The organism is Pseudoduganella sp. jia 12 (assembly GCF_055502675.1).
In genome coordinates, this window is sequence record NZ_JBUXKP010000004.1 from 567,602 (window position 1) to 625,272 (window position 57,671).

Annotated in this window: 40 protein-coding genes (1 of these 40 cut by a window edge); 13 read left to right on the forward strand and 27 right to left on the reverse strand. The window is 66.4% G+C overall.

What is annotated here, in order from left to right:
* From ACY65G_RS11785 to ACY65G_RS11805, 5 genes are all read right to left on the reverse strand, one after another.
* Positions 1-525: the 5' portion of a branched-chain amino acid ABC transporter permease gene (locus ACY65G_RS11785; RefSeq protein WP_464997534.1), read on the reverse strand. 510 nt of this gene lie to the left of the window's left edge; only the first 525 of its 1,035 coding nucleotides appear in the window; the start codon lies at positions 523-525; its stop codon lies beyond the left edge, outside the window.
* On the reverse strand, positions 522-1,376 hold the full coding sequence (locus ACY65G_RS11790) for a branched-chain amino acid ABC transporter permease (protein ID WP_464997535.1): 855 nt from the start codon (positions 1,374-1,376) through the stop codon (positions 522-524). The genes ACY65G_RS11785 and ACY65G_RS11790 overlap by 4 nt, the downstream gene beginning before the upstream one ends.
* A 143-nt stretch (positions 1,377-1,519) precedes the next feature.
* A complete protein-coding gene (gene pcaF / locus ACY65G_RS11795; protein WP_464997536.1) occupies positions 1,520-2,722 on the reverse strand; it encodes a 3-oxoadipyl-CoA thiolase in 1,203 nt (400 codons plus the stop codon).
* Positions 2,719-3,381: a CoA transferase subunit B gene (locus ACY65G_RS11800; RefSeq protein ID WP_464997537.1), complete on the reverse strand. Its 663-nt coding sequence runs from the start codon at positions 3,379-3,381 to the stop codon at positions 2,719-2,721. Before ACY65G_RS11800 ends, pcaF begins: the two co-directional genes overlap by 4 nt.
* 94 nt (positions 3,382-3,475) lie before the next feature.
* The gene (locus tag ACY65G_RS11805; RefSeq protein ID WP_464997538.1) at positions 3,476-4,144 is read right to left on the reverse strand and encodes a 3-oxoacid CoA-transferase subunit A; all 669 of its coding nucleotides are present in this window, start codon (positions 4,142-4,144) and stop codon (positions 3,476-3,478) included.
* 154 nt (positions 4,145-4,298) lie between these two features.
* Here ACY65G_RS11805 and ACY65G_RS11810 point away from each other — a divergent pair, with 154 nt between their 5' ends.
* Complete coding sequence (locus ACY65G_RS11810) at positions 4,299-5,123, forward strand: IclR family transcriptional regulator domain-containing protein (RefSeq protein ID WP_464997539.1); 825 nt, start codon at positions 4,299-4,301, stop codon at positions 5,121-5,123.
* Between the two features lie 78 nt (positions 5,124-5,201).
* On the opposite strand, the gene ACY65G_RS11815 is transcribed toward ACY65G_RS11810, so the two are convergent.
* The gene (locus tag ACY65G_RS11815; RefSeq protein ID WP_464997540.1) at positions 5,202-6,323 is read right to left on the reverse strand and encodes a porin; all 1,122 of its coding nucleotides are present in this window, start codon (positions 6,321-6,323) and stop codon (positions 5,202-5,204) included.
* Positions 6,324-6,473: 150 nt separating this feature from the next.
* Between ACY65G_RS11815 and ACY65G_RS11820 the strand changes: the two genes are divergently transcribed.
* Positions 6,474-7,643 (forward strand): ABC transporter substrate-binding protein, encoded by a 1,170-nt coding sequence (locus tag ACY65G_RS11820; protein WP_464997541.1) that lies wholly within the window; start codon positions 6,474-6,476, stop codon positions 7,641-7,643.
* Positions 7,644-7,760: 117 nt separating this feature from the next.
* On the opposite strand, the gene ACY65G_RS11825 is transcribed toward ACY65G_RS11820, so the two are convergent.
* Complete coding sequence (locus ACY65G_RS11825) at positions 7,761-8,711, reverse strand: 2-hydroxyacid dehydrogenase (RefSeq protein ID WP_464997542.1); 951 nt, start codon at positions 8,709-8,711, stop codon at positions 7,761-7,763.
* 383 nt (positions 8,712-9,094) lie between these two features.
* Between ACY65G_RS11825 and ACY65G_RS11830 the strand changes: the two genes are divergently transcribed.
* Positions 9,095-9,829 carry a PEP-CTERM sorting domain-containing protein gene (locus tag ACY65G_RS11830; RefSeq protein WP_464997543.1) on the forward strand — a complete coding sequence of 245 codons (735 nt, stop codon included), beginning with the start codon at positions 9,095-9,097 and terminating at the stop codon, positions 9,827-9,829.
* A 298-nt stretch (positions 9,830-10,127) separates the two neighbouring features.
* Here the strand turns inward: ACY65G_RS11830 and ACY65G_RS11835 are convergent, their stop codons facing one another.
* The 3 genes from ACY65G_RS11835 to ACY65G_RS11845 form a co-directional block, all read right to left on the reverse strand.
* A complete protein-coding gene (locus ACY65G_RS11835) occupies positions 10,128-11,078 on the reverse strand; it encodes an alpha/beta fold hydrolase (protein WP_464997610.1) in 951 nt (316 codons plus the stop codon).
* 680 nt (positions 11,079-11,758) lie between these two features.
* Positions 11,759-12,262: a methyl-accepting chemotaxis protein gene (locus tag ACY65G_RS11840; protein WP_464997611.1), complete on the reverse strand. Its 504-nt coding sequence runs from the start codon at positions 12,260-12,262 to the stop codon at positions 11,759-11,761.
* Positions 12,181-13,293, reverse strand: coding sequence for a methyl-accepting chemotaxis protein (locus tag ACY65G_RS11845; RefSeq protein ID WP_464997612.1), 1,113 nt, complete (start codon positions 13,291-13,293; stop codon positions 12,181-12,183). The genes ACY65G_RS11840 and ACY65G_RS11845 overlap by 82 nt, the downstream gene beginning before the upstream one ends.
* Positions 13,294-13,519: 226 nt before the next feature.
* On the opposite strand from ACY65G_RS11845, the gene ACY65G_RS11850 reads away from it, so the two are divergent.
* On the forward strand, positions 13,520-14,008 hold the full coding sequence (locus tag ACY65G_RS11850) for a hypothetical protein (protein WP_464997544.1): 489 nt from the start codon (positions 13,520-13,522) through the stop codon (positions 14,006-14,008).
* On the opposite strand, the gene ACY65G_RS11855 is transcribed toward ACY65G_RS11850, so the two are convergent.
* From ACY65G_RS11855 to ACY65G_RS11870, 4 genes are all read right to left on the reverse strand, one after another.
* Positions 14,009-16,324 carry an FdhF/YdeP family oxidoreductase gene (locus tag ACY65G_RS11855; RefSeq protein ID WP_464997545.1) on the reverse strand — a complete coding sequence of 772 codons (2,316 nt, stop codon included), beginning with the start codon at positions 16,322-16,324 and terminating at the stop codon, positions 14,009-14,011. It abuts the gene before it with no gap.
* A 19-nt stretch (positions 16,325-16,343) separates the two neighbouring features.
* Positions 16,344-17,360, reverse strand: coding sequence for an AI-2E family transporter (locus tag ACY65G_RS11860; protein WP_464997546.1), 1,017 nt, complete (start codon positions 17,358-17,360; stop codon positions 16,344-16,346).
* A 24-nt stretch (positions 17,361-17,384) separates the two neighbouring features.
* Positions 17,385-18,365: an MBL fold metallo-hydrolase gene (locus tag ACY65G_RS11865; protein WP_464997547.1), complete on the reverse strand. Its 981-nt coding sequence runs from the start codon at positions 18,363-18,365 to the stop codon at positions 17,385-17,387.
* Positions 18,366-18,548: 183 nt separating this feature from the next.
* Complete coding sequence (locus ACY65G_RS11870; RefSeq protein WP_464997548.1) at positions 18,549-19,547, reverse strand: OmpA family protein; 999 nt, start codon at positions 19,545-19,547, stop codon at positions 18,549-18,551.
* A gap of 131 nt (positions 19,548-19,678) precedes the next feature.
* On the opposite strand from ACY65G_RS11870, the gene ACY65G_RS11875 reads away from it, so the two are divergent.
* A complete protein-coding gene (locus ACY65G_RS11875; protein ID WP_464997549.1) occupies positions 19,679-20,020 on the forward strand; it encodes a DUF5710 domain-containing protein in 342 nt (113 codons plus the stop codon).
* A 16-nt stretch (positions 20,021-20,036) separates the two neighbouring features.
* On the opposite strand, the gene ACY65G_RS11880 is transcribed toward ACY65G_RS11875, so the two are convergent.
* Entirely contained in the window at positions 20,037-20,303 is a 267-nt protein-coding gene (locus tag ACY65G_RS11880; protein WP_464997550.1) for a UBP-type zinc finger domain-containing protein, read from the reverse strand.
* Between the two features lie 71 nt (positions 20,304-20,374).
* Positions 20,375-20,788 (reverse strand): secondary thiamine-phosphate synthase enzyme YjbQ, encoded by a 414-nt coding sequence (locus ACY65G_RS11885; RefSeq protein WP_464997551.1) that lies wholly within the window; start codon positions 20,786-20,788, stop codon positions 20,375-20,377.
* 61 nt (positions 20,789-20,849) lie between these two features.
* Here ACY65G_RS11885 and ACY65G_RS11890 point away from each other — a divergent pair, with 61 nt between their 5' ends.
* On the forward strand, positions 20,850-21,098 hold the full coding sequence (locus ACY65G_RS11890) for a DUF3297 family protein (RefSeq protein ID WP_464997552.1): 249 nt from the start codon (positions 20,850-20,852) through the stop codon (positions 21,096-21,098).
* A 16-nt stretch (positions 21,099-21,114) separates the two neighbouring features.
* Here the strand turns inward: ACY65G_RS11890 and ACY65G_RS11895 are convergent, their stop codons facing one another.
* Together ACY65G_RS11895 and ACY65G_RS11900 are read right to left on the reverse strand one after the other, a co-directional pair.
* A complete protein-coding gene (locus ACY65G_RS11895) occupies positions 21,115-21,480 on the reverse strand; it encodes a GFA family protein (RefSeq protein WP_464997553.1) in 366 nt (121 codons plus the stop codon).
* A gap of 173 nt (positions 21,481-21,653) precedes the next feature.
* Positions 21,654-22,094, reverse strand: a complete 441-nt coding sequence (locus tag ACY65G_RS11900; RefSeq protein ID WP_464997554.1) for a nuclear transport factor 2 family protein — start codon at positions 22,092-22,094, stop codon at positions 21,654-21,656.
* 150 nt (positions 22,095-22,244) lie between these two features.
* Between ACY65G_RS11900 and ACY65G_RS11905 the strand changes: the two genes are divergently transcribed.
* Positions 22,245-24,407 carry a hypothetical protein gene (locus tag ACY65G_RS11905; RefSeq protein WP_464997555.1) on the forward strand — a complete coding sequence of 721 codons (2,163 nt, stop codon included), beginning with the start codon at positions 22,245-22,247 and terminating at the stop codon, positions 24,405-24,407.
* Between the two features lie 112 nt (positions 24,408-24,519).
* Here ACY65G_RS11905 and ACY65G_RS11910 read toward each other — a convergent pair whose 3' ends face one another.
* The 5 genes from ACY65G_RS11910 to ACY65G_RS11930 form a co-directional block, all read right to left on the reverse strand.
* A complete protein-coding gene (locus ACY65G_RS11910) occupies positions 24,520-29,112 on the reverse strand; it encodes a beta strand repeat-containing protein (RefSeq protein ID WP_464997556.1) in 4,593 nt (1,530 codons plus the stop codon).
* Between the two features lie 931 nt (positions 29,113-30,043).
* Complete coding sequence (gene pelA, locus ACY65G_RS11915; RefSeq protein ID WP_464997557.1) at positions 30,044-31,336, reverse strand: pectate lyase; 1,293 nt, start codon at positions 31,334-31,336, stop codon at positions 30,044-30,046.
* A gap of 49 nt (positions 31,337-31,385) precedes the next feature.
* Positions 31,386-33,209 (reverse strand): glycoside hydrolase family 28 protein, encoded by a 1,824-nt coding sequence (locus ACY65G_RS11920; RefSeq protein ID WP_464997558.1) that lies wholly within the window; start codon positions 33,207-33,209, stop codon positions 31,386-31,388.
* Positions 33,210-33,309: 100 nt separating this feature from the next.
* Positions 33,310-36,261, reverse strand: a complete 2,952-nt coding sequence (locus tag ACY65G_RS11925) for a TonB-dependent receptor domain-containing protein (protein ID WP_464997559.1) — start codon at positions 36,259-36,261, stop codon at positions 33,310-33,312.
* Positions 36,262-36,474: 213 nt separating this feature from the next.
* Positions 36,475-40,197 carry a TonB-dependent receptor plug domain-containing protein gene (locus ACY65G_RS11930; RefSeq protein ID WP_464997560.1) on the reverse strand — a complete coding sequence of 1,241 codons (3,723 nt, stop codon included), beginning with the start codon at positions 40,195-40,197 and terminating at the stop codon, positions 36,475-36,477.
* A 601-nt stretch (positions 40,198-40,798) separates the two neighbouring features.
* On the opposite strand from ACY65G_RS11930, the gene ACY65G_RS11935 reads away from it, so the two are divergent.
* On the forward strand, positions 40,799-43,279 hold the full coding sequence (locus ACY65G_RS11935; protein WP_464997561.1) for a glycoside hydrolase family 95 protein: 2,481 nt from the start codon (positions 40,799-40,801) through the stop codon (positions 43,277-43,279).
* Between the two features lie 60 nt (positions 43,280-43,339).
* Here ACY65G_RS11935 and ACY65G_RS11940 read toward each other — a convergent pair whose 3' ends face one another.
* Together ACY65G_RS11940 and ACY65G_RS11945 are read right to left on the reverse strand one after the other, a co-directional pair.
* Positions 43,340-46,474 (reverse strand): glycoside hydrolase family 2 TIM barrel-domain containing protein, encoded by a 3,135-nt coding sequence (locus ACY65G_RS11940; RefSeq protein WP_464997562.1) that lies wholly within the window; start codon positions 46,472-46,474, stop codon positions 43,340-43,342.
* A gap of 100 nt (positions 46,475-46,574) precedes the next feature.
* On the reverse strand, positions 46,575-47,687 hold the full coding sequence (locus tag ACY65G_RS11945; RefSeq protein WP_464997563.1) for a Gfo/Idh/MocA family protein: 1,113 nt from the start codon (positions 47,685-47,687) through the stop codon (positions 46,575-46,577).
* Between the two features lie 192 nt (positions 47,688-47,879).
* Between ACY65G_RS11945 and ACY65G_RS11950 the strand changes: the two genes are divergently transcribed.
* Complete coding sequence (locus ACY65G_RS11950; RefSeq protein ID WP_464997564.1) at positions 47,880-48,485, forward strand: hypothetical protein; 606 nt, start codon at positions 47,880-47,882, stop codon at positions 48,483-48,485.
* 25 nt (positions 48,486-48,510) lie between these two features.
* Here the strand turns inward: ACY65G_RS11950 and ACY65G_RS11955 are convergent, their stop codons facing one another.
* Both ACY65G_RS11955 and ACY65G_RS11960 read right to left on the reverse strand, forming a co-directional pair.
* The gene (locus tag ACY65G_RS11955; RefSeq protein WP_464997565.1) at positions 48,511-49,920 is read right to left on the reverse strand and encodes a GntP family permease; all 1,410 of its coding nucleotides are present in this window, start codon (positions 49,918-49,920) and stop codon (positions 48,511-48,513) included.
* Positions 49,921-50,041: 121 nt separating this feature from the next.
* Positions 50,042-50,344 carry a hypothetical protein gene (locus tag ACY65G_RS11960; protein WP_464997566.1) on the reverse strand — a complete coding sequence of 101 codons (303 nt, stop codon included), beginning with the start codon at positions 50,342-50,344 and terminating at the stop codon, positions 50,042-50,044.
* Between the two features lie 191 nt (positions 50,345-50,535).
* Between ACY65G_RS11960 and ACY65G_RS11965 the strand changes: the two genes are divergently transcribed.
* The 4 genes from ACY65G_RS11965 to ACY65G_RS11980 all read left to right on the forward strand — a co-directional run bounded on the left by ACY65G_RS11965 (position 50,536) and on the right by ACY65G_RS11980 (position 57,670).
* Positions 50,536-52,320: an HAD family acid phosphatase gene (locus ACY65G_RS11965; RefSeq protein ID WP_464997567.1), complete on the forward strand. Its 1,785-nt coding sequence runs from the start codon at positions 50,536-50,538 to the stop codon at positions 52,318-52,320.
* A gap of 370 nt (positions 52,321-52,690) precedes the next feature.
* On the forward strand, positions 52,691-53,224 hold the full coding sequence (locus ACY65G_RS11970; protein ID WP_464997568.1) for a gluconokinase: 534 nt from the start codon (positions 52,691-52,693) through the stop codon (positions 53,222-53,224).
* 106 nt (positions 53,225-53,330) lie between these two features.
* On the forward strand, positions 53,331-56,345 hold the full coding sequence (locus ACY65G_RS11975) for a TonB-dependent receptor plug domain-containing protein (protein WP_464997569.1): 3,015 nt from the start codon (positions 53,331-53,333) through the stop codon (positions 56,343-56,345).
* A 14-nt stretch (positions 56,346-56,359) separates the two neighbouring features.
* Positions 56,360-57,670, forward strand: coding sequence for a gluconate:H+ symporter (locus ACY65G_RS11980; protein ID WP_464997570.1), 1,311 nt, complete (start codon positions 56,360-56,362; stop codon positions 57,668-57,670).
* The last annotated feature ends 1 nt before the right edge of the window (position 57,671 follow it).

Sequence of the window (57,671 nt, forward strand, 5' to 3'; positions counted from 1 at the left end):
GAACACGCCCAGCAGGTTCCCCACCATCATGCCGGACAGGCCATCGACACCGCCCGTCAGCCAGGAGGCCTTGTTAGCGGCCTCGAACAGCATCAGCCCGATGCCCAGCGTAACCATCAGCCGGGTCAGGTCCTGGCCGCGCACGACGAGGAAGCTGACGACCCAGCCGAAGATGCCGGCCACCACCGCGCCGGCCAGCAGGCCCGTGATCGGCTCGCCCCACCCATGCACGGACAGCAGGCCGGCCGTGTAGGCGCCGAGCCCGAAGAATGCCGCATGTCCCAGCGACACGATGCCCGCGTAGCCGAGGATCAAATCCAGCGACAGCGCGAACAGGCCCACGATCATGATCTGGCTGGTCAGCACCAGGTATTGCGGGAACAGGAACCAGCTGGCCACCGGCAGCAGCCAGAACACGATTTCCAGCGGATGCCAGCGGCCATCCGGCAGACGCGGGATGGGAGACGGCGCCGCGGCGCGCACCGGCGCATCCACGACCACTTCGGCTTTCGACAACGCGTTCATGCCTTCCTCCTTACCAGGCCGGCGGGGAACGCCAGCAACAGCACGACCATCAATGCATAGATGACGAATGCCCCTACTTCCGGCACATAGTATTTGCCGGCCACGTCGAACACGCCCAGCACGATGGCGGCCAGCAGCGGGCCGGTGATCGTGCCCGCGCCGCCGACGGCGACGACCAGCAGGAAATACACCATGTACTTGACGGGGAAGCTGGGATCGAGCCCCAGCACGTCGATGCCGAGGCCGCCGCCCAGCCCGGCCAGGCCGGAACCCAGCGCGAACGTGAGGCTGAACACGCGGCTTACGTTGATGCCGAGGCCTTCGGAGGCCGTGTGGTTGTCGACGGATGCGCGGATCTGCGCGCCGAACCGGGTGCGCTCGATCAGGAGGCCAAGCAGCGCGGTGACGACGATGACGACGCCGATGAGGAACAGCCGGTAGCTGCCCACTTCCAGGCCGAACAGCGACACCTGCCCGCGCAGCCAGTCGGGCAGGCTGACTGGTTGCTGGGTGGGGCCGAAGAAGTACGTGGCGCCGGCCACCGCCATGAACGTGAGGCCGATCGAGAACAGCACCTGGTCGAGGTGGCTGGCCTTGTACAGGCGGCGGTACAGCGTGCGTTCGAGAACGAAGCCGACGAATGCCGATGCCAGGAAGGCCAGCGGCAACGTGGCGAGGAACGGTACGCCGGCGCGATCGAGGAGCATCACGCATACGTACCCGCCCAGCATCGCGAACGCGCCGTGGGCCAGGTTGATGAAGTTCATCATGCCCATCGTGACCGACAGGCCGACGCTGATCATGAACAGCAGGCTGCCGTACGCCACGCCGTCGAACAGGACGCCGATCATCGCCGGCCTCCGTTGGGGTACTCCGGATGGAAATCCATGGTTGTCTCCTCGATTCTCCAAGATCCAAATTTCAAGACCCGATGCGGCCGCCGCTCTTTGTCGGCTGGCCGCATTGCCTGTATTACCGTGTGCCTACATGCGCATCACACCCGTTCGATCACGATGGCGATGCCCTGCCCCACGCCGATGCACATGGTACACAATGCAAACCTGCCGCCGCCACGGTGCAGCTGGTTCACCGCCGTGGTGACGAGGCGCGCGCCGCTCATGCCGAGCGGGTGGCCCAGCGCGATCGCGCCGCCCCACGGGTTGACGCGGGGATCGTCCTGCGACAGGCCCAGTTCGCGCAGCACGGCGATGCCCTGCGACGCGAACGCTTCGTTCAGTTCGATGATGTCGAACTGGTCGAGCGTCATGCCCAGGTTCGCCAGCAGCTTTTGCGTGGCCGGTGCCGGGCCGATGCCCATCACGCGGGGCGCCACGCCGGCCGTGGCCATGCCGACGATGCGGGCCTTCGGCACGAGGCCGTGCGCCGCTGCCGATTGTTCGTTGGCCAGCAGCAGCGCGCAGGCACCGTCGTTGACGCCGGACGCGTTGCCGGCGGTGACGGTACCGTCCGGGCGCACGACGCCCTTCAGTTTCGCCAGCGCTTCCATGGTGGTGGCGCGCGGATGCTCGTCCCGGCTGAACACGACCGGTTCGCCTTTCTTGACGGGGATCGTCACCGGCATGATCTCGGCATCGAAATACCCCGCCGCCTGGGCGGCGGCCACGCGCTGCTGGCTGGCCAGCGCGAAGCGGTCCTGGTCTTCGCGGCTGATCCTGAAATCGTCGGCGACGTTTTCGGCCGTTTCCGGCATCGAGTCGGTGCCGTACAGCTTCTTCATCAGCGGGTTCGGGAAGCGCCAGCCGATCGTCGTGTCGTAGATCTGCGCGTTGCGCGAGAAGGCGCTGTCGGCCTTGCCCATCACGAACGGCGCGCGGGTCATCGATTCGACGCCGCCGGCGATCATCAGCGCCGTGTCGCCGGACCGGATCGAGCGGGCGGCGAGGCCCACGGCATCCATGCCCGAGCCACACAGGCGGTTGACGGTGCTGCCGGGCACGCGCTGCGGCAGGCCAGCCAGCAGCGTGGACATGCGCGCCACGTTGCGGTTGTCTTCGCCGGCCTGGTTGGCGCAGCCGTAGATCACGTCGTCGATGGCTTCCCAGTCCACGGTGGGATTGCGGCGCACCAGTTCGGCCAGCGGCAGCGCGCCCAGGTCGTCGGCACGCAGGTCCTTCAGCGCGCCGCCGTAGCGGCCGATCGGCGTGCGGATCGCGTCGCAGATGAATGCTTCGGTCATTTCGAATGCTCCTTGAAACCGGGGATCAGGGGTGCCGCCGTGCGGCCTTGCAGTTCGTCGAACGTCAGGCCTTCGACCATCTCGCGCACGACGAGGCCGTCCGACGTCACGTCGATCACGGCGAGGTCGGTGTAGATGCGGTTGACGCAGCCGATGCCGGTCAGCGGGTAGCTGCACTGCTCGACGATCTTGCTTTCGCCGGACTTGGTCTGGTGGTCGGTCATCACGAATACCTGGCGGGCGCCGATCGCGAGGTCCATCGCACCGCCGACCGCGGGAATCGCATCCGGCGCGCCGGTGTGCCAGTTGGCCAGGTCGCCCGTGGCGGATACCTGGAACGCGCCCAGCACGCAGATGTCGAGGTGGCCGCCGCGCATCATCGCGAACGAGTCGCCATGGTGGAAATAGGCGCCGCCCGTCAGCAGGGTGACCGGCTGCTTGCCGGCGTTGATGAGGTCTTCGTCTTCCTCGCCGGGCGCCGGTGCCGGGCCCATGCCCAGCAGGCCGTTCTCGCTGTGCAGGAAGATCTCGCGGTCGGCCGGCAGGTAATTCGCCACCATCGTGGGCAGGCCGATGCCGAGGTTGACGTAGGCGCCTTCATGGATGTCCTGCGCGACGCGTTTCGCCATTTGATCGCGCGTCATCTTCTGGATAGTCATTGGACACTCTCCCGTACGGATTTCTGTTCGGTGCCATGAGGCGCGACACAAATGTTCATGGATTGAAACTGAGCGCGGCTCATTTTCTGGATTGTCATTGTGCGTCCTCCTGTACCACCCGCTGCACGAAGATGCCCGGGGTGACGATGTGCTCTGGGTCGAGTTCGCCCAGTTCGACGATGCGCGTGACCTGCGCGATGGTGACTTTCGCGGCGGTGGCCATGATCGGACCGAAGTTGCGCGCAGTCTTGCGGTAGACGAGATTGCCCCAGCGGTCGCCGTGCAGCGCCTTGATCAGCGCGAAATCGGCATGGATCGGCGATTCGAGCACGTAGTGCTTGCCGTTGATGGTGCGGGTTTCCTTGCCTTCGGCCAGCAGCGTGCCGTAGCCGGTGGGCGAGAAGAAGCCGCCGATGCCGGCGCCGGCGGCGCGGATGCGCTCGGCCAGGTTGCCCTGCGGCGTGAGTTCCAGCTCGATTTCGCCGGCGCGGTACAGCGCGTCGAACACCTGCGAATCCGCCTGGCGCGGGAACGAGCAGATGATCTTCCTTACCCGCCTGGCCTTCAGCAGCGCGGCGAGGCCCGTTTCGCCGTTGCCGGCATTGTTGTTGACGATGGTGAGGTCGCGCGCGCCCTGCGCGATCAGCGCGTCGATCAGCGCCGCCGGCATGCCGGCATTGCCGAAGCCGCCGATCATGACGGTCGCGCCATCATGGATGCCGGCCACGGCCTGCGCCATGGTGTCGATAGTCTTGTCAATCACGAGATATCCCTTTCAAAGCAAATGTTCGATAATCGAACTATAATCTGTTAATCGAACATCCTCAGTGTCGCACCGGTGCCTGCGAAGGTCAAGGAAAAAAGTCGGCAGGACAGGAGGGTTCCAGTAAAATCCGTCCACTTCGAAAGAGACTGCGATGACGACAACCACCAACAAGCCCGCCCAGGCGGAACGCGAACCCACGATCGCCGAACAGATCGAGGCGCTGGCCGATCCCAGCTTCATGACGTCGCTGGCACGCGGCCTCGCCGTGCTGCAGGCGTTTTCCGATTCGCGCCGCAGCCTGACGATCGCGCAGATCAGCCAGAAGACCGGCATTCCCCGCGCCGCCGTCAGCCGCTGCCTGTACACGCTCAAGCAGCTCGGCTATGCCGACTCCGACGTCAACAACTACTCGCTCCGGCCGAAGGTGCTGACGCTCGGCTATTCCTACCTGTCGTCGACGCCGCTCACCGTCTCCGCCCAGCCTTACCTGAACGGGATCAGCCGCACGCTGAACGAATCGTGCTCGCTGGCGGTGCTGGACGATAACGAGGTGCTGTACGTGGCCCGCTCCGCCACTTCGCGGGTGATGTCCGTGGCGCTGAACACCGGCAGCCGGCTGCCCGCCTACTGCACGTCGCTGGGCCGTGCGATGCTCGCCCACCTGCCGGAGGCCGACCTGCAGGCCTACCTCGACAAGGTGCGCTTCAAGCCCCTGACCGAGCACACGATCACCACGCAGAAACAGCTGCGCGCCGCGCTGGCCCAGGTGCGCGAGCAGGGCTACGCGATCAACAACGAGGAACTCGAGGTCGGCCTGCGGTCGATCGCCGTGCCCGTACGCGGCGCCTCCGGCACCGTCCTTGCCGCCCTGAACGTCGGCGCCCAGGCCGGCCGCGTCAGCGCCCGGCAAATGGAGGAGCAGTTCCTGCCCGTGCTCCAGCAGGGTGCGCGGGAGCTGGCGGTGCTGCTGCCGTAACTCCCGCTCAGCTCGTGTTGCCGGACTATAGTCCGGCTGCCTGGCACGGGGACACGGACTCGAGCATTGTCAGCGCGTTTAGAAATGGTGGCGAATGCCGGCCATGACGCCTCGCTGCGGCTTGCCCGCGCCCGCGGTGCCGCCGGCGTCCAGCGCGATGGCGGCGGCGCCGTCGTTTTCCATCAATCCCAGCGCGCCATAGACGGCGGTGCGGGTCGACAGGTAGTAGGTCAGCCTCGCCACCGCCATGTCGGTATCGTCGCCGCTGTGCTTCGTGTTCTTGCGCGCCACCTGCGCGTCGAACGTGAGCAGCGGCGTGACCGGGTGGCTCACGCCCAGGTAGGCCAGCGTCGATTCGGTGATGCCCGTGGCGGCATCGGTCTTGCGGTCGATGACGCCGGCGCCCAGCTTCGTGCCGCCCAGCATCCAGTAGCCGTTCACGGTCACGCGCCGGTCGAAATTGCTGCTGCTCGTCAGCCCGCCGGCCGCGCCGGTGTTCCCGTACAGCTTGTCGAACGACGCGTTGATGCCGAACGCCTTGACTTCATAGCCCAGCAGCGCCGTGACCTGGCGGCAGGCTTTCGAATCGGCCGGCGACTCGCCCGCGCAGCCGGTGGCGGCCGGCCCGCCGGACGACGACGTGTCGCGCCCGAAGCTGTAAGTGGCGCCGGCCACGATGCCGTCGAAGTTGCCCAGGTAGCCGATCGCGTTGTCGCTGCGCGCGTTCGGCAGGTACGGGTCGATGCTGCCGATGGCGAACAGGTTCGGGCCCAGTACGTCCGCCTTCAGGCCGGCGATGTAGGTCATGTTGACCTGGCGGCCCAGCGTGAGCGTGCCCCATTTCCCCTTCAGGCCCACGTTCGCGGCACGGCCGAACAGGCGGTTGCCCTGCCCCATCGCGCCGGTATCCGGGCCGAAACCGCTTTCCAGCGTGAAGATCGCGGACAGGCCGCCACCCAGGTCTTCCGTGCCGCGAAAGCCGATACGCGACGGGAACGATCCCGTCAGCGATGCCATCCGCGTGACCGAATCGCCGTTCGCATTGGTGTTGTCCACGTGCGCCACCGCCGTGTCGATGATGCCGTAGATCGTGACGTTGCTTTGCGCATGCGCCGCGCCCGCGGCCAGCAGCGCCAGCGCGCCCGCTACCGCCATCCCCACGGCGCCGCCGCGCGCCCGTTCGCCAGTCGTGTTGTCCATGCTGTCTCCTCTAGTTATATGGTCGCTCGATAATCGAACAATCGATTGCCTATCGAACGATGAACCGATACTATGGCCGTTGCCGGGCCTTGTCAAGAATCTCAAGGAGCCTGATGATTGGCGCGGTGCCCATAACGAAGGAGACAAACCATGCAATACACGATTGCCGCCGTGCTGGCCGGCGCACAGCTGTTCGCCCTGCCAACGGCCCAGGCGCAGGACACGATCAAGGTCGGCGTGATCGCCGCGTTTTCCGGCCCCTTCGCCGACTACGGCAAGCAGATGGAAGGCGGTATCAAGGCGTATATGGCGCAGCATGGCGACACGGTGGCCGGCAAGAAGATCCAGCTGATCCTCAAGGACACCACCGGGCCTTCGCCGGAAATCGCGAAACGCCTGGCGCAGGAGCTGGTGGTGCGCGACAAGGTCGATTTCCTGGCAGGGTTCGGCCTCACGCCGGAAGCGCTGGCCGTGGCGCCCATCGCGCAGCAGGCGAAAAAGCCGATGATCATCATGAACGCGGCCACGTCGGCGATCACGACGAAGTCGAACTACATCGCACGTTTCTCGATGACGCTGCCGCAGATCTCGGCGCCGATGGGCACCTGGGCGGCGAAGAACAAGTTGAACAAGGTGGTCACGCTGGTGGCGGACTATGGCCCCGGCCTCGATGCCGAAGCGGCGTTCAGGAAGACACTGGAAGGCGCCGGCGGCAAGGTGACTGAATCGATCCGCATACCGCTGCGCAATCCGGAATTCGCACCGTTCATCCAGCGCATCAAGGATGCGAAGCCGGACGCGATCTTCGTGTTCGTGCCGGCCGGCGAGCAAAGCATCGCCTTCATGAAGGGCTACCGGGAACGCGGGCTCGCCGCGGCCGGCATCAAGGTGATCGCCACCGGCGACCTGACCGACGACCACGTGCTGCCGGCGATGGGCGACGCGACACTGGGCGTGATCACCACGTTCCACTACTCCGCCGCGCACGACTCGCCCGAGAACAAGGCATTCCTGAAGAGCTATGCCGCCGCCAACCCGAAGGGCGGACGGCCAAACTTCATGGCGGTGGCCGCCTACGACGGCATGGCCGCGATCTACGACGTGTCACGCAAATTGAACGGGAAGATCGACGGCGACAAGGCGATGGCCGTGCTGAAGACGATGAAGCTGAACAGCCCGCGCGGCCCGATCGCCATCGATCCCGCCACGCGCGACATCGTCCAGACTGTCTATGTGCGTGAAGTAAAGAAGGTCGGCAACGAGGTGTACAACATCGAGTTCGACAAGTTCACCGATCTGAAGGATCCGGGTAAGCAGTAGTTGCCACTGAGGAAAACAGGGGACGTACCCCTGTTTCAAGGAAACAAGTAACCTGGGACTACCTTTCCTCGAAACAGGGCGTTCCGGCGTTCCGGTCCATTCCCTGTTCCCAGGGCGTCACTCCACCGGCGTCAGCAACGGCTGGCCGCTGAAATGCGCCAGCAGGTTGTCGACCACCAGCTGGCCCATCGCATGCCGCGTTTCCACGGTGAGGCTGCCCACGTGCGGCGTAAGCACCACGTTCGGCAGCGCGGTGAGCGCGGCGGGCACGGACGGTTCGTCGGCGAAGACATCCAGCGCCGCGGCGCCCAGCCGCCCGTCGGACAGCGCGGCGATCAGCGCGGGTTCGTCGACCAGCGAACCGCGCGCAATGTTCACCAGCGTGCCGTCCGGCCCCAGCGCTTCCAGCACGGCCGCGTCCACCGTTCCCTTCGTGGCGGCGCCGCCCGGCGCGCAGACGACCAGGTAGTCGCTGCCGTGCGCCAGGTCGAGCAGCGATGCGGCGCGCGGCACGTCGACGCCCGCCTTCGCGTTCGGCTGCCAGTAGCGCAACTGCAGTCCGAACGCAGCCAGCCGCGCCGCGACGGCCTGGCCGATACGCCCGAATCCATAGATGCCGGCGACCTTGCCGCGCACTGCGCGCGCCGGCTTTACCGGCACGCCAGCCTGCCATTGGCCGGCGCGCACGTACGTATCCAGCATGGGGATACGCCGCGATGCCGACAGCAGCAGCGCCACCGCCAGGTCCGCCACGTCGTCCGTCAGCACGCCGGGCGTGTTCGTCACGCGGATGCCGCGCGGGCGCAGCGCGGCGAAATCCACCGCGTCGACACCGATACCGTTGACGGCCACGATCTCGAGCAATGGCAGTCGCCCGGCCAGCGCCGCGCCGATGCCCGCCATGCCGGTCGTCGCCACGCCGCGCACGGTGGCGGCAACGCCGTCGATGAAAGCGGCGCGCTCTCCGGCCGGCGCCTTCCACACGTGATGGCAAGTGAAGTGCTGTTCCAGTTGCGCCATCACGGACGCCGACGGACTTGCCGCCATCACGAGGATTTCCGGTTTCATCTGATTTTATTCATGAGTGAACGATCGGCCATTCTAGGGCGGATGTCGCATTCTTTCAATTTGTGAAACGATCCACCATTTCTTACCAGATATTTTTATTTCAATATTGAAAAAGATGATGCACGAAGAAAACAAGAAGACAGCAAATGCGTGCTTTTAGGCCACTTTCACGGCGACTCAACTGTCGGAAAATTTTACAGTTGAGCGAGCGCGACAGCCCCTTACCATGGCATCGCCAACAAGATTATGATTAAAATCAACCGCTTAACGATAACGGTTGAGGTAAGGCACACTATTTGCTTATAGATATCCACAACAAGAATAACAAGAGCCTATTCTGAAAGAGCACCTAAAGTGCAACCTAATCAAACCTGGAGCTAATAGTGAACCAAATCAAAAAAGCAGTACTCGGCGTGGCAATGGCAGTGGCAACGATGGGCGCGGCAGTCGCTGCACCGCAGACCGTGGGCGGCGTGACGTGGGATCCTGAGTACGCGCTGGACTTCGCTTCGTCGTCCGTGCAGATGCACCAGATCATCGATGCCAACGGCACGGTGGGCGGCTACGGCGTCGTGTCGACCATGAACGGCACGGGCCAGGCACAATTCTGCGCAGGCTGCGAACTGACGATCGTGTTCGGCGGCTACACCCCGACCACGGGCGGCACCGGCGCCACCACGAACTACACGGGCGGCTTCGTCAACATCTATGTTAACGACGGCCCGTCGACGATCAACCCGTACGATCCGCTGACGGTAAACGCCGGCAACACCGGCGTGGGCACGCTCTGGCTGAGCCTGGCCGGTCACGAGTACAACGGCGCCACGCTGCTGGGCACCACGAACTCGATGATGCCACCTAACCTGAGCGGCCTGGGCCAGCTGGACGTCGTGGGTGGCGTCGCTGCTGCCTACTTCGACACCAACGCGCAGATCGACGGTTCCGACCTGGCGTTCTCCGCCAGCTTCACGCAACCGTACCCGGGCGAGCCAAACCACGTTGTCGGCACGGGCAACTTCTACGGCATGACGTCGCCGGTTCCGGAACCAAGCACCTACCTGATGCTGGGCGCCGGCATGCTGACGCTGGCTGCACTGCGCCGCCGCAAGCAGCGTTAATGCGAGGCTGCCGGCTTCGGCCGGCAGCTTTGCACGGTGCGACTGTCGGAAATTTTTACAGTGACTTGCGTTGATTTACACGTGAATCGGCTGCTTCCGACATCGGCTACCCCGATCAAGGCGCTGCGTGCGTTTTCCAGGTAAACCGCGCAGCGCCCTGTCTGCATCCTGCTTTACATCCCCGCTTTACCGTAGTCCACGCTGTCCACGCTGTCCATTCCTCCGCCCGCAACATCGTCGCCACGGCATTCCCGGCAGACAGCAATGCCAGCACCTTCCGTGAACAATCCCGCAAGCGTCAACGGGCCGCCGCGCTCCGGATGAACTGCACCGTCAGGTCGGGTTGCGCCACGGGCAGCATGTGCCCGCCCTCCACCACTTCCAGCACCGCATGCGGCACCTTGCAGGCCAGCGCCTCGCCCTGTTCGCGCCATGACAGGATGCGGTCCTGGCGCCCGAACAGCACGGCCACCGGCATGCGCAATTCACCGTACTGGCTGCTGTAGCCCGGCAACTGCCCGGCTAGCGCTCCCATATCCTCCGAGGCCGCGAGGAACTGGCCCGGCCTCAGGCCGAGCAAACCGCCGCCACGCGTGGCAAAGTCATGGGGCACGGGGTCCGGCGCAAAAACCTGTTCCAGGACGGCGCCGCCGCGCGCGATCGCGCCCGGGGTGGCCACCGTCCACGCCATCAACCGGCGCATCAGCGGCGAACGCGACTCGAGGACGCGGAATGCGGCCGGCGTTTCATCGGGAAGGTGCGTCAGGGGAGCCAGCAGGGACAGGCCGGCGACGCGCTCCGGGTGATCGAGCGCCAGCGCCAGCGCCACGGCGCCGCCGTACGAATGCCCGACGAGGAGCGGCTGCTCCAGTTCCAGCCGGTCGATCAGCGCGGCCAGCGCGGCGGCCTGTTCGCGCAACCCCGCCGCCGTGCCGGGCGGGCGCATCGAATAGCCGGAACCGGGCCGGTCCACCGTCACCACGCGGTGGTGATGGGCCAGTTGCCGCGCCACCTCGTAGGTAAAGTGCGACATGTGCCCGCCCAGGCCGTGGATCATCAGCAGCGCCGGCCCGCGGCCCTGCTCGCGCACATGCAGGCGGGCGCCGGGCACGTCGACGAAAATGCCTTGCGGCGGCAGCGCCGCCTCGACCTTGCGCTCCACGTGCCGCGTGAACAGCGCGAGCCCGCCCGCCATGGCGGGTACGGCCAGGCCGGCCGCGGCCGCCACGATTGTCGCCAGCGCCGGCATCAGCACGCCCCCTTGCGGGCAGCGCGGCCGAGACGGCGGGCGGCGCCGGTCACCACGGCGGCTCGTCCATGTATTGTCATGTGCCTCTCTTCCGTTGCGCCGTGGCGCAACCCGCCGCCGCGGTGACTCCGGCCGGCGGTCGTGATTGTCGATGGAAACTGCTTGTTGTTGACTTCTTGCCGATACTTTAGCCAATCGGAATAAGCAATGCAACGGCCGCGCAGGTCGCCAGGCGCCGTCTGGAGACAGTGTCTGCTCATTGCGCTGGCGGATCGGCACGGCCGCGTCGTCGTACAGGAATGGCAGGAAGGCGAAATGCCGGCTCGCGTGACCGGTCGGCTTCGTGCAGCAGCGAGCAGGAGAACACCACGGCGCCGCGAGTCGGTACCTGCCGCGCCATGACGTGGGCATTGAGGCGCGGCCGGTTTCACCGCCGCGCTGCCGGAGAAGGTCGACATCACGCAGCGGCCGGCCACGGTGTCGAAGTGGAAGTGTTCGGCATTGCTGGAGCGGGCCGTGAAATCCGGCACCGGATCCCCGGGCAGCCAGGCAGCCAGGCAGCCAGGCAGGGTCGCTCACGGAACGTGGCTCAGACACTGGAAGCGCCCGTTATCGCAGGCGGCAAAGCCCGGCTGTACAGCACGGGCCGCGCATCGCGCCGTGCAGGCAGCCCCCCCGGGTCAGGCCGCGCGCAGCTTGAACACGGACACCGATGCATCGAGCTGGCGCGCCTGCTCGCGCAGCGACTCGGCTGCAGCGGCGGCCTGCTCGACCAGTGCGGCATTCTGCTGGGTCGTGGTGTCGATGTGCGCGATCGCCTCGTCGATCTGTTCGATCCCCTGCTGCTGTTCGCCGCTGGCCATCGAAATCTGCTGCACCACCGCGGCCACCTGCTCCACGCTGTCCAGCACTTCGCGCATCGTGGCGCCGGCGCGGTCGACCAGCGCGCGGCCCGCTTCCACTTCCGCGACGGAAGCCGTGATCAAGTTGCGGATTTCCTGGGCCGCCACGGCCGAGCGCTGTGCCAGGCCACGCACTTCGCTTGCAACCACGGCGAAGCCCCGGCCCTGCTCGCCCGCCCGGGCCGCTTCGACGGCGGCGTTCAGCGCCAGGATATTGGTCTGGAACGCAATGCCGTCGATGACGCCGATGATGTCGGCGATCTTCGCCGACGTGCCGTTGATCGTCTCATCGTGCGCACCACTTCGGCCACGGTGTCGCTGCCGCGCGTGGACACGTCGGTGGCCTTGCCTGCCAGCCCCGCGGCCGCTTCGGCATTGTCGCGGTTCTGGCGTACGGTGCCGGTCAACTCCGTCATCGATGCCGCCGTTTCCTCCAGCGAGCCGGCCTGCGACTCGGTGCGGGCCGACAGGTCGGCATTGCCGGTGGCAATCTGCTCGGACGCTACCGCGATGGCTTGCGTACCGCTGCGCACCTGCGCCACGATGCGCGACAGGTTGCCGCTCATCGTGCCCAGGGCGCGCAGCAGGTCGCCGATCTCGTCGGCGCGGGTGCTGCGCACGTCGTGGCGCAGGTCGCCGGCGGCGACATCCCTGGCAATGCCGAGCGCGTGCGACAGCGGCACGGTGATGCCGCGGATCAGCAACATGACGATGAGCGCGCCGATCGCCACGGCGGCCACCAGCAGCGCCAGCAAGGTCAGCACGGAGTTGCGGTAAACCTCGGCATTGCGCGCTTCCACGGCTTCGATACGGCTTGCCGCTTCCTTGCGAATCGTTTCGACGATGGCGTCGATGCGCTCGGTGGCGTCGCGGTCCATGCCGCGCACCAGCGTGTCGACCTTCTGCGCGCCCGCCGGATCGGCACCGTCGAACTGCCGCAGCGCGTCCAGGTAACGCCGGCCCAGTTCCCCATGCAGCCGCAGCGCCTCGTCGACGGCGGCCGTCTCCATCCCCAGCGTGACCATCGTGCCCTTCAGTTCGTCCAGCTTGCCGGCCGTGGCCGCGCCGCTGGCGGTAAACGCCTTGGTGTACTTGTCCAGTTGCGCCGGATCCTGGCCCCGCAGCAGGATATTCTTCCACTCCTGCACCTGGATCTTGAAATCGACCTGCGCGGAACGGGCCCCGTCCACGGCACGCATCAGGCCGCTCGCTTCGGTAAAGCCGGCGGCATTCCGGGTATTCATGTCGCGCAGCGCGTTCCAGCCCGTGAATCCCACAAGGAGCACCGTCAGCAGGAAAAAGCCGGCAAGCATGGCCAAGCGAACGCCAATTTTGAAGTCGGATAGTTTCATATAGATATCAGCAGAAGTGCAACGCGTGCGGTTGCAATAGGGCAGCAGGGACCGGGCTGCGATGAGAAATGATGTTGCTTAAAACCAATAGTAGCATGAAAGCCGCCCGATGTCCCGCACCGGCCATGCGTGCGCATCGTTTGCAGGGCGGCCCGTGTACACTGGTGTTTTTGACACCAACTCACCGATGTCCATCTTTTCCAAAGCCGCGATCAAGCACGAGGCCGATGTGGCAGCCGCCCAGCAGGCAGCGCAGGAACAGGCCGCGCACCAGGCCCGGCTCGACTTTCGCGAACAGTACCGCGGCACGCTCGAGAACGTGATCCGCCCGCAGCTGGCCGCGATGCGCAAGCAGATGTATGAGCACGACTATGACGGCAAGATCGAGGAAGGCAACGACGGCTGGAACGATTTCGTGCGCCTGACGTTCGTGCCGGACAAGAACCGGCTGGCCGCGCACGCGGGCCGCGATGCCTGCACGCTCACGTTCACCGCGCTGGAAAGCACGTGCCTGCTGGAATGGGAAAGCGCGTTCGACCGCCACGCGCGCGACGGCTCGGGCAAGGAAACCGGCACGGTCCCGTGCGCCCAGCTCACGCCGGAACGCCTGGAACAGATGCTCTCCACGTTCTTCGACAAGGCGTTCGAGGCGCGGCGGCTGCGCCGCCTGTCCTGATCAGCCCGCGCGCTCCGGCCGTTCGCGCCGTTCCAGCAGAACCGGAATCTGCTTGAACGCCGGCGTGTGCGAGCCGCGCGCCACCAGCGCGGGCGACAGCAGGGGCGTCAGTTCCGGGAAATAGCCGAACACGTCTTCCCCTTGTGTATCGGTTGCCACGAGCCGCATCCCATCCACGCAGCGTTCGATGCCGTCCGGCGCCGCGGCGCGCACGCGCACGGTGTCGCCATCCGCGAGGCCCAGCCTGTCCAGCGTGGCGCGGCCAACGAAGAGCACCTGCCGCGTGCCGTGCACGCCACGGTAGCGGTCCACTTCCCCTTTCGGATCGCGGTAGACGGTCGTGTTGTACTGCCGGTGCGCGCGGATCGTCGCCAGGCACAGCACCCCGTCGCCGTATCGCGCGCGGGCGCGGGCCATGATGGTATCCACCGGAAGCGCGTGGCCGATGAAGCGGGCCTTGCCGGTCGCCGTGTGCCACGCGCGCCGCCCGGCGCTGTTGGGCAGCTGAAAACCTTTTTCGCGCCGGATCTGGTCGTTGTAAGCCGTGAACCCCTCGACGGCGCCTTCGGCCACGCGTTCGATCAGCGCGCGCGTGGCGTCGTAGTCGGTGCCGATGGTTTCCCAGTCGATCGCCGGCTTCGATGCCGATCCTTCCAGCGTGTGCCGCGCCAGCTGGCTGACGATGAACGGCTCCGAGCGCAGCAGGTCGCTGGCCGGGCGGTTGCGCCCCATCGACGCATGCACCATCGACGCCGTGTCCTCGACGCTGACGAATTGCGCACCGGTGGGCTGCATGTCGAGCTCCGTGCGGCCAAGGCACGGCAGCAGCAGCCCCGTCCTGCCGGGATACAGGTGGGTGCGATTGAGCTTGGTGGCCACGTGCACCGTCAGCCGCGTGCGCGACAGCGCCTCCAGCACGCGGGGCGTGTCCGGCGCGGCCACGGCGAAGTTGCCGCCCAGCGCCACGAAGGCTTGCACCGTTCCGTCCAGCAGGCCGTCGATCGTGCCGATCGCATCGCGCCCCGGCGCGGCCGGCGGCGCGATGCCGAACACGCGCGCCAGGCCCGCCAGCCAGGCCGGCCTGGGCCGGCTGGTGATGCCCACGGTGCGGTCGCCCTGCACGTTCGAGTGCCCGCGCACGGGCATCAGCCCCGCGCCGGGCTTGCCCACGTTGCCGCGCAAGAGCATCAGGTTGACGAGCATCTGGATCGTCTCGATGGCGAACTCATTCTGCGTGAGGCCCATGCACCAGGCGGCGACCGTGGCCGGCGACGCGACGTAGTAGGCGGCCGCTTCCTCCATCTGCGCGCGGGTCAGGCCGCTGGCCGCCTCGATATCCGGCCATGCCTGGCGCGTGACCAGGTCACGGAAGGCGTCGAAGCCGTCCGTATGCGCGGCAATGAATTCCCGGTCGACGCCGCCGCCCTCCACCACCGCCCTGGCGATGCCGGTGATGGCGGCCAGGTCGCCGCCCACGCGCACCTGGTAATACGCATCGGCCAACTGCGTGCCGGTACCGCCCAGCAGTTCGCCGGGCGATTGCGGGTCGGCGAACGCTTCCAGCCCCCGTTCGCGCAGCGGGTTGAAGATGATGATGCGGCAGCCGCGCTTCTTCGCCTCGCGCAGGTCGCCCAGCATGCGCGGATGGTTCGAGCCGGGATTGTGGCCGAAGCTCATGATCAGCCGGGCATGGGCGAAATCGGCCCGCGTGACCGTGGACTTGCCCACGCCGATCGATTCGGTCAGCGCCATGCCGGACGATTCGTGGCACAGGTTCGATGAATCCGGCAGGTTGTTGGTGCCGAATGCGCGCGCGAACAATTGATAGGCGAATGCCGCCTCGTTGCTGCTGCGGCCGGACGTGTAGAACACCGCATGGTCGGGGTTGCCGAGCGCGCGCAGTTCGCCGCCGGCCAGCGCGAACGCGGCATCCCAACCGATTTCGCGGTAGGTGTCGCTGGCCGCGTCATACAGCATCGGCGCCGTCAGGCGGCCCGCCGCCTCCAGTTCCCAGTGGTCGCTGGCGCGCAGCGCGGTGACGGTGTTCGCGGCGAAGAATGCCGGCGTGGCGCGCGCTTTGCCCGATTCATGGGCGATGGCCCAGGCGCCCTGTTCGCAGAAGTCGACCGACTTGCTGTCCGGCGAATCTGGATACGCGCAACCGGGGCAGTCGACGCCCTGCGGCTGGTTCAGCCGGGGCAGCGTGGCCAGCGCCTGGGCGCCGGGATTGCCGATCAGCGCCTTGGCCGTGCCGTGCAGCGCACCGAAGCCGCCGGCCGGTTTGTCATAGGGCTGGAGGAGAATGGTCTTGGTCATCCCCGTATTGTAGCGTTGCTCAAATCAGTTCGCGGGCCCGCAGTTCATCCTTGATATAGGCGTAGAACACGGGCGCGGCGATCACGCCGGGCACGCCGAACACGGCTTCGGCGAACAGCATCGCCGCCAGCAGTTCCCAGGCGCGCGCATTGATGTGCGAGCCGATGATGCGGGCGTTCAGGAAATATTCCAGCTTGTGCACGACCACCATGAACGCCAGTCCGGCCACGGCCACGTGCAACGAATGCGACAGGCTGACGACAACGAGCACCGTGTTCGAAATCAGGTTGCCGATCACGGGCAGCAGGCCGGCCAGGAACGTGATCGCCACCACCGTCTTCGACAGCGGCAGGTGCACGCCGGCCAGCGGCAGCACGACGAACACGAAGATCGCCGTGATGATGGTGTTGATCCCCGAGATCCACACCTGCGCGAACACGATGTTGCGGAAGGCGCAGGACAGGAAGCGGGCCCGCTGCAGCAGCGCTTCCATGAACGGCCGGTGCGGGGCGCCATCCTCGTTGGTGTCGTGCAGCGATGCCATCAGGCCGATCACCATGCCGAGCAGGATGCGCGTCAGCGTCTTGCCCACTTCGGCACCGGCCGCCTGGGCCGCGCCTGCATGCTCGCGCAGCCACGCCGTGACGGCTTCACGCAGCGAATTGGCATCGACCGGCAGGTGTTCGCTGATCCAAGGCGGAATCTGGTCGCGCGACGCGTCGATGATGTCGGCGAGGCGCACGAACAGGTGCGTGACGCTGTAGGCATCGAGCCGCAGCAGCACGACAAGCCCCCACGTCGCCAGCGCGATGAGGCCCACCAGCAGCGCGCCGATGACGGCCGCCGCCACCATCCGGGCCCGCGCGTCGCTGATGCGGCGTCCCAGCGCCGGGGCGATCGCATGGATCAGCGAAAACATCAGCAAGCCGGCAAACAGGGCGCCCAGCAGGCCGTTCTTCAGCACGAGCAGCAGGAACAGGGCGATGAGCAGGTAGGAAGCGATGACGCTGTAGCGGGCTTGGAGGTTGGGCGGCATGGTGGCGTGGAAGTTGAGCCGGCATTATGCCTCAGGGCACGGCAATTGCCACAGCATTCCCGCCTTGTCCAATGCGTAGCGCGCCAGGTCGCGCGCCAGGAACAGGTTTCCGGCGTATGCGGTTCGCGCTTCGGCCCCGATATCGGCCAGGGTCGCCACGCCGCCAAGCGCGTCACCCCGGTCCTGGTAGCGCGGGCTGAAGTGCGTCAGCACCAGGTTCGGGAGGGCCGCCTCGCGGGCGAACCGGGCCACGCGCAAGGCGGAACTGTGTTGCGGGCCCGGCCCCACTTTTTCCAGCACCGCTTCCGTATACGTGGCTTCGTGCACCAGCACATGGGCGTCGCGTATGGAATCGGCCAGCAGGCCGGGCGTATCGTTGTCGCCCGCGACGACGATGCGGCGCGGGCGGCGCGGTGGCTGCAGCACGTCCACCGACCGCACCATGCGGCCATCGGCCAGCGTCACATCCGTTCCGGACTGCAGTTCGCCCCACAGCGGCCCGCGCGGCACGCCGGCGGCGGCCAGCTTGCCGGCATCGAGCTTGCGTTCGACGGTCTTCTCGGTGAACCCGTACGCGAACGACGGCATACGGTGCGACAGCGAGGTCGCGGTCACGGCCAGATCCGACAACAGGCCGGCGCGGCCGGCGTCCATCACGTCGATGAACTCGACCGGATAGGGCAGCTGCAATGCCGTGGTCTCCATCACGCCGCGCACGTAGCGCTCCAGCGGCGCCGGACCGACGATGGCGAGCGGCGCGGTGCGGTTCAGCAGCCCGGCGCTGGCCAGCAATCCCGGCAAGCCATAGCAATGGTCGCCATGGAGGTGCGTGATGAAGATGGCGCGCAGGTCGTGCGGCGACAGGTTCGTGTGCAGGATCCGGTGCTGCGTGCCCTCCCCGCAATCGACGAGCACCCAGCCATCCGCCGAGCGCAGCGCCACGCCCGCCACGTTGCGCGTTTTCGTGGGAGTGCCCGATGAGGTGCCGAGAAATTGCAGTTCCATGGAATGCCCGATGTGGCCAGTGGTGACCGGTGGCCGGTGGCCGGTGGCCGGTGGCCGGTGGCCGGTGGCCGGTGGCCGGATTATCCGCGATTCCCGGCGGGCGCGGCGTTTGAACGGCACAGCAGTGCGGCTGATGCGCTCGTGTTGCCGGGCCATGGTCCGGCAACACGGACTCGACTGCAATTATTGTTTCACCAGCTCCACACGCCGGTTCTTCTCGCGCCCCGGTTCGGCATCGTTCGAGGCGACGGGTGCGTACGAACCGACGCCCTTTGCACTCAGCCGCTTCGCATCGACCTTGTAGTCCGTCGCCAGCGTCTTCACGACGGACTCGGCGCGCTTCTGCGACAGCTCCATGTTGTGCGCCGGCGAACCCTGGTTGTCGGTATGGCCGACGATGTGCACCTTCAGGTTCGTGTCCTGCTGCAGCAGCCTGGCCATCTCGGCCAGCGCCTCTTTCGATTCCGGCTTGACGGCCGTCTTGCCGGTGTCGAAGTACACGCCGTACACGGCCACCTTGCCTTCGGCGGCGATGCGCTTCGCCATGTCGCCGGCGTTCAGCGCGGCCGTGACCTTGCCGGTTTCCATGGGCTTGCCTTCGACGATCTGCAGCGAAATGCCACCGAGCTCATTACGCAGCGGCGCGGCGACCAGCACGGCCACGTGCACGTCGCCGCCATCGGGCTGGGTCCCCTTTGCCAGCAGGTAGCGAGGCTCGTTCAGGCCCGAATTGAACGCGTTGCTGAACTGGACGCCAGTCTGGATGAAACCATCGCGCATCAGGTAGCTGGCGTTATAAAACGAATACAGGTTGCCGCACGCTTCCTTTTCGCACGTGTAGACGACCTTCAGCCCGGCCTTGGCAATCGCCGCCTGGTAGTTGCGGAATACTTCGAGGCCGGAACGGTCTTTCGCGAAGACATAGGCGATGCGCGTGTACTTGCCTTCCGGCTTCAGCAGATTATCGACCTGGACCTGGTTGTTCCTGAAATAGGGCCTGCTGGCTGGGAGCGCCGCCTGCTCGTACTCGATCACGTTGTATCCCACCATTTTCGATCCCTCGAACCGGGACAGGAGCGGATGGTCCTTGCCGCCTTTCACCTCGCGGTAATTCAGCTGGCCAAAGGCGGCTTGCGAGACGGCGGCACAGCACAGCAGGGCAAACAACGATCGGACGAACATGATGGATCCCGTATAAGTTGAAGTAACCGGGGATTCTAAGGATTTAATATTTTTTTGACAATGGCGATCCGGCTGGCCATCCTCCGCCGAGGTTATAATGCGTGCCCGCTTCCCGACAACGCACCGACGCCATGACCACCGACTTCCCCTTCGACCCGCCCTACAAGCTCGCCATCGACTCCCCGGCAGGGAAGCGCTGGGTCGAAGTGCTGGCCGACGGCAGCCAGGTCGAGGCGACGCCGCCGGCCACCACGCTGCCGCCGCCAGGCACGCTGGCGGACAACACACCGCGCGGCGGCGGACATGGCGGCAGTGGCGCAGGCGCACCGGCCAAGGCGCAGGTATTCCTGAACGTGCCGTTCGCCGAAAAGGATGAAGCCAAGCGCCTGGGCGCCCGCTGGGATCCGGCGCGCAAGAAGTGGTATGTGCCGAACGGCGTCGACGCCGGCCAGTTCAGCCGCTGGACCGCCTGACAGCCCGGGCCGACGCTCAGATCGGATCGAACATCCGCTGGTCGACGTAACACCACCCCCACGTCTCCCCGGGCTGCTGCGAACGCATCATCGCGTGCCCCGTGCCGTGGAAGTGCTTGGTCGCGTGCCGGTTCTTCGACTGGTCGCAGCAGCCCACGTGGCCGCAGACGAGGCAGGTGCGCAGGTGCACCCACGTGTCGCCCATCCTGAGGCATTCCTCGCATCCGTTCGTGCGCGGCTCGTACGTGTGGATCTGGTTGAAGTGTTCGCACTGGCCGGCCATCGCATCCTCCTGAAAGATGCCCCAAGCTTACCGCCATGGCGGCGCCGTGGCAGCGCCCCATTCGGGAGAGGTCAGCCCAGCACCGTGACGACCACGGTGCGCCGGTGCGGCGCCGTGCGGTGTTCCCACAGGTAGACGCCCTGCCACGTGCCAAGCAGCAGCCGGCCGCCGCCGACGGGCACCGTCAGCGCCGTGTCCGTCAGCATCGTGCGGGCATGGGCCGCCATGTCGTCCGGCCCTTCCGCGTCGTGCCGGTAAGCCGGGTCGCCATCCGGTGCCAGCCGCGCCACGACCGTTTCCAGGTCGCGCCGCACGTCCGGATCGGCATTCTCCGTGATCGTCAGCGAGCAGCTCGTATGCTGCACGAACACGTGCGCCAGCCCGCAGGCGACGCCGGACTCGCGCACGGCCTTCGCCACGGCATCGGTGATGTCGCGCGTGCCGCGCCCGACGGTGGAAAATTCCAGGATGGACTGATGGGCCAAGGGTCGTTCTCCAGCGGGTTGGTGTTGTCGTGCGCCGTCATCTGAAGGATAATTGGCGCCCATGAACGATACCACTCAACGCCCAGAACTGCCGGACCACCTGTCCACGGACCCGCGCAGCTCCTTCCACGTGCCCGCCGTGTTCGAACACGACATCGGCATTCTCTTCAACGACAAGGAACGTTTCGACGTGTCCGAATACTGCATCAGCGAAGGCTGGATCAAGGTCCCGGCCGGCAAGTCGCTGGACCGCAAGGGCCAGCCCATGCTGATCAAGCTGAAAGGCAAGGTCGAAGCGTTCTACCGCTGAGATCCGCCAGCTGTTGCTACCTCGCCGGCAGCCATGCCGGCTTTGTTTCCGTAAATAACTCACGCTCCACGGGGCCGTCGTACGGCGGCTCCAGCGTGCCCAGCGTGACCGCAATCGTCTCCGGCGATTCCGTGCTGCGCCAGAACAGCGTGGAACCGCAGACGCGGCAAAAATCGCGCCGGCCGGATGCCGACGACGCGTATTCCACCACCAGCTCCCGTCCCCGCTCGATCGTGAAACCGGCCGTGTCCACGTTCGCATACGATCCGGCACCCGCGCCATGCTGCTTCTGGCACATCGTGCAATAGCAGTGGCTCGCATGGTGGACCGGCCCGTCCGCCCGGTAGGCCACGCCGCCGCACAGGCAGCTACCTCTCAGCATCGCGTTCTCCTTATTCCGCACAGCCAGCTATCTATCGGCATTGCGTTCCCCTTACTCCGCACAGCCAGCGATCTATCGGCATTGCGTTCCCCTTACTCCGCACAGCCAGCGATCTATCGGCATTGCGTTCCCCTTACTCCGTACAGGCAGCGACGATCGGCATCGCGTTCCCCTTATCGCGATGACAGGTTCATCGTCTGCACCGCCAGCAGCCGGCATTGCCCATCCACGTTGACATACGTGCGCATGAACTGGTAACGGTTGGTCTTGAATGTCTTGCCGTCGGCCTGCCACTGCTCGACGATCGATATCCCGTGCAGCACGGCCGTATCGCCCAGCGCGCGTCCCTGCACGTCGCTCGTCGTGCGCGACTTGAACCGGCCCGGCTTTTCCATCCGCGCAAGCAGCACGGGCTTCGTTTCGATCTCGGAACCCAGCGAGTGCACCCACACGTAATCGTCCGCCAGCGCCTCGCGCAGGAAGGCCGCGTTGCCGGTGGCCAGCGCCGCCTCGTACTGGCGGTCGCGTTCGATCAGCGCGTCGGTGGGCAGACAGGAGGCGGCCAGCGCATGCAGTGGCAGCGCGTAGCACAGGAGGAGCAAATTTTTCTTCATGGCGTTTTTTGGCGGACACGGCCCGCCAGTGTACGCGCAACAGCGGGCCATTGGCCAGCACCGCTCATCCTGTTGAGCGAATGGCCGGCGGCGATGGCAGGGTTGTCCGTTGCGACTTACCATGGCCCGATACCAATACCGGGGACACCCATGCCGACGACACCCTTCCCTCGCTGCCGCGCCGCGCTCGTCGTGTTCGCCGCCCTGCTTGCCACCGCCGCGCAGGCGGCACCGATCGATCGCCACGCCGTGGTGAAGCGCCACGATCCGCACCTGACGAAAATCGACCCGTGGTCGCCGCTCTCCGTCGGCAATGGCCGCTTTGCGTTCACGGCGGACGTGACAGGCCTGCAGACCTTTGCCGACCATTACTACAAGAACGGCACGGCGACGGAAACGCAGGCGCGCTGGAGCTGGCACACGAACGCGAACCCGAACAACTACAAGCTGTCGGATGCGAACCGCGACTTCACGGCCCACGGCCGCACGCTGGGCTACCCCACGAACCAGGACTCGCCGGCCGGCCAGTGGTTGCGCGAGAACCCGCACACCCAGCCGCTGCCGCGCATCGGCTTCGTATTGACCGGTGCCGGCGCGCGCCCGCTGGTGCCGGCGGATATCAGCGCGGTCGACCAGCGCCTCGACCTGTGGCAGGGCCACCTGGCCAGCCGCGTCACGCTGCGGGGCCAGCCGGTTTCCGTATCGAGCGCCGCCGATCCGGAGACGGACACGGTGGCGCTGCGCATCCGCTCTCCCCTGCTGGCGCGCGGCGCGCTGGCCGTGCGCATCGCGCTGCCGCTGGGCTACGACCTGAAGGTGAAGCACAATCCGCCGCTGGACTGGTCGCGACCGGAAGCGCACCGCACCAATGTGCTCGAACAGAAGCCGGCATTGCTGGCCGTCGAGCACCTGCGCGGCGAATCGCGCAATGATTCGCACAATGCATCGCGCTATGCCATGACGGTGGCCAGCGCCGCGCCCCTGACGATCACCCGGCCGGACACCCACGCCTTCGTCATCGCCCCGGCGCGCGGCGACACGCTGGACATCACGGTCTCGTTCGCGCAGGAAGGCCGTGCTCCCGCGCCGCGCAGCGCCGACGTGTTCGACGCCAGCAGCCGGCACTGGAAGGATTACTGGCAAAGCGGCGCGGCCATCGATTTCGCCGGCAGCACCGACCCGCGCGCGCAGGAGCTGGAACGGCGCGTGGTGCTGTCGCAATACCTGGCCGGCATCCAGCTGGGCGATACGCTGCCCGCGCAGGAAAGCGGCCTGACGACGTCGACCTGGTATGGCAAGCACCACACGGAAATGGTGTGGTGGCACACGGCGCACTTCGCGCTGTGGGGCCGGCCGGACTACACGGCACGCACGCTCACCTGGTTCCAGCGCACGCTGCCGTCGGCCCGCGCGGTGGCGGCCGAACGTGGCCTGAAAGGCGCGCGCTGGATGAAGATGACGGGGCCGGAAGGCCGCGAAAGCCCCGGTGGCAACCCGATGATCATGTGGAACCAGCCGCACCCGATCCACCTGGCCGAACTGATGTATCGCGCCGATCCGTCGCCGGCCACGCTGGAACGCTACCGCGAGCTGGTGATGGAAACGGCGGCCGGCATGGCATCGATGCTGCACTGGGAAGAAGCCCGCCAGCGCTACGTGCTGGGCCCGCCGATGTGGATCGCGCAGGAGATCTACGACCAGGCCACCAGCATGAACCCCACGTATGAATTGAGTTACTGGGCGCGCGGCCTGGAAATCGCCCAGCAATGGCGCGAGCGCCTCGGCCTGCCGCGCGACGCCGACTGGGAGCACCGCCGCACGCACCTGTCCGCCTTGCCGCAAAAGGACGGCAAGTACGTGGCGATCGAAAGCACGCCGGATACCTGGGACAACCTCGCCAGCCGCCACGACCACCCGTCGTTCCTGATGGCGTTCGGCCAGCTGCCCGGCGACGGCGTCGACCGCGCCGTGATGCGCCGCACGCTGGACGCCACGCTGGCCAGCTGGGACTGGGCAACGAAGATCTGGGGTTGGGATTACCCGATGGTGGCAATGACCGCGGCGCGGCTGGAAGCGCCGGACCTGGCGGTGGACGTGCTGCTGAAAACGGATGGTCCGAACAACGCCTACACGGCTGCCGGCCACAATCCCAACACGGGCCTGCCCGTCTACCTGCCTGGCAACGGCGCCCTGCTTGCCGCCGTGGGCATGATGGCCGGCGGCTGGGACAACGGCCCTTCGCGGCCTGCGCCCGGCTTCCCGGACAATGGCAAGTGGGTCGTCAAGGCGGAAGGGTTCAGGAAGCTGCCATGAGCCGGCGGCGTGAAACCGCCGGTGTGCGGTGCCGGGGGTGGCGGGCATGCCGCCGCCCCGGCACCCGGCCCGGGCCGGCACGACATGCAGCGTCGTCGTGCCGGGTTTCCATTCACGCCAGCCAGGCCTCGGCCACGCCGACCAGCCGAATGCCCGGGTCGGCAGCCTCGATCGCGTCACCCTGTACGACAGCGCGTGCCGCCTGGTCGTTGTCGACGATCGTGGCGATCCCCTGGTTATCGCCGAACACCGCATTGACTGCGGCAGACAGGTTCAGCGCGAAGGTTTCGGACGGCTCGGCGACCAGGTCGTCGGTCAGCGACACGCGCACCGTCTGCGTGGTCACGCCGGTGGCGAACGACAGTGTGCCGCTGGCGAAGCCATAGTCCGACGAGTTGGCCGTCAGGCTGTCGACGCGATAGTTGAGGCTGACCTGCGAGGCGCCGGGCGCGCTCAGCCTGACCACGAATTCGGCATAGCCGGCGCCTTCGTTGACGGTGACGTCGGACGCGCTGATCGATGGCGTGCCCACCGCCGCCTGGTCGCTGCGGCCGATCCGCGCGGTGCCGCTGCCGTCGGCGATCTGCACGAGGCCGGCCGCGTTGCCGCTGATGGCGCCCAGGTTCAGGTTGAACGCTTCTTCCACCTCCGCAGCCGTGTCATCGATGATGTTGACGGTCACGTGCTGGACGGTCTGCCCGGCGGCGAAGCTGACCGAGCCGATGTTCGCGGTATAGTCCGAGCCCGCCACCGCGGTGGCGCCGGCAGTCGTGTAGGCCACGGTGAAGGTGTCGGACACCGCCTTGTCCAGCACGATGTCGAACGTCACCGTGCCGGCCTTTTCATCGACGACCACGTCGCGCACCGACAGGCCGCCCTTGCCCGCCGCGCTGGCGAGCGTGTCGTTGTCGACGAGGGTGCCAAGCGCCCCGTTGTCGGCCAGCACGGCATTCACCGGCGACGACAGGTTCAGGACGATGTTTTCCAGCTTTTCCACGGTCACGTCATCGGTCAGCGCCACGCGCACCGTTTGCGTGGTGATGCCCGGGGCGAACGACAGCGTGCCGCTGGTGAAGCCATAGTCCGATGAAGTGGCGCTCAGGCCATCGACGCGGTAATTGACATACACCTGCGAGGTGCCAGGCGCGTTCAGCTTCACGACGAATTCGGCATATCCATCCCCTTCGCCGGCCACGATATCGGCCGCGCCGATGGATGGCAGCGCAAGCGTCCCTTGGTCGCTGCGCCCGATCAGCGCGGTGCCGCTGCCATCGCCGATCTGCACCAGGCCGGCCGCGTTGCCGCTGATCGCCCCCAGGTTCAGCTGGAACTGCTCTTCCAGTTCGGCCGTGGCGTCATCGGCAATGTTCACCGTTACGTGCTGGACGGTCTGCCCGGCCGCGAAGCGGATCGTGCCGCTGGCCGCCGTGTAGTCCGCGCCCGACGACGCGGTGCCGTTCGCGCTGGCATAGGCCACGCTGAAGGTATCCGACACCGCCTTGTCCAGCACGATATCGAACGTTGCCGTCCCCGCCTTTTCATCGACGACCACGTCGCGCACGGACAGGCCTGCCTTGTCCGCGGCGCTGGCAAGCGTGTCGTTGTCGACGATCGTGGCGATGGCCTGGGGGCCGGCCAGTACGGCGTTGACCGGCGACGACAGGTTCAGGGCGAAGCTTTCCAGTTTTTCGACGGTCACGTCGTTGGCCAGCGCGATCCGCACCGTCTGCGTCGTCACGCCCGCGGCGAAGGACAGCGTGCCGCTGCTAAAGCCGTAGTCCGACGACGTCGCCGTGAAGGCGTCGACGCGGTAATTGACGCTCGCCTGCGACGCGCCCGGCGCATTCAGCACCACCACGAACTCGGCATACCCATCCGACTCGCTGACCACGATGTCGGAAACGGTGATGGTGGGCGTGGCCAGGGCCGTCTGGTCGCTGCGCCCGATCAGTGCGGTACCGGCGCCATCGGCGACCTGCACGGAACCGGCCCCGGTACCCGTGATCGCACCCAGGTTCAGCTGGAACTGTTCTTCCAGCTCCGCCGTGGCATCGTCGGTGATATTCACGGTGACTCGCTGGACGGTTTGCCCGGCGTCGAAACTGATCGTGCCGCTGGCTGCCGTATAGTCGGTGCCCGCCGTCGCGCTGCCGTCGGCGACGGCATACGCCACGCTGAAGGTGCTGGTTACCGCCTTGTCGAGCACGATATCGAACGTGGCGATACCGGACTTCTCGTCGATGACCACGTCGCGCACCGACAGGCTCGCCTTGTCCGTCGTGCTGGCGAGCGTGTCATTGTCGACGAGGGTGCCGAGCGCCTGGTCATCGCCCAGCACGGCATTGACCGGGGACGACAGGTTCAGGGCGAAGTTTTCCAGCGCTTCGACCGTCACGTCGTCGGTCAGCGGCACCCGCACGGTTTGCGTGGTGACACCGGGGGCGAACGACAGCGTGCCGCTGGTGAAGCCATAATCCGACGAGGTGGCGGTCATGCTGTCGAGCCGGTAATTGACGCTCACCTGCGCGGCCCCCGGCGCGTTCAGCCTGACGACGAAATCCACGTACCCGGCTGATTCACTGACGACGATGTCGGACGCGGTGATGGTGGGCGTGGCAACCGCCGTCTGATCGCCGCGTCCGACGAGCGCGGTGCCGGCACGGTCGGCCAGTTGCACGAAACCCGCACCGTTGCCGCTGATCGTTCCCAGGTTCAGGTTGAACTGCTCTTCCATCTCCACCGTGGCGTCATCGCTGATGTTCACGGTCACGTGCTGCACGGTTTGCCCGGCGGCGAAGCTGATCGTGCCGGTGGCGGCCACATAGTCCTGGCCCGCTACCGCAGTGGCACCGGCGGTGGTGTAGGCAACGCTGAAGCTGTCCGGTACCGCCTTGTCCAGCACGATCGCGAACGTTGCCGTGCCCGCCTTTTCATCAACGACCACGTCGCGCACGGACAGGCCGGCCTTGGCCGTGGTGCTGGCGAGCGTGTCGTTGTCGACGATGGTGGCGATCGCCTGGTCGTCGGCCAGCACCGCATTCACGGGGGCCGACAGGTTCAGGGCAAAGCTTTCCAGCTTCTCGGCGGCAAGGTCGTCGGCCAGCGCCACGCGTACCGTACGCGTCGTCTCGCCCGGGGCAAACGACAGCGTGCCGCTGGCGAAGCCGTAGTCCGACGAAATTGCCGTGTAGCTGTCGATACGGTAATTGACGCTTACCTGCGAGGTCGCCGGCGCGTTCAGGTTCACGATGAATTCGGCGTAGCCATCCCCTTCGCCGACGACGATGTCCGCCACGCCGATGGTGGGCGTGGCCAAGGCCGTCTGGTCGCTGCGCGCGATCAGTGCGGTTCCCGTGCCGTCGGCGACCTGTACCTCGCCGGCCGCGTTACCGCTGACCGCGCCCAGGGTCAGGTGGAACTGCTCTTCCAGCTCGGCCGTCGCCTCGTCGAGGATCTTCACGGACACGCGCTGGACGGTCTGGCCAGGGGCGAAACCGATCGTGCCGCTCACGCCCGTGAAGTCCGAACCACTGGCGGCCGTGCCGTTGGCGGTGGCATAGGCCACGCTGAACGTGTTCGATACCGCCTTGTCCAGCACGATATCGAACGTGGCGGTGCCAGCCCGTTCGTCGACGACCACGTTGCGCACCGACAGGCTTGCCTTGTTCGTGCTCGTTGCGGCGGTATCGTTGTCGACGATGGTAGCGAGCGCCTGGTCATTGCCCAGCACGGCATTGACGGGGGCCGACAGATTCAGCGCAAAGCTTTCCAGCTTTTCCGCGACCAGGTCGTCGGTCAGCGGAACGCGCACCGTTTGCATGGTCACGCCCGCCGCGAATGACAGGGTGCCGCTGGTAAAGCCATAATCGGACGAGCCGCTGGTCACGCCGTCGATGCGGTAGTTGACGCTCACGTCCGCAAGGCCCGGCGCATGCAGTTTCACGGTGAACTCGGCGTAGCCTTCCGACTCGCTGACGATGATGTCCGACGCGGTGATGGTCGGCGTGGCAACCGCCGTCCGGTCGCCACGCCCGATCAGCGCGGTCCCGGTGCCGTCGGCGATCTGTACCTGGCCGGCTGCGCTGCCGGTGATCGCGCCCAGGTCCAGGTTGAATTGCTCTTCCAGCTCGGCCACTGCATCGTCCGCGATGGCCACGGTCACGTGCCTGACCGTTTGCCCGGCGGCGAAGGTGACGGTGCCATTGCCCGCCGTGTAGTCGGCACCGGCCGTCGCACTGCCGCCGCCCGTGGCATAGGCCACCGTGAAACTGCCCGAGGTCGCCTTGTCCAGCACGATGGCGAACGTGGCCGTGCCGGCCTTTTCGTCGACGGCCACATCGCGTACCGACAGGCTGGCCTTGTTCCCGGTGCTGGCGGCCGTGTCGTTGTCGACGATGGTGGCGACCGCCTGGTCATCGGCCAGCAGGGCGTTGACGGGGGCCGACAGGTTCAGGGCGAAGCTTTCCAGCTTTTCGACGAGCACGTCGTTGGTGAGGTTGACGCGGACCACCTGGGTGGTCACGCCGGGCGCGAACGTCAGCGTGCCGCTGGTGAAGGTGTAATCCGCGCTGGCGGCGGTGAAACCGTCGATGCGGTAGTTGACGCTGATGGAAGAGGTGCTGCTCTGGTTCAGTTTGACGATGAAATCGACGAAGCCGGCGGATTCGTTGATGACGAGGTCTTGGGCGCTGATGAAAACTGCCATGGTGGTTCCCCGGTTTTATTTGGTGGCGACCCAGAAAACCGCGAATCGGATTGCTGGATCAGGTTTGATTACCTGGTGTGCGCCTGTCGTTTATTTTCAATCACGCCGATTTGCTGCCGACGTGGTACCGCGACGGCCAGGCTGGCAGGCAGACTGACCCGTCAAGAGTTTCAAATCGATATGCAAGCCATATGCCTGGATATAACGCATTCATTGATGGCCGGCTCAGCCGGCATGCCGTCGGACAGCACCGGACTCAGGCGCGGCATGACGAATGTAAATAGGAAAGCCGCCTGCGAGGCGGTTCCATCCCACGACCGAAGCAAGGCAACAGTGTAGGCTGTTGGTTGCAAAATAAGCAATGGGCGGCATTGAAATATTCCGGGCGTTCATACGGAATGCCAGTCCCGAAATGCGTTATCGGAAACTTTTGTTCAGATTATTCAGTGCAGGGAAAGTTGCGTACCATTGTGGAACGCGTGCTGGTTTTCGGTTCAGCCCGATGACTGCCGGACGATGCACCAGAAGAGCTGGGGCTGTTGTTTTATCACGCATATACGCAGCGAATAAATCGTTCGCGCCACGAAAACCCTGACGGCGCCTGGAACAACCAGGCCCGAGCCTCCGCCCACCTCGTTATACACAAGTCCCGAGCCGGTCTCGATGGCGTACCAGGCGCATGGTCTCGGGCGCTTTCTGCATTGGTGCTGTGAACTGCAGGCCTGCCCCCGGCTTCCCGGACAATGGCAAGCGGGTCGTGAAGGCGGAAGGGTTCAGGAAGCTGCCGTGATGCAAAAAGGAAACATTTCCTGAAAAATGGGGACGGAAGGAATGCTGGCTGGCAAGCCAGCATCGCTGCGCCGGCAAGAAGTCAAGCTCCTTGAAACCCCGGCTGCGCCCCCATTTTCCCTGCAATGTTCCGTTGATGCCTTTATTTTGCCACCTGGCGTGCGCTCCACTTCTCGTAGGCAGCCAGCGCCGATGCCGGCCCGGTGCCATACCATCCATAGCCGTCGCGCCGCTCCTTGCTGAGCTCATTGACGTCCGTATGGATCGTGCCGTCGCGGTCGCCGAAAATCGGCTTCATCGTGGCGATGTCGACCATGCGCGGCCACATCGGCCCGGCCCCGGGCCGGGCTTCGAGGAACCGGCCGTTCTCGCCCTTGGCGGTCCAGGCCACGCCATGGACCGCCACCCGCTTCAGCCAGGCGGCGGCACCGTCGATGGCCGCCACGATGCCGGGCGTTGGCTGCGGCAGCTCCATCAGCAGCCTGAGCAGCCGCGACGTCTCGGAACTGGACAGCGCCACCGGCTCGAAGTTGCGCGCGCCCACCGGCGCCAGCGTCAGTGCGTCGTGCTGCTGGCACCAGCCGGTGAGCTGGCCGCCCACGCGGATCTGGCTGGCCACCAGCACCTCGATCGCACGGGCATGCGCGGCCCGGGCCTTTTCCGCGAGCGCCGGTGCCACGAATGCATAGTCGCCCTGCCGCGCCGCCACGGTGGCCAGCAGGTCGGCAACCTGGGCGAACGCGTTGTCGTTGAACGTGATCGCATCGTGGTAACCGCCCTGCAGCGGGTACACCTGCGGGAAGCCGCCGTTCGGGTACTGGGCGTTCAGCAGGTAGTTAACGCCCTTGTCGAAGGCTTTGCGGTAAGGATCACCGGCGGCGCCCGGCAGCGCCGTCACCACGCGGGCCAGGAACGCCAGCTCGGTGGTGGTGGCATCGTTGTCGATCGTGCCCACGTAGTTCCAGCCCTTGGTGGCGACGATCACGCCGCCGGACGGATCGTCGTCGATCGGCGCGTAATGCTCGCCCTTCCGCCGCAGATGACCCGTGCGGTCGACGTTCTTGCCCCAGCCGCCGGCCGGCGTCTGGAAGCTGACGATATTGTCGGCCACGTGGCGCGCCGCGGGCGACGCATACCATGCGGCCGGCTGCTTCAAAGGCATGCCGGAGTCGCCGTGCAGCCGGGCCTGCGCTTCGGGCGGCGCCGCACCGCTCGAGCGCTCCGCCGCCAGCGTGGCCTTGTCGCGCTCCATCAGCGCGCGCGAACGTGCCAGGTAGTCGCGCCAGGCTGCGCGGTCCGTTTCCGCCAGGGTCGCGATACGCGCTTCCGTCACCGGTTGCGCTCGCGTCATCGTGCCGATCACCGATGCCTGCGCGGCCGGCAGGCCCGCTGCCAGCGCCAGGGCCAGGGCCAGCGCCATTCCCGTTTTCCTCATGTCTGCTCTCATGTCGCCTCCATTGATAAATATGCCGTCATGCGGCCCGTCAGCCGGACAGTTTCTCGTCGTAGCGCTTGCCGCCGATCGTCACATTGCGCAAGGTGACGTCGCGTGCATTGTGGATGAACCATGGCGCATCGGAGCGCACTGCGTTGCCGAAATCGCAGTCCGTGATCGTCACGTTGCGCACCGGGAGCACCGGCTTGTCGGCCGGGCCGTTGTAGCTCTTCATCACCGGCCCCAGCACGACAAAGGCCTGGTAGCAGCCGAAGCTGCCGTCCGGCGTGTTCACGTTGCTCACCTTGATGCCGGAGATGTGCACGTCCGACACCTCCGGCGGCCGGCTGCGCACCAGGTCGAACGATGGCGTGTAGTCGCAGTCGAAGGTGATGACGGCGCCGCCGCCGGTGGGCACCGTGTTCGCCGGCACCGGCCCGCCGGGGATCGGCTTGTAGAAGCCCGGCTTCAGGCGCACGCCGTTCGGCAGCTTCAGGTCGCGCACATAGAAGTGGCGCAGGTAGCCGCCGCGGTTCATGTTCGTTTTCAGCCGCACCACCGTGTTGATCGGATCGGTGGCGTAATGGATATTGCGCACGTCGATGTTCTGCGCGTACACGTGCTCGATCCCGGCCGACATTTCGCTGCCCAGCGTGATGCCGCCATGGCCGCTGTTCATCACCGAATTCTGGATCACCACGTTGCGCGTGGGGCCGTAGCCCACGTCGGCGTTCTTGCCGGCCTTGATGGCGATGCAGTCGTCGCCCGTATTGAACCAGCAGCCGTCCACCAGCACGGTGTCGCACGATTCCGGATCGAAGCCGTCCGAATTCGGGCCGATCGATTCCATCTTCACTTTCGAGAAATGCACGTTGCGGCATTTCACCGGATGGTGGACCCAGAACGGCGCATTGACCGCCTGGTAACCGGCCATCAGCACGTTTTCGCAGTCCATGAATTCGACGAGGCAGGGCCGCAGGTAGTGGCCCAGGCCGAAGACGCGTTTTTCGACCGGCACGCCGGCTTCGGACAGGGCCGGCAGGTATTTCTCGTCGGCGCGGCCGTTGGGCCGGTCGCCCTCGATGCGCGCCAGCGTGGCCGCGTCCAGGTGCGGCGCCACCGTCCCCAGCGGCGGATTGGCCGGATTGTCGACGCCCTGGTGCAGTGCGCCCTTCTCGGCGCCTTTCTGGTTCATGCTCCACCAGCCGGGGCCGCTGCCGTCCTCGTACGGCACGCCGGCCTGGCCATCGAGGATGCTGGTCCAGTCCTCGCCGGTGATCGCGATGTTCTTCTGGCCGCGCGCATAGACCAGTGGCGAAAAATTGAAGCAGTCGTTGCCCTGCCAGCGCGACAGCACGAGCTTGCCCTTCGCGCCGCAGTCGACCGTCTGCGCTTCCGGATACTCGCGCGCGTAATCGGCCGGATTGGCGCTGAAATACACGTGCGCGCCTTTCGCCAGGTGCACGTGCACGTTCGAGAGCAGCACGATCGGCCCCTTCAGGTACCAATCGCCGGCCGGAACGAGCACGCGGCCGCCGCCGGCCTTGTGCGCGGCGGCGATGGCGGCGCGCAGCGCCGGGTGGCTGTCGTGCGAACCCGGCACGGGCGTGACGACCTGCCCTTTCGCGCGGATGGTCGGATAACCGGCCACCTTGTGCACCTTGCAGGGCTTGCCGCCGAAGGCGGTCACCACGAAGTCGCGCTTCGGGAACGGCAGCGGCTTCGCGAACACGCCGGCGATTGCCCTGGCGCGCTCCCACGGGTCGGCGGCCTGGGCGCGGCCCGGCGCGGGAAGGCCCAGGAAGGAAACCGTACCCAGTGCGGCGGTACCCTTGATCAGTTGGCGGCGTTGCAGGAAGCTTTTGTCTGTCATGTCGGTCTCGGTGAGTGGGGCCGGAATGCGGCCGGGATGGCAGGCGAACAACGCGACAAAGCCGGCACGGGGCCGGCTTTGTCGCAGCTTGAAAACTACGTCAGAACTTGTACTCGACGGAGAGCCGGGCCACGCGCCCCAGCATGTCGGCCATGCTCGTTACATAACCACCGCCGTAGACGCTGTTGGCGGTGAGTGGCGGCCACTCCTCCGTGATGTTGTTGACACCCAGGCTGACGGTGGTGTTCTTGATGCCCGTGTAGCGCAGGTTCACGTTGAACTGGCTGTAGTCGTCCACCTTCGTCAGCGTGGAGCCGGCTCGCGGCGTCAGGTCCGTCACGCCGCGCTGGTAGCGCTGCGACAGCGTGGCGCGCCACGGTCCCTGCCCCCAGCTGAACGACGCCGTATGCTTCCAGCGCGGATTGATCTGCGGCATGCCGGCCAGGCCGGCATTCGGGCCCGCGCCGCCATAGCGGCCGTCGTTGGTGATGACGCCGATGTTGGTGAACCACGGGCCATCCTTCTCGGACTGGAACTCGTACTTGTGGTACCACGTGCCATCGAGCTTGGCGTCGAACGTGCCGTAGCTCGTGGCCGGGAACCGGTAGCTGGCGGAAATGTCGGCGCCGCGGATGCGGCTCATGCCGCGGTTGGCCTGGCTCGCCACGATGTGGTCGATCGTGCCGTCCGGGCGGCGCAGGATCGAGCTCGCATATTTTGCAGGATCCTGCTGCACTTCGGCGATCGTCACGGCGCCCAGCACGTCCTTGATCTTCAGGCCCCAGTAGTCGACCGTGACCGACAGGTTACGGATCGGCTCATAGGCGAAGCCGAACGAGAAGCCGCGCGATTTTTCCGGTTTCAGGAAGCTGTTGTCCGGCGACTTGGTCCAGTACTCGGTGTTCACGTTGCAGACCTGGTCGGCCGTGAAGCCCGCCACCGGCAAGCCGGTGCCGGCCACCGTGGGCTGCGCGCTCGGGCACAGTACCGGGTCGTCCATGTCGATCGTGCGCACTTCCGCCGTCGGGTTCTGCACATCCATGATGGACGGTGCGCGGAAGCCCGTGGACACCGAACTGCGCAGCAGCAGGTTGTCCACCGGCCGCCAGCTTGCCGCCAGGCGCGGATTGACCGTGGTCTGCTTCAGGTCCTCGTAGTAGTCGGCCCGCACGGCGCCGTTGATGGAAATCGTCTGGGTGATCGGCGCTTCCACCTCGGCCAGCAGCGAGGCGATGTCGCGCGAGAGGCGCCGGCCCACGCCCTGCGGCGTTTCGCCGACCAGGTCGTGCTGCAGCACGTTGCCGGCCGCATCCAGGTTGTAGCTGCCGTCGGCCTTCCTGTAGACGAAATCGAGCGGCGCATCGTAGGTACGCGCGGCATCGCGGCGCAGCTCGGCGGCCACGGCCAGCGTCAGGTCGCCGCCGCCGAGTGCCATCAGGCCTTTCGACAGCGTCACGTCCACGCTCTTGTTGTAGGCCTTGTTCAGGCGATAGGTGTAGTTGCTGGCCTCGATGCTGCGCAGGTAGGCGGCACCCGCCTCGTCCTGCAGCCCGAACGGGTTCAGCGTGCCGTTGTTGAAGCCTTCCTGTGCCTTCGAATACAGGATGTAGCCGCCGCCCACCTTCGTGTCGCGCTTGCTCATGCCCCAGTTCACGCCGGCGCGGTAATCCCAGCCCAGCACTTCGCCTTCGGCCGTCAGCACCACGCGGTCGTTGGTCTGCTCATCGTTGCGGTAGGCCGAGCCCAGTTCGGCCGGGCCCCACTGGAAGTACAGCGTGCGGCCATTCATGTTCAGGTCGCTGACAGTGCCGGGCGTGCGCGTGCCGTCGATGTACATCGACGGCGTGTTGCTACCCGTGTTGGCGCCTACCACCTGCACGGCCGGCGTGATGCCGTTGCCGGGATAGAAGCGGCTCGACGACGGCAGCGAATAGGTCGTGAACGGATTGGTGCCGCCCGGTACCTGCATGCCGCGGAACTTCTGCACGGTGAACTTCGAGTGCAGCACGTCGATGTCGATCTTGTGACCGCCCGGGATGTTGAAGCTGGAGCGCGCGGCGATGGTCTGGATCTCGCTGCCGTCCGTCACCGAGTTGTAGAACAGCGGATCGCGGTAGCAGCCCGGCGCGTACACGGGCGGCGTATTGGCGCTCTGGTTGCCCAGCGTGGGGCGCGAGTACGGCGCGACGCAACCGCTGGCATACGTGGGGTTGTAGTTCGAGTTCGCGGCGCGCGTGAACCCGAAGTTGGCCATCGGGCTCGGGTTGCGGCCATCGGGCAGCAGGCCGAGGCCCAGCGTGCGCAGCACGTCGGGATCGTGCTGCTCCGGGCGTTCGCCCTGGAACAGCGGGGTCTTTTTCTGGTGGTCGATGGCGATATAGGCATTCCAGCCATCCCTGCCCAGGTTGCCGATACCGGCGATGGCGCCGAAGCTGGTCGTCTTGCCGCCGCCGCTTTCTTCCGGCCGCGCATATTCGGCTTTCAGGTTCACGCCCTCGAAGCCGCGCTTGGTCCAGAAGTTCTGCACCCCGCCGATGGCATCGGCGCCATACGTGGACGAAGCGCCGCCGGACAGCGTCTCGACGCGGTCGAGCGCCATGCGCGGAATGACGTTGACGGACACGTACTGGTCCTGCAGCGGTTCGTTGGCCAGGCGGCGGCCGTTCAGCAGCGTCAGCGTGCGCATCGGGCCGAGGCCGCGCAGATTCGTCATCGGGCCGGCGGCGCCCGAGTTGGTGCCCAGCGACAGCGACTGCGGCTGTTCCAGCACCAGGTCCTTCAGTTCGGTGTGGCCGCGCGATTCCAGCTCGGTGGCCTTGATGGTGGTCACGGGCGTTGCGCCTTCGGTGGCCACGCGGCGGATCAGCGAACCGGTCACGACGACCGACTGCACCGGTTCGGCCTGGGCCGCTTCCTGTGCGGTGCTCTGTGCGTGGGCCACGCCCGTCATTTCGCAGACTGCGACGGCCACGGCGAGAGCCATCGTGGCGCGCCGCAGCGCGGGTTGGCGCTTGGCCAGCTGCAATGCGTACTTCTGTGGTGCGTACTTCATGTGTCTCCTCCGCCGATGTTTTTTTGAATTGGCTAGATCACTTGCCTTCACTGGTAGACCAGTCATTAGATTGGCCGGACCAGTTGAGCCAAGTATGCGCCCACGGGCTGGAATAAGTCACGGGTAACATGCATCATCGTTGTGAAAATGCATCAACATGCAAATGCTCAATAGCTTGAGCATTTGCATGTTCGCGGATGTGCTGCGGGGTGGTTACAGCGTGCGGAAATTCAGCCCCACCATCAGGCGCCGCCCGGCATACGAATAATCCAGGATGTTCGGCGTGCCATCGGCAAACGGGGCATAGCTGCCCTGGCTGTTCGACGTGGTGGCGTTGCCCAGGTTACGCCCTTCGACGAACACTTCCAGGTTCGGCAGTATCTTGTACGACACTTTGGCATCGACGAAGCGCGTGGTGTCCTTGAAGTTGGGCGAACCGGGGTTGTACGGGAACTTCGTCAGCTGCACGCCCACGGCCGGGTAATTCTGGATCGCGCCCTGCTGCTGGCAGCCGGCGATGCAGCTGAAGTTCACGGCCACGGCCTGCACGGCCACGCGCGCGGACAGCCGGCCGTCGTCGTACCACAAGGCCCAGTTGTACGAGTACTTCGATTCGCGCTGCGGCGGCAGTGCCGCGCCGGTCAGCAGGTCCACCGCGTTCTGTGTCGTGGCGACAGAGCGCAGCCGGGTCGCGTTGGCATCCATGCCGAGATTGCGCAGCACGCCCGGCAGGAACGTGAAGGCCGTCTTCGTGCCCAGCTCCACACCCTTGCGGGTCGTGGCCGCGCCGTTCACCCACATCGAGTAATCGAACGGCAGGCTGCCCACGTTCACGCCGGTGGCCGGGTCGATCAGGGCGGAGCCGGCGAACAGCGGAATGCTGTTCACGCCCTGGCTGATGCCGGGACCCACCTTGCCCTTCTGGTTGAAGACGGCGGCCGTGACCATCGTGTCGCGGTTCGGGTAGTACTCCACGCTCAGGTTCTGGTTGAAATTCTGCTGCGCCTGCAGTTCCGGGTTGCCCAGGGTGCCCGAACAGCGCTGCGAGCCTGGCTGGTCGCCATCCTGGGTACGCTCGTCATAGGTGCAGGTGCCCGACGGCAGCAGGTTCGCCACGGGCGGCCGCGCCACGGTCTTCGCCGCGCTGTAGCGCAGCACCACCTGGTCCGGCACCAGCCATGCGGCCAGGTTCAGGCTGGGCAGGATATCGTCGGCCTTGGCGTCGATCGCCGTATTGCGCACGAACGTGTTGGTGACCGTGCCGCCCTCCGCGTTCGGGTTCAGCGGATCGAACGATGCCGTCTTGGCGATCGAGATCAAGGTCATCATGCCGCTGCCGCTGACACGGGTGCGCACGTAACGCACACCGAGGTTGCCGTCGACCGTCAGGCCGAACGGCAGCGCCATGCTGGTAAAAGGTACACGGTCGACACTGAAGTCGCCCATCAGGTAGAACGCGTCGGTGCGTTCGCGCAGCTCCTGCTTCGGCTGGTCGTACACCACGCCATCGCTGGCCATGCACGTCTTCACGCAGTCGTAGTTCGTGTTGCGCGCATCGATCGCCGAGAACAGCTTCTGCACGTCGAGCTGGGTCCAGTTGTCGAGCATGCCGTCGGGGCGGCCCTTGGCGCCGTCGAAGAAGCGCGTCGACGTGGCCTGGCCGGACAGGCCCTGCGCCACGAGGTCCTGCCACTGCCCGGGATCGAGCAGCAGCGTGCCGTTGTTGGCCAGGCGAGGATCGGGGCTGACCGTGTAGCCGTAGGCGCACGGCTTGCCGCCCGGCCCCAGCGAGCCCGCCGTGTCCTGGCAGCCCTGGATGATCGTGCGTGCGATTGCCGTGGGAATGACGATCGGCGCCTGGTAGCCCGGCTGGCCATAGGTGCCCACGGCGGCCTGGCGGATGATGCCGCCGCTGTTGCCGTCGCCGGGGTTCCAGTTATCGAGGCCGTTCTTGCGCAGGTTGAAACCGGCCTTCAGGCGGCTCAGGAACGGCACCGAGTCGGGCATGGCGTAGGCGAGATCGAGCTTGGCGGTGTGCTCGAATGTTTCGCGGATCTGCGGATTCCAGAACGCTTCCGTACGCGGCGAACTCGGCGTCAGCAGCGGCTGCTGCGCGATCGTGTAGGCGGGTACCGCGACATTGTTCAACGGCCCGAGCGCCACCGCGCCGCTGTTGCCCGTGGCCGGGTACACGTTCGCGTATTGCGACGGGTCGGCCTGGTTGAAGCGGCTCGACTCGGGGAACGAATATCCCCACAGGCCGTTCGGCAGCACCTGCATCGTCGCCGGTCCGTAGAACGTGGTGAAGCTGATGCGCTTTTGCGCGCGGCGGAAATCGGACGCGGCGCTGGCCACGAAGAAGTCCGCGCTCAGGCCGTTGTTCTTGTAGTTGCCGCCCAGCTGCAGGTATTTCGCATTGACGATACCATGGTCGCGCAACTGGTCGGTCGTGGCCGCGCCGTCGCTGATCGAGTATTTCGTCAGGTGGTGGTTGGCGTCCGTGACCACCGACGCCGGATCGATGTTGATGACCATGCCCGGGTACGGATAGGCGTTGCTGCGCGGCGTCGGCGTGTCGTACAGCCAGTAGCCGGAACCGGGTACCGCGTCGCGCACGCCGGTGGCGTTGTTGTCGACATAGGGACGCCCCACGAACGTCGGGCTGATCGTCGCGCCGGGATTCGTGGAGATGTTCCCCAGCGCATAGGTCAACTGGTGGGAATCGACCTTGCGCCGGTTGTAGCTGCCCTTGGCGTACACGGTCAGGTCGTTGTTTACCTTGAAGTCGGCGCGCAGGTCCAGGTTCTGCCGCCGGTCCAGTTCCCGGCGCACGAAGTAGCGCGGGCCCGACGGCACATAGTCGTTCCACTGGTTCAGGCAGGTGACCAGTTCATTGCCGCGCTGCGCCTGCGCCGCGCCGCGCGCCGACGATTCCATCGCGTTCAGCTGCCCCGCGCTGAGCGCCGGGAACGCGCTGTGGCAATCGGCTTTCGTCTGCGCCGCCGCGGCCCGCGTCAGCATCTCCAGCGGCGTGGCCGCGTTGAACATGCCGCCACCGATCAGCGCCGATTGCAGCAGCGGCGAGTTCACGCTGGAATCGGCCATGTTCAGCGTCGAGGGCAGGAAGGCGAAGGTCTTCTCCGGCGACTGGTCGAAATCGGCCGTGCGGTAATAACCCTGCAGCGCCGAGAATGCCGTTTGCACCGAATGCGATTCGTTGGCAACCGTGGTGCTGGAGGCGTTGAGCAGCAGGCCGAGGCGGCCATCGAGGAATTTGTTGGCCAGCACCACGTTGGTATCGGGCTTCCACTGCTTGTTCAGCGACCCTTGCGAAGCGCCGATGCGCACGGAGGCATAGGGCTTCTTGAAGTCGAGGCCCGTGCGGGTCTTGATGACGATGCCACCGCCCAGCGAGCCTTCCGTCTGGTCGGCGGTGGAGCCCTTGACCACGTCGACGCTCTTGATCAGGTCCGCCGACAGCTGGCGGAACTCGACCGCCCTGCCGCTCGCGCCGCTGTTGGCGCCCATGTCGGCACCGCCGGCCGATTGCACGCCCTGCCCGTCCAGTTCCACCCGCGTCAGGTCGGCCGAATTGCCGCGCACGGCCACGCTGACGCCCTCGCCGTATTCGCCGCGGTCCAGCGCGATCCCGGCCATGCGCGAGATCGCTTCGCCGATGTTCCGGTCCGGCAGCGAGCCCACGTCCTCGGCCACGATCGAATCGATCGCCGTTGCGGCGTTCTTCTTGCGGTCGATGCTCGACTGCTGCGACGCCCTCGCCCCGGACACGATAACGCGGCTGATTTCGCCGGTGGCGGAGGCGGCCGGCGCCTGCTGTGCCATCGCCATGTCCGTCGCAAGCAGTGACGCTATCGCAAGCGACACGGCGACACTGAGTTGCTTGCGCCGTGGCGACAAGGAATCGAATTTGCGCATGAGTATGTCTCCTCTCATTGGTGATGGAACGCTGTGCTCGTGAACGCAATTCAGGCTGCGCTTTGATGGTTTTTCTAATGCAACATCGGCAGGAAAACGTACTTACGCTCAAATTGAGGTAAACGTTTTCTCTAGCAAACGCCTTGCGCGCATGGGCCGCTGCACATTGGTCAACCGGCAGTCCTTTGGTCAGACCAATCTTTTTTTAGATTGCCGTATAAGTGATGTTTACGCAAACAATTTTAGTGAAGAGTTCGCGACATGTCCTCAATTGCTGACACTTAGCGAGTGTTACCGCAATCTCGGAAATCATTTCAGCGTTATGAAAATCGCGTAATTGGTCAGGCCAAAATATCGCGCTTTGAAAGTTCAGCGCGGTTCGCATACTCGATGGATAGTATTGGACCAACCCTCCGCGTTGCTCGTGAAACCGTCGGCTTGAAGCCGTGACAACGTTTTCACAATCCGAGGAAAACGAATTACCTTGATGTTTTTTATATATGCCAATACAATTTCGCACACCCCATCGCTGGGCAGGCGGATCATAAGCGCCTGGTTCGCGAGCCTGTGCAACGAAAACAACGGATTTCCGGAGACGACAATGAGCAAACACACCGCGCCCGACCGCATGCGGCGCAACCTGGTGCTGGGCATGGGTGCCCTCGCCGCCGCACCGGCCGTCGGCCTGGCCGCGCCGCAACCTGCCGGACCTGCCCCGCGCCGTCGCGCGAACACGCTGTGGTACCGCCAGAGCGCCGCGCGCTGGGAAGAGGCGCTGCCGCTCGGGAACGGCCGGCTGGGGGCGATGGTCTTCGGCCGCGTCGGGCAGGAACGCCTGCAGCTCAACGAGGACACGCTGTGGGCCGGCGCCCCGTACACGCCGGACAATCCCGATGCGGCAGCCGCCCTGCCGAAGGTGCGGCAACTGCTCGCCGAGGGAAAATACGCCGAGGCGACCGAGGGTGTCGCCGCCGCCATGATGGGCAAACCGATCCGCCAGATGTCGTATGGCACGCTGGGCGACGTGCTGCTGGCGATGCAGGATGCGCGTGCCCCCACGTCCTACGAACGCTCGCTCGACCTGGCCACCGCGGTGACGAGCACGCGCTTTGCCACGCCGCTCGGCGTGCATACGCGCGAGAGCTTTGTTTCGGCGCCGGACCAGGTGATCGCCATGCGCCTGGAGGCGCCGAAGGGCACACTGGGCTTCACACTGGGCTGGCGCGGACCACGCAAGGTCAAAGCCATCGCCTCGAACTACCCGGGCCTGGCCACCGACCTGGCGAACGCGCCTGCCACCGACTGGCTGCAGGTCGAGGAAACCGGGGCGCTGCCGCCGGATGCCGCCATCGAGGCGGACGGCCCCGACGCCATCCTCATCACCGGACGCAACGAGGCGATGCACGGCATACCGGCGGGCCTGCGCTATGCGCTGCGCATCCAGGTAAAGGGGGACGGCCGGCTCCGCTACGCAGATGGCCAGCTCACGCTGAGCGGCGCCACGACGGCCACGGTGCTCATCGCCGCTGCCACCAGCTACGTCAACTACCGCGACGTGAGCGGCGACCCGGTGGCCACCGTGCGCCGGCAAATGGTGGCGGCCTCCGGGAAACCGTATGAGGCGCTCAAGCGCGACCACGTCGCCGAGCATGGCCGCCTGTTCGGCACCATGTCGATCGACCTCGGCACCAGCGCGGCGGCCGACAGCCCCACGGACGTGCGCATCGCCACCGTCGACAAGGAAGGCAACCAGCAGGACGATCCGGCGCTCGACGCGCTGTACGTGCAATATGCGCGCTACCTGCTGATCGCCTCGTCGCGGCCCGGCACGCAGCCGGCCAACCTGCAGGGCATCTGGAACGAAGGCACGAATCCGCCGTGGGGCGGCAAGTACACCATCAATATCAACACGGAGATGAATTACTGGCCCGCCGACCCGGCCGGGCTGGGTGTGTGCATGGAACCGCTGCTGCGCATGGTGGAAGACCTGGCGCAGACCGGCGCGAAGACAGCGAAGACCATGTACGGCGCGCGCGGCTGGGTCACGCACCACAACACCGACCTGTGGCGCGCTGCCGCGCCGATCGACGCGGCGAAATATGGCATGTGGCCATGCGGCGGCGCGTGGCTGTGCAATACGCTGTGGGACCATTACGACTACAGCCGCGACGCGCAGGTGCTGCGGCGCCTGTACCCGCTGCTGCGCGGCGCCGCGGAATTCTTCCTCGATACGCTCGTGGAAGATCCGCAGGGGCGCGGCCTGGTGACGTCGCCGTCGATGTCGCCGGAAAACAGCCATCCATTCGGCTCGTCGCTGGTGGCCGGCCCGGCGATGGACCGCCAGATCGTGCGCGACCTGTTCGCCCACACACTGGAAGCGGGCCGCCTGCTCGGCCAGGATGCCGCGCTGCTGGAGCGCGTCGGCGCCGCCCGCGCGCGGCTGGCGCCGGACCGCGTGGGCCGGCAGGGCCAGTTCCAGGAATGGCTCGAGGACTGGGACGCGCGGGCGCCGGACCGGCGGCACCGCCACGTGTCGCACCTGTATGCCGTCTATCCGAGTTCACAGGCCAACGTGCGCGATACGCCGGAACTGGTGCGCGCCGCCCGCCAGACGCTGCTGGACCGCGGCGACCTCGCCACGGGCTGGGGTACGGCATGGCGCCTGTGCCTGTGGGCGCGCATGGGCGACGCGGAACACGCGTATTCGGTACTGAAGGGATTGACCGGGCCGCGGCGCACCTACCCGAACATGTTCGACGCCCATCCGCCATTCCAGATCGACGGCAATTTCGGCGGCGCGGCGGGCATCATGGAAATGCTGCTGCAGTCGTGGGGCGGCGAAGTGCTGGTGCTGCCGGCGCTGCCGGCGGCGTGGCCGTCGGGCAGCGTGACCGGCATCCGCGCGCGCGGCGCCCTGACCGTGGATCTCGCATGGGAACGGGGCCAGCTGACGTCGCTGCGGATCGCCGGCAGGCCGGGCGACGCGGTGACGCTGCGCCACCAGGGCAAGGTGGCGCAGGTGAAGCTCGATGCCGGTGGCAAGTTCAGCACCACCGGCCCTGCCCTGAAAGCGCTTGCCTGACAGGGGCGGCCACCGCACGGCGCCCGGAAAGGCGCGATGCGGTGGCCGCTCCGGAGAAGCTTACTGCTGCTGCGGCGACAGCGTGAAGGTGTAAGTAGCCGGAGCCAGCGGGATGCGGTACTTCACGAGCGGCCGGCCATTGCTGCTCCAGCCGTCGTCGCCGCCCACGCCCGCCTGCGCCAGGTCGACCAGCACGGTACCGCGCGTTGTCCCATCCTTGTAAGGCCGGATCTCCGAACTCTTCCACGTGCCGCGCGGGCGCAGGTACAGGTCTTCGTACGGGAAGGCCAGCGCCGTGAAGGCCAGCGGCTCCTTGCCCCGCACTGCCACGCCCGGCACGCCCTCGCCGCGCAGCTCGAAGCGGCGCACGTCCGTCTTGTTGCCGCTTTCCTGCGGGCGCATGTAGCCGTGATACTGGTCCGCCACCTTGCCCGTCCACGCGCCGAGAGCGGCGCCGGTCTTGCGGTCGACATACGATTCGTGCGGACCGCGGCCATACCAGCTCACCGTGTCCAGCTGCGGCGCGCTGTCGAAGCGCAGGCCCAGGCGCAGCGGGTCGGGCAGATCGTCCCGTAGCGGCATGAAGGTGGCCTGCACGTCCACGCTGCCGTCGGCCCGCATCCGGTACACGTTCTCCCAGTGCACCGCGCCGGCACCGAACGAGTACAGCACCTTCACCGCCGTGCTGTCGATCTTCACGTCGCGCACCTGGCGTGCCTTCGTGAAATCGCCCCATACCTGGTGGCTCTTCATCGTGCCCGTGCCTTCGTCGTTGTCAGTCAGGCCGCGCCAGAAGTTCGGCGTGCCGCCCGCCAGCACCGGCCGGCCGCCCACGCTGTAGCTCACGGTACCGGTGCGCGCATCGAGTTCCAGCCTTGCCGCGGGGCTGGCCAGCACGATCGTCTCGCCTTGGCGCTGCGGCGTGATGGCCGCGGGCAGGCTTGCCGCGGGGGCTTTGCCGGCCGCAGGCAGCACGAACTGCGACCAGCCGACCACGGCGCCGGCGGCAATGCCCGGCTCGGCGGCACGCTGTTTCGCACGCACCGTCAGCACATATTCGCCGTCGCCGCGTCCGCGGGCCGGCAGCGCCAGCCGCACGTCCTGTTTCGCGCCGGCCGCCGCCTTGATGCCGTCGAGCCGGCCCCGCGCCACGATCGCGCCGTCGAGCAGCAGTTCCCAGTCGAAGTCCAGGTGGTCGAGTGCTCGCATGTCATAGCGGTTGACCACGGTGACGCGGCCCTTTTCCGGGCTGCCTTCGAACACCACCGGCGAATAAACCTTCTGCAGCTCGTAGTATTCCGGGTCGGGGGTGCGGTCGCCGCGGATCACGCCATCGCCGATCACGCTGTTGTCGCCGCGCTCCGGGTTCAGGTCGAAACCGGAGGCCCAGTACTCGCGGCCCTGCGCGTCCTTCGCGAGCACGCTCTGGTCGACCCAGTCCCAGATGAAACCGCCCTGCAGCTTGCGGTAGGAGCGGATCGTTTCCCAGTAATCCTCCAGATTGCCCAGCGAATTGCCCATGGCGTGCGCATATTCGCACTGGATCATCGGCTGCGTGAGCGCGGGGTCCTGCGCGTAGTCGATCATCTTGGTGATGTCGTCGTACATGGGGGCGTAGATGTCCACGTAGTCGTTCGGCGCGTGCTTCTCGATCAGCGTGCCGTGGCCCAGGTAGCTGACCAGCCGCGTCGGATCGGCCTGGCGGATCCATGCGGCGGCCGCCTCGAAGTTCGGGCCGGTGCCCGCCTCGTTTCCCAGCGACCAGAAGATGATCGACGGGTGGTTCTTGTCCCGCTCGACCATGCGGCTGACGCGGTCCAGGTGGGCGGCGCGCCAGTGCGGCTTGTAGCCCAGCTGGATCTTCGCCCGTTCCTCGGGGCTGGCGGCGCGGTCGCCCTTTTCCATGTACTCGTGCGACTCGATGTTGGCCTCGTCCATCACGTACAGGCCGTATTCGTCCGCCAGGTCGTACCAGCGCGGATCGTTCGGGTAGTGCGACGTGCGCACGGCGTTGACGTTGGCCTGCTTCATCAGTTCCACGTCGCGCCGCATCGATTCCATCGACATCACGCGGTAGGTGACGGGATCGTGCTCGTGGCGGTTGACGCCGCGGATCATCACGCGCTTGCCGTTGACGCGCACTTCGCCATCGGCGATTTCAACCGTGCGGAAGCCGATGCGCCGCGACGTGGCGGAGAGCAGCCGCCCCTGCGCGTCATACAGCTCGACGAGCAGCGTGTACAGGTTCGGCGTCTCGGCCGACCATGGCCTGACTTCGGCGATGGCGCCGGAAAGGATGACCTTGCGGTTGCCGTCCGGCGTGCCTTTCAGCGCCAGCAGGGGCTGCGTGCCGTCGAGCACCTGCGCGCGCACCTCGACCGCCGCCGCCTGCCCGGCCACCTCGGCCGCCAGTTCGAAGACGCCGTCGCGGTACGTCTCCTTGTCCAGCAACGAGGTCACCTTGAAGTCGCGCAGCCGCGTCTTCGGTTCCGCATACAGGTAGACGCTGCGCTCGATGCCGGACACGCGCCAGAAATCCTGGTCTTCCAGGTAGGAGCCGTCGGCCCAGCGATAGACTTCGATCGCCACCGTGTTCTTCCCCGGGCGCACGTAACGTGTCACGTCGAACTCGGACGGCAGCTTGGAATCCTCCGAGTAGCCCACGCGTTCGCCGTTGACCCAGATGTAGTAAGCCGCACCGGCCGCGCCGATGTGCAGGAAGACGTCCTGGCCCTTCCAGTCGGCCGGCACGTCGATGTCGCGACGGTACGAGCCCACCTCGTTGAGTTCGTGCGGAATGAACGGTTCGTTGGCGGGAAACGGGTACTTGATGTTGGTGAAGATCGGCTTGCCGTGGCCCTGCGCCTGCATCATGCCGGGCACCTGCACGGTGGCCCACTTGCGGGTGTCGAACGACGGCTTGTAGAAATTCTTCGGCCGCGCCGCCGGATTCGGCGAATAGGCGAACCACCACGTGCCGTCCAGCGAGCGGAAGCGGCCCGACGCCGCCTTGTCGCCGGCCAGCGCCTTGTCGGGCGATTCGAAGTTGAAGAAGGTGGCCTTCATCGGCTCGCGATTGACGGCCACCACTTCCGGCTGTTCCCACTCGGCCCGGGCCTGTTCGGCCGCGACGGCCGGAAATGCTAGCGCTACCGCGACGGTGACGGTGACGGACAAGGTCGTTCGTTTCAGCATGGTCTCCACTGGTATTGTTGTCGGAGACCTTAGCTTAACGGAAACTTTCCAAAAAAACCCGTCTTTCCGACGGGCTTTGCGGAAACGCTTCGGACAGTCGTCAAGCCTTCAGCACGATGCGCCGTTTTTCCCGGGCGGACTGGTACACGGCTTCGATGATGCGGATGTCGCGCAGGCCTTCTTCGCCCGGCACGATCGGCGTGCGGTTCTCGAGTACGCACTGGGCCAGGTGATCGAGCTGGCCGGCGAACTGGTTCTTGCCCGGCCCCTGCGGCGGCGTGATCTCGTTTTCGCGGCCCTTGCCCACCCACAGCCGCTGGCCGCTGTAGTTGGTGGCCGGCTCCAGTTCGATGCGGCCCTTGTCGCCCATCAGCAATACCTGGTTGCGGTTGGCGCTGTACATCGACATGCACGAGCCGATCACGCCGGACGGGAATTCGAGCTGGAATTCGATCATGTCTTCCACCTCGCGGAAGCGGGGATCGTTGCGGTCGGTCGTTTCCTTGGCGTACACGGCCACCGGTTCCTCGCCCGTCATGTAGCGGGCGGCCTGCAGCGCGTAGATGCCGATGTCCATGATCGACCCGCCGCCCGACATCGCCTTCTTCAACCGCCAGGCCGTCGGATCGCCGGCCGTGTAGCCATGTTCGGAACGGAAGTAGCGCAGCTTGCCGATCTCGCCGGCGCGCGCGCGGCGGATCGCTTCCAGGTTGAAGGGTTCGAAATGGCAGCGATAGCCGATCATGAGCTTCTTGCCGGCCTGCCGGCAAGCCGCGATCATCGCCTCGCATTCCTTCGACGACAACGCCATCGGCTTTTCGCACAGCACGTGCTTGCCCGCCTTCGCGGCGCGGATCGTGTACTCGGCATGCATCGACACGGGCAGGCACACGTAGACGATGTCGATGTCCGGGTTGTCGCGGATGCTGTCGTAGTTTTCGTAGTTGTAAATGCCCGACTCGGGCACGCCGTACTGCGTGGCGACCCGCTTCGCCTTGGCGGGATCGCCGCTGACCAGCGCCACCAGCCGGCTATGCTGGCAGTTCTTGAACTGCGGGATGATCTGCCCCAGGCCATACCCGCCCAGGCCCACGATCGCATAACCCACCTTCCGTCCCGCCGTTTGCGCCAGCGCGGAAGGCCCCATAGCCGACGCCGCGATGGCGCCGCCGGCGGCAATGACAAAACCACGTCGATCCAGATCCACGGACATGCCCAGCTCCTCTCAAGTTTTTGACAACGATTTCAGGCTGCGGGTGATTCTATCGCAATCCGGCGGCGGTGGCACACGGCTGAGGCTGTTGCTTGGATGGCGCGTCCGGCATCGCGACTGTCATCGATGAAGTTGCCAAACTTCCTGTGGCTCCTATAATCACCAGCTTCATACAAGACCCATGGAGCCCACATGTCCAAGCGCAGCATCCTCGCCGTTGCCGCCACCGCCGCCGTCCTCGCACTGACCGGCTGCTCGATCCAGCACCCGATCGCCGACGACTACGGCCAGTACCTGGCCAAGAACAAGGGCACGGTCACCCTGCCCCCGGCCAAGGCGCCCGACCAGTATTTCCTGCCGGCGGCCACGCAGGGGCACCGCTACGAGTTCCGCTCCGCCACGGTCGGTTATGCCCACGTGTGGGTCGTCGAATTCGGCAAGGTGCTCGACGCCACGATGCAGTCGGCCGACGTGGTCGCGGCGCTCGGGCCGCTGAAGAAGGCGGGCGACGAAAACTCGGCAAATGCCAGCACGCTGGTCTTCGACCTGCAGAAGTACACGTTCGAGGACCACGGCGCCCATGTGGAGCTGGCGATCAGCGTGCGCAATGCGCAGGGCGAAACGTTCAGGAAGACCTACAAGGCCTCGGGCGGCACGCAGGGCGCGAAGATGTTCTTTGCCGGGCCGTTCGGCATGAAGAACGCCGTGCAGCAATCGACGAAGCTGGCGATGGACACGATCTTCGCCAGCTTCATCGCCGACCTGAAGGCCGCGGCACCGGCGACGGCGGCGCGCTGAAGCCCGGCAGTGCGGCCGGGCGCGTTCAGACCAGCCCGGTCATGTAATACACGGCGATCACGAAGAACACGGCCAGCGTCTTGATGATCGTGATCCCGAAAATATCCCTGTAAGACTGCTTGTGCGTCAGCCCGGTGACCGCCAGCAGCGTGATCACCGCGCCGTTGTGCGGCAGGGTATCCATGCCGCCGCTGGCCATCGCGACCACGCGGTGCAGCACTTCGAGCGGGATGCCGGCGGCGTTGCAGCCGGCGATGAAGCTGTCCGCCATCGCGGCCAGCGCGATGCTCATCCCGCCCGAGGCGGAGCCCGTAATGCCGGACAGCGTGGTGACCGAGATCGCCGCGTTGACCAGCGGATCGGGAATCTTGCGCAGCGCCTCGCTGACGGCAATGAAGCCCGGCAGCGCGGCGATCACGCCGCCGAAGCCGTATTCGGACGCCGTGTTCATTGCCGCGAGCAGCGCACCGCCGACGGCCGTCTTGGTGCCTTCGGCAAACGATGCGCGAATGCGTTTGAAGGCTGTCACGCACACCAGCAGGATGCCCAGCAGCAGCGCGCCCTCCACCGCCCAGATGCCGACCACCGTCTTGATCGGTGTTTCGACGGGTGCCTTCAGGCCCGGCAGCAGATCCGAGGTCAGCGTGTAGCTGGTGCCGTACCACTTCGCGATGGCGGCGGTGAGCACGAAGTTCGCCACGCCCACCAGCACCAGCGGCGCCACCGACAGCAGCGGGTGCGGCAGGTCGGCCGCACCGGGACCGCCATCCTTTACCGCTCCCTTGCCATCGTCCTCGCCATAGCCTTCACCCGTCGCCATCACGGACTTGCGGCGCCATTCCAGGTAGGCCAGGCCGGCAATGACCGTGGCGATCGCGCCGACGACGCTGAGCGACGGCGCGGCCCAGCCGGTGGTCTGGAAGAACGTGGTCGGGATGATGTTCTGGATCTGCGGCGTGCCGGGCAGGGTATCCATCGTGAAGGAGAACGCGCCCAGCGCGATCGCGCCCGGCATCAGCCGCTTCGGGATACCGCTCTGCCGGTACAGCTCCGCGGCGAACGGATACACGGCGAATACCACGACGAACAGCGACACACCGCCATACGTGAGCAGCGCGCACACGGCCACGATCACCGCGTTGGCGCGCGTGCTGCCGATGTAGCGGATCGCCGCATGCACGATCGACTGGGAAAAGCCGGCCATCTCGACCAGCTTGCCGAACACGGCCCCCAACAGGAACACGGGGAAGTACAGCTTCACGAAGCCCACCATCTTGTCCATGAAGATGCCGGAAAAGACGGGGGCGACGGCGGCGGGCTCCGTCAGCAGCACGGCGCCCAGGGCGGCCACGGGAGCGAACAGGATCACACTGTAGCCGCGGTAGGCGGCGAACATGAGGAAAGCCAGGGCGGCAAGGACGATCAGGAAGGACATGGGCGGCTATTGTCGGGTTGGCAAGCCGCCATGCTAACGAATTCCCGGCTTTGCTGCGCGCACACGAAGCCGCTTGCAGGCAGCAAGCTACTTCGTGCGCGCGCAGCCCGGAAATGACCGGTCAGTGGAAGATGCCGACCGCCAGTTCCGCCCAGGCCGTCAACAGGGCCAGCACGATCGCGGCCGCTGCGAAGGCACGCGCGCGGCCCGTGCGCAATTTCGCCCGCGCCAGTTCCAGCGCCAGGCCGGTCCCGGCCAGCAATAGTGCGGCGGCCGCGAAATCGAAGACGCCCCAGTCGAATGCGCCGCCGAGCAGCATCGACACCAGCGGCACGAGCAGCAACGCGCCCGTCACGAGCAGCACGCGCAACATCTTGCGGGTCGAAAACGGGCTTGCGGTATGGCTGTCGATCGTGCTTTTCATGATGGTCTCCGGGCGGTCGCGGCGAAACGCCATGGTAGCACCGTGCCGGCCCGCTGCGCAGTGACAATGTGCCAGATTTCGCGGCCGTCCTCCGGCGTATAGTCGTCCCGCCGGCTTGCCTGCGGCGCGGTACTGGACATTCCGGCGTGCTGCCCCCAGCATCTCGCCATTTCAACGTCAACGGAGATGCAATGCCTGCCCCGATATTGTTGCGCGCCACCCTCGTGCTGGCGTCCTTGCTTCCGCTCGCGTCCTTGCTTCCGCTGCCCGCCGCCGCCGCGCCGCCGCCGGTCGAACAGCGCGAACTCCTGGCCAGCGTGCTGTGGATGCAGCAGGCGCCGGAAGCGCGGCTGGCCACGCTGTCGATCTTCCGCTCGGCCACCGGCATGCTGAAACAGGCGATCGCCGCGCCGGGCAGCGCCGCGCTCGAACAGCAGGGCGTGGACACCAGCGCCCTGCCGCCCGCCGTCATCGTCGACGTGGATGAAACGATGCTCGACAACAGCCCGTTCGAAGCGTGGATGGTCAGCGACGGCGCGCAGTTCGACGAAGCCGCGTGGGCACGCTGGATCGGCTTGCGCAATGCCGTGGCGGTGCCGGGCGCGCTGGATTTCGCCAGGGCGGTGGACAAGGCGGGCGCGCACATCTTCTACGTGACGAACCGCGAATGCGTGGCTGGCGAACAATCCGGTCAAAGCCCGTGCAAGGCGAAGGCGGACACGATGGCCAACATGGCCAGGCTGGGCTTTCCGCGTGCCGGCGACCCGGATGCCTTCCTGCTCAAGGGCGAGCGGCCGGAGTGGCGCACCGACAAGACTTCGCGCCGCCGGCTGGTGGCGGCGACGCACCGCATCGTGATGCTCGTCGGCGACGACATGCGCGACTTCGTTTCGCCGGCCCAGGCCCATGCGCTGCATGCGCGCGAGCGCGAACTGGCGAAGCTGGCCGAAGCCGAGATCGGCCGGCGCTGGTTCGTCATTCCCAACCCGATGTACGGCTCGTGGATGGAACGCCTGGGGTCCCTCGACGGCCAGTACGCGGCGCTGGACAGTGCCGCCCTGCCTGCCGGCGAGCGCCTGTCGCTGGCGACGTGGAACATGGAATGGCTGATGACGACGGCCACCCACGATGCGCTGAAGGCGACTTGCACCCCGGGCTCGCCGCCGTCGCATGCGCGCGCCATCCCGTGCAGCAAGGACCGCCCGCCCCTGCCCCGTCGCGTGGCCGCCGACTTCGATGCGCTGGCCGACGTGGCACGCCGCATCCCGGCGGACGTGGTGGCCCTGCAGGAGGTCGACGGGCCGGAAGCGGCGGCCACCGTCTTCCGCGACGGCTGGCAGCTTGCCTGCTTCACGTCGCGCGCGCATCCGCAAAAAGTCGGCTTCGCCGTGCGCAGCGGCATTCCCCACGCCTGCCATCCGGAGGTGAAGGAACTGGACATCGACGGCGCCACGCGCTCCGGCGCCGACATCACGCTGTACCCGGGCACGCCGCGCGCCGTGCGCCTGCTGGCCGTGCACCTGAAAAGCGGCTGCTTCGCCGGGTCGCTGGCGGATGCGCCGCCGTCCACGCCATGCGCCGCACTGCGCAGGCAGGTGCCCGTGCTGGAACGGTGGATCGATGCCCGCGCGGCGGAACAGGCACGCTTCGCCGTGCTGGGCGACTTCAACCGGCGCCTCGAACTGGATGCCGGCCTGCCCGCCGGCGCGGACGAGGCGCGGCCCGACGCCGTGTTCCAGGCACTCAGCGACGGCAAGCCGGAGGGCGCCGTGCTGCTGCGCGCCACCGCCGGCCAGGCCCACGTGCGCTGCTCCCCGCTGGACCGCCACCCGCCAGCCGCGATCGACAATATCCTCGTCAGCCGCTCGCTCGCCGCCTTGGGCCGGCTCACCTATTCGCGCCTCACGTTCGATGCTCCCACGGCAACCCGTCACAAATTTTCCGACCACTGTCCAGTCGTGCTGACGATCGACTAGCACCAACCGGGGTCAGACCCCAATGCCAAACCGGGGTCAGACCCCAATGCCAGGAAATGTTGCCAAAAACCGGGCGGTCCGGCGATCCGGTCCGCCCCCGGTTCTTGGCAATGTTCCTGCGCTTCGGTTCCTCATCGCCCTCGCGTGTTGCAAAAACCACATTCACCACAGCGCATTTGCGCTGCGCACAACTGATAGCGCTATCAGGTTTTGCCGCGTGTTCAGAGGGGACTGACAACCCATGGCCGCCGGTTGCAGGCGACAGTTGGACTTTTCGTGCTGCACTGCAGCACAAATAAGCGCTTTACGTGTCATGGCGGACGGCGTGATGATAGCGCTAACTAGCCAATCAATTAACCCGGAGACCTCAATGACCCCAGCAAGTCCCCCGCCGCCGACTTCTTCCACTCCCGCGGCCCGGTGGGTCGTGATGGGTGTCTGCGGCTGTGGCAAGAGCACGGTCGGCACGGAGCTGGCCAACCGGCTCGGCACCCCTTTCATCGAGGGCGACAAGTTTCATCCGGCCGAAAACGTGACAAAGATGTCCGCCGGCTTCCCGCTGGACGACAACGACCGCGCCGGCTGGCTGCAGGCGCTGGCCGATGAGATCGGTAATGCGCGCGAACGGGGCGTTGGCCTGGTGGTGTCGTGCTCGGCACTCAAGCGCCGCTACCGCGACCTGCTGCGCCAGGCCGACCCCGGCCTGCGCTTCGTCCACCTGCAGGGCCCGCGCGAGCTGATCGCGGACCGCCTCGGCAAGCGTACGGACCACTACATGCCGCCGGCATTGCTGGACAGCCAGCTGCGCGACCTGGAACCGCTGGCGGACGACGAAGGCGGCCTGCGGCTCGACATCGCATTGCCACCGGCGGAACTGGTGGAACGGATCATCACCCTGAAGTGAACAAGCAAGGCTGAACGGACGGCATCAGATTCACGAACAGCCGTCGCAATGGGGCCGCGCCCGCCGTCCGGGCAGCGCGCCGCTCATCAGAAGAATGGAGACCAGCATGCGCAATCCAACCCAGAGAACCCTGATCAACCTCGCCGTCGCCAGCGCCTGCGCGCTGCTGGCCGTGCCGGGATACGCCCAGCAGGCCGGCGCCACTACGAGCCCTGCCGATGAAGTGGCCCCGGCACCCGTGCAGGACGAGACGCAGGCGAGCACGCAAGCGAGCATGCAGCAGGCGCCGGCCGAAGCCGCATCCGCCCCTACCACCGTGGTGCAGATTTCCGGCACCCGCATCGCCGCCCGCGGCTTCACGCAGCCGACGCCCACCACGAGCCTGTCGACGGCGGACCTGGAACGCGCCGCCAAGCCGAACCTGTTCAACACGCTGGCCGAACTGCCCGCCCTGCAAGGCAGCACGGGCCGCACCACCAGCACCAACAGCACCAGCAGCGGCATCCAGGGCCTCAGCTCGCTGAGCCTGCGCGGCCTCGGCACGATCCGCACGCTCACGCTGCTCGACGGCCAGCGCGTGGTCGGCGCCAACGTGACCGGCGTGACCGACGTCTCGCAGTTCCCGCAACTGCTCGTCAAGCGCGTGGACGTGGTGACGGGCGGCGCCTCCGCGTCGTATGGCTCGGATGCGATCGGCGGTGCCGTCAACTTCATCACCGACAAGAAATTCAAGGGATTCAAGTTCAACGCCGAAGGCGGCCAGACCAAGTACCACGACGACGAGCACGGCACGCTGCAGGCCGCGTGGGGCAGCAGCTTCGCGGGCGACCGCCTGCACGTCACGCTGTCCGGCGAATTCATGAAGGAGAACGGCATCGATTCGCCGGGCTTCGGCGAAGTGGGCCCGAACGGCCGCACTTGGTTCCAGAACTCGGCCTATCAGATCCGCCCGCTGGCGCAGACGACCGACGGCCGCCCCCAGTACACGGTGATCCACCACGCGCAGCAGTACCAGTATGCGAAGTATGGCCTGATCACCAACGGCCCGCTGCAGGGGACCGCGTTCGGCCAGGGCGGCGTGCCGTACCAGTTCCAGTACGGTTCCGGCGGCGTACCCACCGGCACCGGCGCCGTCACGAACTGCGTGAATCCGTTCTGCATCGGCGGCGACCTGTCCGGCAGCGTGGGGGCCGGCACGAACCTGGCGATGGACCTGAAGCGCAAGGTGGCCTACACGCGCGTGTCGTGGGACCTGGACCCGGACAACGAGATCTACTTCACGATGAACTGGGCCCAGGTGAAGTCGCACTTCTCGCCCAACCCGGGCGCGGCCAAGAACGCCAACCTGACGATCCAGTGCGACAACGCGTTCGTGCCCGCCGCCATCCAGGCGGCATGCGCGGCCAACAATATCAGCAGCTTCCAGTACGGCACGGCCAACGCGAACTTCCCGGCCAACATCAACGTGCACCCCACGCGCACGCAGCGCCGCTTCGTGATCGGCGCGGACGGCAAGATCCCCCTGTTCGGCAAGGAATGGTCGTACGACGCCTACGTGACACGCGGCGAGAACACCACCAACATCAACGTGCACGACATCACGCTGAACGCCCGCTACAACGCGGCCATCGACGCGGTGCGCCTGCCGAACGGCAGCGTCGCCTGCCGCAATCCGGTCGCCGCCGCCTCGGGCTGCGTGCCGGTCAACATCATCGGCAACAACCCGATCTCGCCGGGCGCCTGGACCTACGTGGCGCCGCTGAACGGGCCGCGCCAGTACACGACGCAAAGCCAGGACGTGGCCAGCGTCAACATGAACGGCGAAGCGTTCGAAGGCTGGGCCGGCCCCATCCTGATGGCGTTCGGCGCCGAATACCGCCGCGAGAAGTACCAGGTGCGCGGCGACGCCTACGGCGCCGGCGTGGACGAGCTGTCGCCCAACACCTCCGCCTATCCGGCCGATCCGCTGCTGAACACTATCGTCGGCAACAACTGGTACGCGGGCAATTACCACAACGGCGACGGCAGCTACAGCGTGCGCGAAGCCTACCTGGAACTGAACGTGCCGCTGCTGAAGTCCGACACCTGGGGCGAGATCAACCTGAACCTGGCCGACCGGCCGATGAAATACAGCACGGCGGGCAGCGTGAACACGTGGAAGGCGGGCGCCACCTGGCAAACGCCGGTCGACGGCCTGCGGCTGCGTGCCGTCACGTCGAAGGACGTGCGGGCACCCAACCTTTCCGAGCTGTTCGCGGCGCCGGTGGTCGTCAACAACGTGGTGCAATACCAGGGCGACACGATCTCCGTGCAGCAGCGCACCGTGGGCAACACGAACCTGCGGCCGGAAGTCGCCCGCAACAATTCGTTCGGCATCATCCTGTCGCAGCCGTCGTGGGCACCGGGCTTCTCGGCTTCCGTCGACTACTTCGACATCAAGGTCACCGACGTGGTCTCGGCACTGACCGCCCAGCAGGAAGTCGACCTGTGCGTGGCCGGCAACCAGGAAATCTGCGGCGCGCTGGTGCTGAACAGCCCGGGCAACAACTCCGTAACGCTGCAGAACTTCAACCTCGCGTCGCTGGAAACGAAGGGCGTGGATATCGAAGCCGCATACCGCACGAACCTGGCGAAGCTGAACCTGCCGGGCCGCTTCACGGTGCGCGGCCTGGCGACGCGCACGCTGAACTTCATCACCAACACCGGCGTGGTCGGCACGATTCCCGCCGAGGGTGCGGGCGTCAACCTGGGCGGCACGCCGAAGTGGAAGGCGCTGGCGCAGCAGACGTGGGAGAACGACAAGATGAGCTTCACGCTGAGCGAGCGCTGGTTCTCCGACGGGGTGTACAACAACGAGTTCATCGAGTGCCAGACGAACTGCCCGACATCGACGATCATCCACCCGACGATCTACGACAACAAGATGAAGGGCGCGACCTACGTGGACTTCGGCGGCAGCTACAACTTCAACAAGCAGCTGCAGGTGTACTTCAAGATCGACAACCTGGCCGACCGCGATCCGGAACCGGCGCCGCAGGCCAATGCCAGCTTCGCCATCAATCCCACCCTGTATGACGTGGTAGGCCGCACCTACCGCATCGGCCTGCGCGGCACCTACTGATCGGCGGCGGCGACGTGTTCAATCTGCTGTCCGTACTATTGGCGGTCGGCCTGCTGACGGTGCTGATCGCCTGGGGCAAGGTCCAGCCGCTGCTGGCCTTCGTGGTGGCGGCACTGGTGGCCGCCCTGCTGCTGGGGGTTCCGCCGGCGCGCATCCCGGCGATGATCGAGAAGGGCATCGGCGACCTGCTCGGCTCGCTGGTGGTGACCATCTGCCTGGGGGCCGTATTCGGCAAGCTGATCGCCGACAGCGGCGCCGCGCGGCGCATCGCCACCTGCCTGATCGCATCGCTGGGGCCGCGCCGGCTGCCCGTGGCGCTGACGATCACCGGCTTCGTCGTCGGCATCCCGCTGTACTACAACGTGGGCTTCGTGCTGCTGGTGCCGCTGATCTTCTCGCTCGTCTACCAGTCCGGGCGCCCCGCCGTGGCGCTGGCCATTCCCGTGCTGGCCGGGCTGTCGATCGCCCACGGCTTCCTGCCGCCGCACCCGTCGCCCGTGGCGCTCGTGGCGGCCGTGCATGCGGACATGGGCACCACGCTGCTGTATGGGTTGATCGTGGCGATCCCCACGCTGATCCTGTCCGGCCCCGTGTTCGCCACGACCCTGAAGCGCATCCGCGGCGAACCCGCGCAGATCTTCCGCAGCGCCGACGTGCCGGAAAGCGAGCTGCCGGGCGTGTTCAACAGCTTTGCCACGGCGCTGCTGCCGGTAGTGCTGCTGGGCGCGACGACATTGCTGACGATGGCTCGCCCGACGCTCGCGCCATCACTGGCCGTGCTGTCCAACCCCTTGATCGTGATGCTGCTGTCGTATGCCGTGGCCATCGTCACGCTCGGGCTGGCACGCGGCTGGAACCTGGCCCGCGTGATGCAGGGGCCCGGCGAGGCGATGCGGGAGATCGCGCCGATCCTGCTGATCATCGCCGGTGCCGGCGCGCTCAAGCAGGTGCTCGTCGAAACCGGCGTCGGCGCGCAGCTCGGCGCGCTGCTGGCGGACACGCCCGTGCCGCCGCTGGTGCTGGGCTGGCTGGTCGCCACGCTGATCCGCATCTGCCTCGGCTCGGCCACGGTGGCCGGCGTGACGGCCGCGGGGATCGTCGAACCGCTCGTGCACAGCACGGGCGTCGACCCGAACCTGATGGTGCTTGCCGTCGGCGCCGGCAGCCTGATGTGCAGCCACGTGAACGACTCGGGGTTCTGGATGTTCAAGGAGTATTTCGGGCTGTCGCTGCGGGACACGTTCCGCTCGTGGACGCTGATGGAAACGCTCGTCGGCACGTTCGGGCTGGTGTTCGTGCTGCTGCTGTCGGCGGCCGTGGGCTGAC

What these genes read in the sequence shown, in the direction of transcription:
- ACY65G_RS11940 (WP_464997562.1), bottom strand. Translation starts at nt 46,474, where the DNA reads ATGCTGAAACGAACGACCTTGTCCGTCACCGTCACCGTCGCGGTAGCG.
- ACY65G_RS11890 (WP_464997552.1), top strand. Translation starts at nt 20,850, where the DNA reads ATGAACGATACCACTCAACGCCCAGAACTGCCGGACCACCTGTCCACG.
- ACY65G_RS11835 (WP_464997610.1), bottom strand. Translation starts at nt 11,078, where the DNA reads ATGCCGGCGCTGGCGACAATCGTGGCGGCCGCGGCCGGCCTGGCCGTA.
- ACY65G_RS11865 (WP_464997547.1), bottom strand. Translation starts at nt 18,365, where the DNA reads ATGGAACTGCAATTTCTCGGCACCTCATCGGGCACTCCCACGAAAACG.
- ACY65G_RS11800 (WP_464997537.1), bottom strand. Translation starts at nt 3,381, where the DNA reads ATGACTATCCAGAAGATGACGCGCGATCAAATGGCGAAACGCGTCGCG.
- ACY65G_RS11945 (WP_464997563.1), bottom strand. Translation starts at nt 47,687, where the DNA reads ATGTCCGTGGATCTGGATCGACGTGGTTTTGTCATTGCCGCCGGCGGC.
- ACY65G_RS11900 (WP_464997554.1), bottom strand. Translation starts at nt 22,094, where the DNA reads ATGAAGAAAAATTTGCTCCTCCTGTGCTACGCGCTGCCACTGCATGCG.
- ACY65G_RS11960 (WP_464997566.1), bottom strand. Translation starts at nt 50,344, where the DNA reads ATGAAAAGCACGATCGACAGCCATACCGCAAGCCCGTTTTCGACCCGC.
- ACY65G_RS11895 (WP_464997553.1), bottom strand. Translation starts at nt 21,480, where the DNA reads ATGCTGAGAGGTAGCTGCCTGTGCGGCGGCGTGGCCTACCGGGCGGAC.
- ACY65G_RS11820 (WP_464997541.1), top strand. Translation starts at nt 6,474, where the DNA reads ATGCAATACACGATTGCCGCCGTGCTGGCCGGCGCACAGCTGTTCGCC.
- ACY65G_RS11855 (WP_464997545.1), bottom strand. Translation starts at nt 16,324, where the DNA reads ATGACCAAGACCATTCTCCTCCAGCCCTATGACAAACCGGCCGGCGGC.
- ACY65G_RS11920 (WP_464997558.1), bottom strand. Translation starts at nt 33,209, where the DNA reads ATGACAGACAAAAGCTTCCTGCAACGCCGCCAACTGATCAAGGGTACC.
- ACY65G_RS11930 (WP_464997560.1), bottom strand. Translation starts at nt 40,197, where the DNA reads ATGCGCAAATTCGATTCCTTGTCGCCACGGCGCAAGCAACTCAGTGTC.
- ACY65G_RS11850 (WP_464997544.1), top strand. Translation starts at nt 13,520, where the DNA reads ATGTCCATCTTTTCCAAAGCCGCGATCAAGCACGAGGCCGATGTGGCA.
- ACY65G_RS11810 (WP_464997539.1), top strand. Translation starts at nt 4,299, where the DNA reads ATGACGACAACCACCAACAAGCCCGCCCAGGCGGAACGCGAACCCACG.
- ACY65G_RS11955 (WP_464997565.1), bottom strand. Translation starts at nt 49,920, where the DNA reads ATGTCCTTCCTGATCGTCCTTGCCGCCCTGGCTTTCCTCATGTTCGCC.
- ACY65G_RS11875 (WP_464997549.1), top strand. Translation starts at nt 19,679, where the DNA reads ATGACCACCGACTTCCCCTTCGACCCGCCCTACAAGCTCGCCATCGAC.
- ACY65G_RS11860 (WP_464997546.1), bottom strand. Translation starts at nt 17,360, where the DNA reads ATGCCGCCCAACCTCCAAGCCCGCTACAGCGTCATCGCTTCCTACCTG.
- ACY65G_RS11880 (WP_464997550.1), bottom strand. Translation starts at nt 20,303, where the DNA reads ATGGCCGGCCAGTGCGAACACTTCAACCAGATCCACACGTACGAGCCG.
- ACY65G_RS11975 (WP_464997569.1), top strand. Translation starts at nt 53,331, where the DNA reads ATGCGCAATCCAACCCAGAGAACCCTGATCAACCTCGCCGTCGCCAGC.
- ACY65G_RS11935 (WP_464997561.1), top strand. Translation starts at nt 40,799, where the DNA reads ATGAGCAAACACACCGCGCCCGACCGCATGCGGCGCAACCTGGTGCTG.
- ACY65G_RS11825 (WP_464997542.1), bottom strand. Translation starts at nt 8,711, where the DNA reads ATGAAACCGGAAATCCTCGTGATGGCGGCAAGTCCGTCGGCGTCCGTG.
- ACY65G_RS11815 (WP_464997540.1), bottom strand. Translation starts at nt 6,323, where the DNA reads ATGGACAACACGACTGGCGAACGGGCGCGCGGCGGCGCCGTGGGGATG.
- pcaF (WP_464997536.1), bottom strand. Translation starts at nt 2,722, where the DNA reads ATGACCGAAGCATTCATCTGCGACGCGATCCGCACGCCGATCGGCCGC.
- ACY65G_RS11970 (WP_464997568.1), top strand. Translation starts at nt 52,691, where the DNA reads ATGACCCCAGCAAGTCCCCCGCCGCCGACTTCTTCCACTCCCGCGGCC.
- ACY65G_RS11845 (WP_464997612.1), bottom strand. Translation starts at nt 13,293, where the DNA reads ATGCTTGCCGGCTTTTTCCTGCTGACGGTGCTCCTTGTGGGATTCACG.
- ACY65G_RS11790 (WP_464997535.1), bottom strand. Translation starts at nt 1,376, where the DNA reads ATGATCGGCGTCCTGTTCGACGGCGTGGCGTACGGCAGCCTGCTGTTC.
- ACY65G_RS11925 (WP_464997559.1), bottom strand. Translation starts at nt 36,261, where the DNA reads ATGAAGTACGCACCACAGAAGTACGCATTGCAGCTGGCCAAGCGCCAA.
- ACY65G_RS11905 (WP_464997555.1), top strand. Translation starts at nt 22,245, where the DNA reads ATGCCGACGACACCCTTCCCTCGCTGCCGCGCCGCGCTCGTCGTGTTC.
- ACY65G_RS11965 (WP_464997567.1), top strand. Translation starts at nt 50,536, where the DNA reads ATGCCTGCCCCGATATTGTTGCGCGCCACCCTCGTGCTGGCGTCCTTG.
- ACY65G_RS11870 (WP_464997548.1), bottom strand. Translation starts at nt 19,547, where the DNA reads ATGTTCGTCCGATCGTTGTTTGCCCTGCTGTGCTGTGCCGCCGTCTCG.
- ACY65G_RS11950 (WP_464997564.1), top strand. Translation starts at nt 47,880, where the DNA reads ATGTCCAAGCGCAGCATCCTCGCCGTTGCCGCCACCGCCGCCGTCCTC.
- pelA (WP_464997557.1), bottom strand. Translation starts at nt 31,336, where the DNA reads ATGAGGAAAACGGGAATGGCGCTGGCCCTGGCCCTGGCGCTGGCAGCG.
- ACY65G_RS11910 (WP_464997556.1), bottom strand. Translation starts at nt 29,112, where the DNA reads ATGGCAGTTTTCATCAGCGCCCAAGACCTCGTCATCAACGAATCCGCC.